This window comes from Maledivibacter halophilus, from assembly GCF_900167445.1.
Taxonomy (GTDB): domain Bacteria; phylum Bacillota; class Clostridia; order Peptostreptococcales; family Caminicellaceae; genus Maledivibacter; species Maledivibacter halophilus.
Map to the genome: position 1 here is coordinate 57,672 of NZ_FUZT01000016.1, position 49,487 is coordinate 107,158.

At 31.3% G+C, this 49,487-nt stretch carries 41 protein-coding genes, 2 rRNA genes and 1 pseudogene (1 of these 44 only partly in view); 7 read left to right on the forward strand and 37 right to left on the reverse strand.

Annotation, left to right across the window (positions count from 1 at the left end):
• The 5 genes from B5X81_RS23065 to B5X81_RS23085 all read right to left on the reverse strand — a co-directional run.
• Window positions 1–205, reverse strand: the 5' end (the start) of a protein-coding gene (locus B5X81_RS23065; RefSeq protein ID WP_079495303.1) for a PTS sugar transporter subunit IIA. It extends 263 nt beyond the left edge of the window; the window shows 205 of its 468 coding nt (coding positions 1–205); the start codon lies at window positions 203–205; its stop codon lies off the left edge, out of view.
• A complete protein-coding gene (locus B5X81_RS23070; RefSeq protein ID WP_079495304.1) occupies window positions 206–3,184 on the reverse strand; it encodes a sigma 54-interacting transcriptional regulator in 2,979 nt (992 codons plus the stop codon).
• A gap of 314 nt (window positions 3,185–3,498) precedes the next feature.
• A complete protein-coding gene (ispD, locus tag B5X81_RS23075; protein WP_079495306.1) occupies window positions 3,499–4,188 on the reverse strand; it encodes a 2-C-methyl-D-erythritol 4-phosphate cytidylyltransferase in 690 nt (229 codons plus the stop codon).
• A gap of 197 nt (window positions 4,189–4,385) precedes the next feature.
• Window positions 4,386–5,498, reverse strand: coding sequence for a PIN/TRAM domain-containing protein (locus B5X81_RS23080; RefSeq protein WP_079495307.1), 1,113 nt, complete (start codon window positions 5,496–5,498; stop codon window positions 4,386–4,388).
• Window positions 5,499–5,961: 463 nt separating this feature from the next.
• Complete coding sequence (locus B5X81_RS23085) at window positions 5,962–6,438, reverse strand: CarD family transcriptional regulator (protein WP_079495309.1); 477 nt, start codon at window positions 6,436–6,438, stop codon at window positions 5,962–5,964.
• Window positions 6,439–6,786: 348 nt separating this feature from the next.
• Here B5X81_RS23085 and B5X81_RS23090 point away from each other — a divergent pair, with 348 nt between their 5' ends.
• Entirely contained in the window at window positions 6,787–7,182 is a 396-nt protein-coding gene (locus B5X81_RS23090) for a nucleoside triphosphate pyrophosphohydrolase family protein (protein WP_079495310.1), read from the forward strand.
• A gap of 97 nt (window positions 7,183–7,279) precedes the next feature.
• Here the strand turns inward: B5X81_RS23090 and disA are convergent, their stop codons facing one another.
• From disA to proB, 8 genes are all read right to left on the reverse strand, one after another.
• Complete coding sequence (gene disA, locus B5X81_RS23095) at window positions 7,280–8,365, reverse strand: DNA integrity scanning diadenylate cyclase DisA (protein ID WP_079495312.1); 1,086 nt, start codon at window positions 8,363–8,365, stop codon at window positions 7,280–7,282.
• Window positions 8,358–9,734, reverse strand: coding sequence for a DNA repair protein RadA (gene radA, locus B5X81_RS23100; protein WP_079495313.1), 1,377 nt, complete (start codon window positions 9,732–9,734; stop codon window positions 8,358–8,360). Before radA ends, disA begins: the two co-directional genes overlap by 8 nt.
• Before the next feature lie 186 nt (window positions 9,735–9,920).
• Complete coding sequence (locus B5X81_RS23105) at window positions 9,921–12,359, reverse strand: ATP-dependent Clp protease ATP-binding subunit (protein ID WP_079495314.1); 2,439 nt, start codon at window positions 12,357–12,359, stop codon at window positions 9,921–9,923.
• Between the two features lie 13 nt (window positions 12,360–12,372).
• A complete protein-coding gene (locus B5X81_RS23110) occupies window positions 12,373–13,404 on the reverse strand; it encodes a protein arginine kinase (protein WP_139380446.1) in 1,032 nt (343 codons plus the stop codon).
• A 12-nt stretch (window positions 13,405–13,416) separates the two neighbouring features.
• Window positions 13,417–13,929 carry a UvrB/UvrC motif-containing protein gene (locus tag B5X81_RS27200; RefSeq protein WP_139380447.1) on the reverse strand — a complete coding sequence of 171 codons (513 nt, stop codon included), beginning with the start codon at window positions 13,927–13,929 and terminating at the stop codon, window positions 13,417–13,419.
• 21 nt (window positions 13,930–13,950) lie between these two features.
• On the reverse strand, window positions 13,951–14,406 hold the full coding sequence (locus B5X81_RS23115; RefSeq protein WP_079495316.1) for a CtsR family transcriptional regulator: 456 nt from the start codon (window positions 14,404–14,406) through the stop codon (window positions 13,951–13,953).
• A 224-nt stretch (window positions 14,407–14,630) separates the two neighbouring features.
• Window positions 14,631–15,887: a glutamate-5-semialdehyde dehydrogenase gene (locus tag B5X81_RS23120; protein ID WP_079495317.1), complete on the reverse strand. Its 1,257-nt coding sequence runs from the start codon at window positions 15,885–15,887 to the stop codon at window positions 14,631–14,633.
• A gap of 34 nt (window positions 15,888–15,921) precedes the next feature.
• Window positions 15,922–17,052, reverse strand: coding sequence for a glutamate 5-kinase (gene proB, locus B5X81_RS23125; protein WP_079495319.1), 1,131 nt, complete (start codon window positions 17,050–17,052; stop codon window positions 15,922–15,924).
• A 204-nt stretch (window positions 17,053–17,256) separates the two neighbouring features.
• Here proB and proC point away from each other — a divergent pair, with 204 nt between their 5' ends.
• Window positions 17,257–18,066 carry a pyrroline-5-carboxylate reductase gene (proC, locus tag B5X81_RS23130; protein ID WP_079495320.1) on the forward strand — a complete coding sequence of 270 codons (810 nt, stop codon included), beginning with the start codon at window positions 17,257–17,259 and terminating at the stop codon, window positions 18,064–18,066.
• Window positions 18,067–18,108: 42 nt separating this feature from the next.
• On the opposite strand, the gene fusA is transcribed toward proC, so the two are convergent.
• On the reverse strand, window positions 18,109–20,181 hold the full coding sequence (gene fusA, locus B5X81_RS23135) for an elongation factor G (RefSeq protein ID WP_079495322.1): 2,073 nt from the start codon (window positions 20,179–20,181) through the stop codon (window positions 18,109–18,111).
• A gap of 473 nt (window positions 20,182–20,654) precedes the next feature.
• Between fusA and B5X81_RS23140 the strand changes: the two genes are divergently transcribed.
• Window positions 20,655–21,461 (forward strand): methyl-accepting chemotaxis protein, encoded by an 807-nt coding sequence (locus B5X81_RS23140; protein WP_079495323.1) that lies wholly within the window; start codon window positions 20,655–20,657, stop codon window positions 21,459–21,461.
• A 178-nt stretch (window positions 21,462–21,639) separates the two neighbouring features.
• On the opposite strand, the gene B5X81_RS23145 is transcribed toward B5X81_RS23140, so the two are convergent.
• The 8 genes from B5X81_RS23145 to B5X81_RS23180 form a co-directional block, all read right to left on the reverse strand.
• On the reverse strand, window positions 21,640–22,359 hold the full coding sequence (locus B5X81_RS23145; protein WP_079495325.1) for a hypothetical protein: 720 nt from the start codon (window positions 22,357–22,359) through the stop codon (window positions 21,640–21,642).
• Window position 22,360: 1 nt separating this feature from the next.
• A complete protein-coding gene (locus B5X81_RS23150) occupies window positions 22,361–23,065 on the reverse strand; it encodes a fluoroquinolone export ABC transporter permease subunit (RefSeq protein ID WP_079495326.1) in 705 nt (234 codons plus the stop codon).
• Window positions 23,062–23,916: an ABC transporter ATP-binding protein gene (locus tag B5X81_RS23155; RefSeq protein ID WP_079495328.1), complete on the reverse strand. Its 855-nt coding sequence runs from the start codon at window positions 23,914–23,916 to the stop codon at window positions 23,062–23,064. The genes B5X81_RS23150 and B5X81_RS23155 overlap by 4 nt, the downstream gene beginning before the upstream one ends.
• A gap of 143 nt (window positions 23,917–24,059) precedes the next feature.
• Complete coding sequence (locus B5X81_RS23160) at window positions 24,060–24,668, reverse strand: TetR/AcrR family transcriptional regulator (protein WP_079495329.1); 609 nt, start codon at window positions 24,666–24,668, stop codon at window positions 24,060–24,062.
• A gap of 101 nt (window positions 24,669–24,769) precedes the next feature.
• Complete coding sequence (locus tag B5X81_RS23165; protein ID WP_079495331.1) at window positions 24,770–25,198, reverse strand: MazG-like family protein; 429 nt, start codon at window positions 25,196–25,198, stop codon at window positions 24,770–24,772.
• 177 nt (window positions 25,199–25,375) lie between these two features.
• On the reverse strand, window positions 25,376–27,184 hold the full coding sequence (locus B5X81_RS23170) for a MutS family DNA mismatch repair protein (protein ID WP_170917570.1): 1,809 nt from the start codon (window positions 27,182–27,184) through the stop codon (window positions 25,376–25,378).
• A gap of 194 nt (window positions 27,185–27,378) precedes the next feature.
• Window positions 27,379–29,040 (reverse strand): ABC-2 family transporter permease, encoded by a 1,662-nt coding sequence (locus tag B5X81_RS23175; protein WP_079495332.1) that lies wholly within the window; start codon window positions 29,038–29,040, stop codon window positions 27,379–27,381.
• 3 nt (window positions 29,041–29,043) lie between these two features.
• A complete protein-coding gene (locus tag B5X81_RS23180) occupies window positions 29,044–29,829 on the reverse strand; it encodes an ABC transporter ATP-binding protein (RefSeq protein ID WP_079495334.1) in 786 nt (261 codons plus the stop codon).
• Window positions 29,830–30,106: 277 nt separating this feature from the next.
• Between B5X81_RS23180 and B5X81_RS23185 the strand changes: the two genes are divergently transcribed.
• Both B5X81_RS23185 and B5X81_RS23190 read left to right on the forward strand, forming a co-directional pair.
• Window positions 30,107–31,102, forward strand: a complete 996-nt coding sequence (locus B5X81_RS23185; protein ID WP_079495335.1) for a hypothetical protein — start codon at window positions 30,107–30,109, stop codon at window positions 31,100–31,102.
• Window positions 31,099–31,935, forward strand: coding sequence for a protein-glutamine gamma-glutamyltransferase (locus B5X81_RS23190; protein WP_079495336.1), 837 nt, complete (start codon window positions 31,099–31,101; stop codon window positions 31,933–31,935). Before B5X81_RS23185 ends, B5X81_RS23190 begins: the two co-directional genes overlap by 4 nt.
• Window positions 31,936–32,099: 164 nt before the next feature.
• Here the strand turns inward: B5X81_RS23190 and B5X81_RS23195 are convergent, their stop codons facing one another.
• The 4 genes from B5X81_RS23195 to B5X81_RS23210 form a co-directional block, all read right to left on the reverse strand.
• Window positions 32,100–32,609 (reverse strand): permease, encoded by a 510-nt coding sequence (locus tag B5X81_RS23195; RefSeq protein ID WP_079495337.1) that lies wholly within the window; start codon window positions 32,607–32,609, stop codon window positions 32,100–32,102.
• Window positions 32,606–33,091 carry a conserved protein, permease-related protein gene (locus B5X81_RS23200; protein ID WP_079495339.1) on the reverse strand — a complete coding sequence of 162 codons (486 nt, stop codon included), beginning with the start codon at window positions 33,089–33,091 and terminating at the stop codon, window positions 32,606–32,608. The genes B5X81_RS23195 and B5X81_RS23200 overlap by 4 nt, the downstream gene beginning before the upstream one ends.
• A 184-nt stretch (window positions 33,092–33,275) precedes the next feature.
• Complete coding sequence (locus tag B5X81_RS23205; protein ID WP_079495340.1) at window positions 33,276–33,935, reverse strand: Dph6-related ATP pyrophosphatase; 660 nt, start codon at window positions 33,933–33,935, stop codon at window positions 33,276–33,278.
• Between the two features lie 38 nt (window positions 33,936–33,973).
• A complete protein-coding gene (locus tag B5X81_RS23210; RefSeq protein WP_079495342.1) occupies window positions 33,974–34,981 on the reverse strand; it encodes a helix-turn-helix domain-containing protein in 1,008 nt (335 codons plus the stop codon).
• A 198-nt stretch (window positions 34,982–35,179) separates the two neighbouring features.
• On the opposite strand from B5X81_RS23210, the gene B5X81_RS23215 reads away from it, so the two are divergent.
• On the forward strand, window positions 35,180–36,589 hold the full coding sequence (locus B5X81_RS23215; RefSeq protein ID WP_079495343.1) for a PTS transporter subunit EIIC: 1,410 nt from the start codon (window positions 35,180–35,182) through the stop codon (window positions 36,587–36,589).
• Window positions 36,590–36,613: 24 nt separating this feature from the next.
• On the forward strand, window positions 36,614–38,083 hold the full coding sequence (locus B5X81_RS23220) for a glycoside hydrolase family 1 protein (RefSeq protein WP_079495345.1): 1,470 nt from the start codon (window positions 36,614–36,616) through the stop codon (window positions 38,081–38,083).
• Between the two features lie 128 nt (window positions 38,084–38,211).
• On the opposite strand, the gene B5X81_RS23225 is transcribed toward B5X81_RS23220, so the two are convergent.
• From B5X81_RS23225 to B5X81_RS23275, 11 genes and pseudogenes are all read right to left on the reverse strand, one after another.
• Entirely contained in the window at window positions 38,212–38,475 is a 264-nt protein-coding gene (locus tag B5X81_RS23225; protein WP_079495346.1) for an HPr family phosphocarrier protein, read from the reverse strand.
• Window positions 38,476–38,656: 181 nt separating this feature from the next.
• Window positions 38,657–39,340 (reverse strand): beta/alpha barrel domain-containing protein, encoded by a 684-nt coding sequence (locus B5X81_RS23230; protein WP_079495348.1) that lies wholly within the window; start codon window positions 39,338–39,340, stop codon window positions 38,657–38,659.
• A 71-nt stretch (window positions 39,341–39,411) separates the two neighbouring features.
• On the reverse strand, window positions 39,412–39,909 hold the full coding sequence (locus B5X81_RS23235; protein ID WP_208985124.1) for a PTS sugar transporter subunit IIA: 498 nt from the start codon (window positions 39,907–39,909) through the stop codon (window positions 39,412–39,414).
• Between the two features lie 225 nt (window positions 39,910–40,134).
• Window positions 40,135–40,455, reverse strand: a complete 321-nt coding sequence (locus tag B5X81_RS23240; RefSeq protein WP_079495351.1) for a PTS sugar transporter subunit IIB — start codon at window positions 40,453–40,455, stop codon at window positions 40,135–40,137.
• Window positions 40,456–40,525: 70 nt separating this feature from the next.
• Window positions 40,526–41,956, reverse strand: a complete 1,431-nt coding sequence (locus tag B5X81_RS23245; RefSeq protein WP_079495352.1) for a PTS transporter subunit IIC — start codon at window positions 41,954–41,956, stop codon at window positions 40,526–40,528.
• Between the two features lie 293 nt (window positions 41,957–42,249).
• Window positions 42,250–45,270 carry a sigma 54-interacting transcriptional regulator gene (locus tag B5X81_RS23250; protein ID WP_079495354.1) on the reverse strand — a complete coding sequence of 1,007 codons (3,021 nt, stop codon included), beginning with the start codon at window positions 45,268–45,270 and terminating at the stop codon, window positions 42,250–42,252.
• A gap of 217 nt (window positions 45,271–45,487) precedes the next feature.
• Window positions 45,488–47,032 carry an adenosylcobalamin-dependent ribonucleoside-diphosphate reductase gene (locus B5X81_RS23255; protein ID WP_244282219.1) on the reverse strand — a complete coding sequence of 515 codons (1,545 nt, stop codon included), beginning with the start codon at window positions 47,030–47,032 and terminating at the stop codon, window positions 45,488–45,490.
• Between the two features lie 275 nt (window positions 47,033–47,307).
• Entirely contained in the window at window positions 47,308–48,126 is an 819-nt protein-coding gene (locus tag B5X81_RS23260) for a ribonucleotide reductase N-terminal alpha domain-containing protein (RefSeq protein ID WP_079495355.1), read from the reverse strand.
• A 112-nt stretch (window positions 48,127–48,238) separates the two neighbouring features.
• Window positions 48,239–48,741, reverse strand: a pseudogene (locus B5X81_RS28855) (thioredoxin family protein).
• A gap of 384 nt (window positions 48,742–49,125) precedes the next feature.
• A 5S ribosomal RNA gene (gene rrf, locus B5X81_RS23270) occupies window positions 49,126–49,242 on the reverse strand.
• An 86-nt stretch (window positions 49,243–49,328) separates the two neighbouring features.
• Window positions 49,329–49,487 (reverse strand): 23S ribosomal RNA (locus B5X81_RS23275); the annotation flags it as partial.

A 49,487-nucleotide genomic window follows, 5' to 3' on the forward strand; every position in this document is an offset into this window, starting at 1 on the left:
GGGGAATGGCTACCCCTACCCCTTTAGTTGGTAAACCTGTAGGAAAAATTTTTTCTCTATCTTTTACAGCCTTCATATAGCTTTCTTTAACAAAATTATTTTTATATAAAACTTCTGCAAGTATTTCAATAGCCTGATCAGAATCCTTTGCTTCCATATCTAGTACTATTAATTCTTCATTTAATAGCTTCTCAATCACTACCACTTAATTCCCTCCTTTGTATGTCAATAAAACATTTCTAATTCCTTCAAATCTGTTTTGTTCAATGATATTCATAAAATTATTTCTGTCTTGAAAAAAATCATAAATTTCTCCCATAGCTTTCATACATTGAGAAGTTAAAGCTAACATCATTACAAACTTAATTCTTTTTCCATCCCAATATATTTCTCTTTTTAGCTTACCTAGAGCAATTCCCGGTTTTAGAACATAACTAGGATTTGCATGGGGTATAACCACACCCTCTGTTAAAAATGTTGGTGCCATCTCTTCTCTAGTTAATACAGAATAAATAAAACCCTCTTTTACATACTTATTCTCAATTAATAATTTACTCAATTCAAAAATAACTTCTTCTTTGTATTTGAAATTCCCATTTAATATAGTCAACGAACTGTGGATTAAATCTAAAAGCCTATACTCATATCTATCCTTTTTTATATCAATAGTTTTGATATCATCATTTTCTATAAGATTCTTCAGCCTATTAACCCCATTACCTTTGGCGATATCTTCCAAGGATATAAAAGGAATATTATTCATATTAGGATTAACTGTTCCCACTATTGCAACTACATGGTTTTTACTTTGTATATTCAAAACAATATTTTTCATATTAGATTCCAATACTCCAATTGGTATAATTCTTATGGAGTCTTCATATTCACTAGTCACATTTTCTAAAAGCTCTTTTATCTTTTGTGCTGAGCCTTGCCCTGTTATACAAACTGTTATAATAGCTTTTCGTTTCTTAAAGCTTCTATTTTCTATTTTTTTGTTTGAATTTGTTAATCTACTTATATATTTTGTTTTTTCTTCAAGGGTATCTGCTATTTCATCTAAGTCAGCATCTGGAAGAATGGATCTTCTTACAGCTTCAATAACCATTACAGTATCTGTTCTATTTAAGCTTCTAGTCCTTATCCCAGTTTTTTGTGTTATTATCTCCCCAAAGGTTATTAATGATCCCATATCAACAAGTAATAAAACTCCCTTGCCTTCATCGACATTTTTAACAATATCAATTGACCGTTCCAATGCTATCTCTGGACTTTCATCCAAAGACATCTCTATTGATTTAGCATGGGCAACCCCTAATAATCTATTGGCCACATCAGCCATACCATTAGCTACTTTTCCATGGGATATAATTACAACTCCAACTCTGCCTTCAATTTCTGCCTCTTTCTCTTTTGTCATCATTCTTAAGTACATTGTTATAAAACCTGCTTCGTCTTCTGATAATTGAATATCAAGCTCTTCTTCCAATACCTCTGTCATTTCTAGGGCTATTTTGAATTCATGTTCATATTCTTTTTTAATCTTACTTAATTGAGGATTTCTTATCATTTTGCCTTTACTTATTCTTTCTATGGTTGTGCTCAAGTGGACAGCCAGAACATAATATAATTTACCTGCATCAATACCCAATTTCCACTTGGCAATCTTTATAATTTTTTCAACTGCATTTATTACTTCTATACCAACTATTTTTATTAAATCTTTTTTCTCTATAGGCCTTATATTATCTTCAACTTTTTTAATTAGCTTCTCTAATTTTTCTTCTATTTCATTTCCAATAATATAATTAATAATTTCCTGATTCATATCTTGATTTTGCAAATCATTATATCTATCCTCAATGTATTTATATATTTCATTGGGAAATATATAAATGCCTTCATTGCCTACAATCTTATCTGGCTTATTATCTGGATGAATAATTATATTAGAATCAATAGTAAGCCTTTGTATTTCAATTCTATTATTTTTTATTTTCAATAGCCCTTTTTTAGTATCTGAAGGTAACTCATTAATTGTTATCCTCATTATTTTAGATTTATTAACTACATGATTGAGAAAGCTTCTAGCACATGATACTTGAATATCGCTTCTTAATTGTCCTATATTACCAGGACAATCATATAATAGGAATGCTTTTAAAGCATCCTTGCATATTTTAATAGCACTATGAGTTCTACTCGCTTCTTTTCTAATAAACTCCTTAATAATTTCAAGCCTTTCCTTAAGGGGGCGTTTATCTAATGGAGGTAATTGTATAGTCATAGGTATTCTTCTTCTAAATGTATTAAGAAGAATAGAATCAGGATTTTCTGTTGTAGCTGCTAAAATAGTTACTTGTACTTTTCTTTCAATTTCAGTTTCTCCTAGTCTTCTAAATTTGCCTTTATCAATCAAATAGAAAAGTAATTCCTGACCTTTTGGAGGCAGTCTATGAACTTCGTCTAAAAAAAGCAAGCTTCCATCTGCTTTTTCTACTAATCCTTCTTTATCTATATCTGCCCCAGTAAAGGCACCTTTTACATATCCAAACAATTGAGCCATCAAGAGTTGAGGGTTGTCTGCATAGTCAGCACAATTGAAAACTATAAAAGGAGCATTATCTTTAATCATGTTTGATAACTTTGAAAACTCATACATTGCAATAGCCAGTTCACTTTTCCCAACACCCGTAGCGCCTAATATAAGGGTGTGTAAACCATGGGGTGGATATAACATTGCCGCCTTTGCTAATTGTATAAAGGGCTTCAAACTACCCTGAGCACCTATAATGTTTTTAAATGAAAATTTATTTGAGGGTTCTAATCTTATTTTTTCAATAGTTTCCTCCAAATCATTATTTACCATATTCAATTGATTTTTTTTATAATCTTTTAATTCTTTTCTACTTTGTCTTATGGTATGTCTTGATATATCAAATCCTCTTTTATTTACTTCTTTTGTAAGTTCCCTTTCTGAAATGTTTTTATCCATATGAAGAATTTCATCTATAGTTTTTAATAAAACTCTTTTTCTTCTTTCCCTGGAATCTGGAATACCAAGTTTTTGTCTTGAAAGGGTAACCAATTCTCTCCTAACGTTCAAAAGTTTAGACAACTCTGAATCAGTATAGGGATTCCTATTATTTTCTTTATTAATGAGCTCAATTAATTTCTTTTCCATAATTCTCCCCCTCGTCAATAAATTAAAAGCAATATCTATGCCACATTAATTATTAATTTCCTTTATTATCCTTAAGATAGATTTTTCAACCCTTACAAGAGAAAACGATTTCACTTAAAAACATTATATACCCATGTATACTATTTGTACCATCTTCCATGGTATTTTTTGTACTGCATATGTATTACTTTAAAATTTAATAAATTTCAAATAAAAAAACTACGATTATTGTTGCTTTAACAATCAATCATAGTTTTTCTATAATATTAAACTTTAAATTAATACAAAATTATTTAAAAAGATAAATTTCATAGTTACCTTCTCTTATGCTTAAGTATTGCTTCTGCAGTAATTAAATCATCAGGAGTCGTTATTTTTATATTCTCATAATCTCCTTCAACCATTTTAACTTGTATGCCCATTTCTTCTACTAACATAGCATCATCGGTTCCAAACAAATTCTCTTTAGCAGCAAAGCTGTGGGCTTTTCTGATTATTTCACTCTTAAATCCCTGAGGGGTTTGAGTAATCCAAACATTTTCTCTTTTTGGTGTAAAGCTTACAAAACCGTCATCCTTCATAATTTTAATAGTATCCTTAATAGGTACTCCAGCAGATACAGCACCAAATTTTTCAGCGCCTTCTATACACCTTTTAATAATTTCTTTGGTTACAAGGGGTCTTGCTCCATCATGTATAAGTACGGTTTTTGATTCCTGGCTTATATGTAAAAGCCCATTCATCACCGAATCCTGTCGCTGAGCTCCACCAGTAATTATTTTTACCACTTTCTTAAATTTGAATTTCTTTAGAATATTTTTTTTGCATAACGCTATATCATCTTTGTTAATCACCAGTATAATCTCGTCAATAAGAGGACTTCTCTCAAAAACGTCTAGGGTATGGGCAATAATAGGCTTACCCTTGAGTAGTAAATATTGCTTATTAAATTCAGCCCTCATTCTAGTTCCCTTTCCAGCAGCAAGTATGATAGCAGTATTCATATGAATAAAACTCCTTTTCAGCTATACCTTTTCAACTATATTCTATCAGCCAATGTCATATAGCTAATTTCCACAAAAATTATTAAATTTTCTAACCAATATTAATCCAGCAGTCTTAATTTATCAAATATAGTATACCATATAATAAAGCCCAGCAACAAAAGCTGGGCTATTAATCATTATTATAACACTATTTGCTAAGCAGTTTTATTTATCATATTTTTAGGTTTAGCAAATATAAGTCTTCCTGCTGCTGTTTGAAGTACACTTGTAACGGTAACATCCATTGTTTCTCCAATATGCTTTTTACCGCCATCAACTACTATCATAGTGCCATCGTCAAGATAAGCAACTCCTTGCCCCATTTCTTTTCCCTCTTTAATAACTTGAACCACCATTTCTTCCCCAGGTAATACAACCGGCTTAACAGCATTTGCTAATTCATTTATATTTAATACGGGAACCCCTTGGAGCTCTGAAACCTTATTTAAATTGAAATCATTAGTAACAATTTTACCTGATACCACTTGTCCTAGCCTTACTAATTTACTGTCTACTTCAGCTATCTCTTCAAAATCCATATCAGTTATTTGAACTTCAATATCTAATTCTTTTTGTATTTTATTTAATATATCTAAACCTCTTCTTCCTCTATTTCTCTTTAGAGAATCGGAAGAATCGGCAATATGTCTCAATTCTTCTAAAACAAATTCAGGTATAACCAATGGGCCTTCCACAAATCCAGTTTTACAAACATCAGCAATTCTTCCATCAATTATAACACTTGTATCTAATATTTTAGGCTTACTATTATAAACTACTTTGTTGACATCCTTTTCTTTAGGACTAATCTTTTTAAATATATTGGGCAAATTGATTAAATCCTTAGTTTTCTTCGTCGCAATACTAACACCTAAATAACCTAAGAAGATATAAACTATAACAGAAAGTAAAGTTCCTATATAGGGTATAGGTATAATTAAATGACTAATTAAATAAGCAATTATAAGTCCGATGATAAGTCCAATAGATCCCACCAAAATATCAGTAGTTGGTATTTTCTGCAGCTCAGTTTCTACCCAATTTGCACTATTTAGACCCTTTTTCATCAACCACGGGGTCACAGCAAAAAACATGAATCCAAATACAACAGCTCCAACAATACTTATTATTAGTTCTTGTAATGTAGTTAAAGTCCCTATATCGAATAACTCTTGCACTCTTAAAATTTTAGAAATCAATATCCCTAGTGCATACCCTGCCGCTGCTCCTGCAAAGGTTAAGGAAATACGTATGATTTTATTTAGCATTTTATTGCCACCTCCTTCTTGTAATTATATCCACTGAGCTAGTATTTTATAACAATAGTCTTTATTTATAATTACAAAAAATAAATTAGTTAAAAATAATATTCTCATATTACAATTATCCTAAATTAAAATTATAAAATTATCTCGATTTTGAAAAATAATTCAATAAATAGTTTTTATAAAATAAATTATTTATTAAGCTTGAAACTTAGATATTCTGTATAGATTTTCCATAGCAAAACCTAATTTATGCATATCAAAATGTCCAGTGTTTCTGAAGAATTTTGATGTGTATAAATCAATTGTTTTGCTAGAATATCTATAGTAAAAACTCACTATTTTTTATATACCCCATTTAATAGCAAAAAAAAAGAATTTTGCATAAATTATATACTATTTTTTATTCTTTATCTATATTAATTACAAAAATTTAACAAATCAGATGAAAAAAATATCTATATTTTTATTGTATAGTTTCATTTATAAGCTCTTCTATACTGAGCTCGTCAGAATCATTCACTAATACTAATTCACTTATTAGTATTTGTTTTGCATTATTAAGCATTTTTCTTTCTCCAGTTGAAAGTCCTTTCTCTTTATCTCTGAGCATGAGGTTGCGAACTACTCCAGCCACTTCATAGATATCTCCACTCTTTATCTTATCCATATTAGCCCTATATCTACGATTCCAATTCTTAGGCATTTTAGATTCATCATCATTCAAGACTGCAAGAACCTGCTCCACTTCCTGTTCAGATATTATATCCCTAAGTCCCATAGTATCTACATTATCTAGAGGAATCATTACCTTCATATTTCTCAAAGGCAATAATAAAATATAATATTTCCTTTTTTCTCCTAAAATTTCCTTTTCTTCAATGGATTTGATTATCCCAGCACCATGCATAGGATATACTACCTTATCACCTATATTAAACATAGAAATACCTCCTAAATGACATTGCACATATCCAGTATACAGTAACCAAAGCAAGATGTCAAGAATAAATTATTTTATCACAGTAGCATATGAATGTCAATGCTTTTTTATTGAATTCCTTAATAAACTTTTTTATTCCCCTAAACATTTCTATTTTTTTATATTTATGGTAAAATAATTCCATATTTATCTAATATATATTATCCTTTGACCTTTTATTTTATCTATCTTTATGCTAAAATATTTATGTCAACCATATATTAAACAATAATATGAATTCAACATTTAAAATCTTTAAAGTGAAATATTTTTATACATAGCTTCTACTTTATTTAGGAGTGATTATTTATGAAGGATTTTCTATGTGATAATTTTCAAAACTCAGTTGAAGAAGTTTTAATAAGACATAAAAGCATATTGGATATACTAACAAAGCTTCAGGAATCTTCTGCAAAAATCAATAGAGCAGTGATTAAATCAGTAACAAGCTGTGGTTGTATAAAAATTAATGCTTCTAATCATGAAGTTCCCGATGATATTAATTATGAAGATATTAAAGAATATCTAAATAATCATCTTCAAGGTGAACTTTGTGAAGTATGCAGAGAAAAAATTATTGAAGAAATGGGAAAAAATCTATTTTATATTACTGCCCTAGCTAATAATCTTGATATAAATCTTTATGAAGTAATACTTGAGGAACATAAAAAAATAGAAGCATTAGGTAAGTTTAGTTTATATTAAATAAATACGTTTTCGTCCCATTGTAAAGTTATAGGTTAGAGGTTTTGACATAATTTTATAAAAATATTAAAATTCCTATTACATACTCAAATAATGTTTACTTTTTTAAAAGATGCCTATCAAGGAGAACCTGATCTCTTACCCTCCTTAGGCCTTCTTTGATGTTTTTAGCCCTTACCTCACCTATACCTTCTACATCATAGAGTTCTTCTGTGCTGGCCCTTAAAATCTTTTGAAAATTATTAAAACGTTTAACTAAATTCTTTATAACTACTGCCGGTAATCTTGGAATTCTAAATAATATTCTATATCCCCTTGGCATTACTGGCATATCTAATATATTTATATCATTGGAATATCCTAGCAGCATAGCAATATTTGTTAAATCTAAAAGCTCTTCGGAAGTAAAATTTCTAAAGCTTCTCATTATAGAATCTTTGTTATTATCTATTCCAATTTTATAATCTTCAATTATATTCTCACCATCTTCTTTAACAAAAGCAATAAGTTCCTCTAATTGCATACTTACTAGTCTACCTTCACTTCCCAATTCATTTATATATCTTTCAATTTCATTTGCTATTCTCATTACCATCTCTGTCCTTTGTATAACTAGGCAAACATCATATAAAGTTACCAAATCCTCAAGTTCTAAAGCACTCAAACTGGTCATTGCCTGTTCTAAAACAGCCTTGTACTTTTCTAGGGTTTGAATAGCTTGATTTGCTTTGTTAAGAACTTTATTGGTATCCTGCAATATATATTTCTCCCACCCCTTATAAATAGTTATGATATTTCTTCTCTGGGATATTGACACTACTAAATTTCCTGTCTGTCTCGCAACTCTTTGAGCTGTCCTATGTCTTATTCCAGTTTCTGAAGATGGTATAGATGGATCTGGATTAAGTTGTGTATTTGCATTGAGAATCTTTTTTTGATCAGAGCTTATAATTATAGCTCCATCCATCTTAGCTAATTCATAAAGGTGGGCAGGAGTAAGCTCTGTATTTATATAAAATCCTCCATCAACCATCTTAATTATCTCTAAATCATCCCCTACTACTATTAGCGCTCCGGTTTTAGCCCTAAGAATACTCTCAAGTCCCTCTCTCAAAGAAGTTCCCGGAGCCAAAGTCTTTAAGGATTCGTTTATATCCTGACTCTCTTTTTCCTGTTTAACCAATACTTCTCCCTCCCAAAACTATGTCAAGGGCTTCATACACGTTCTCTACACCTATTATTTCTATATCATTGAATTTAGGAAGCCCACTTAGATTCCCCTTAGGAATTACACAGGTTTTAAATCCCATTTTCACTGCTTCATTTATTCTTTTTTCAGCATGATTTACAGATCTAACTTCTCCAGTTAATCCCACTTCACCAAATATAATAGTTTGATGGTCGATTACTTTACTTCTAAAACTTGAGGCAATAGCGGCCACAATAGCCAAATCAACAGCTGGCTCACTAAGTTGTATGCCACCTACTACATTTACATATCCATCTTGGGCCTGAAGCTGAAGCCCTATTTTTTTCTCAAGAACTGCCATAAGCATAACCACTCTGTTATAGTCTATACCTGTTGCCATTCTTCTAGGTGTTCCAAAATTGGTAGAACTTATAAGAGCCTGAATTTCTATCAGTACTGGTCTAGTTCCTTCTATACTTGCAACAACAACTGATCCAGCCACCTCCTTTGGTCTATGGGCTAAAAATAAGTGAGATGGATTTAAAACCTCCTCAAGACCATTATTAGTCATTTCAAAAATTCCTATTTCATTGGTCGATCCAAATCTGTTTTTAACGGCACGAAGCACTCTATATATATTATGCTTTTCACCTTCAAAATAGAGCACTGTATCTACCATATGTTCTAAAACCTTTGGTCCTGCTATTGATCCAGTTTTTGTAACATGGCCTACAATGAATGTGGCAATGCCTAATTGTTTAGATAGTTTCATAAGCATGGCAGTACCTTCTCTTACTTGACTAACACTACCTGGGGCAGATGTTATATCTGGATTATATACTGTCTGTATAGAGTCTATGATTAGTAAATTGGGATTTATTTCTTCAATATATTTTGAAATATATTCAAGATTATTTTCTGAAACTATATAGAGATTTTCATTGTCAATATTTAGTCTATCTGCCCTCATTTTTATCTGTTTGAGGGATTCTTCTCCCGACATATATAATACCTTTAGGCCTTTTTCTCCTACATTACTTGCAACTTGAATAAGGAGTGTGGATTTACCTATGCCCGGGTCTCCACCTACCAATACCAAAGACCCTATTACTATTCCTCCTCCTAAAACCCTATTTAATTCACCATTGGATGTTGAAAATCTATTTTCAACTTCAATCTTAATATTCTTAAGCTGCACGGGTTTTTGTGAAGAAGCTGTGGATATTCCTTTACCTGATTTGTTCTTTTCAACAAATTCTTCAACAAAACTTTCCCAGCTATGGCATTCTGGACATTTTCCCATCCATTTCAATGATATATATCCACATTCCTGGCAGACATACTTTGTTTTTATTTTACCCACAAAATTCACCTCAAATTCCAATATTTTAAAATCTCTAATTATATATGATACCACTATAATATATTTTAATGTATGTTTATAATTAATACTAGAGAAATGGTTATTATTATACATCATAAGAATAAAACAGTACTTAAAACTTATAGTTTTAAGTACTGTTTTCTATCTTCTACCAATTACCTGCCACTATTTCTTTGTAAACATCAATTTCTCTTTATCTACATCTACTATTATATCATCTTCTTTAGATATTTTACCCATCAATATTTCTTCCGATAACTTATCTTCTATGGTTTTAGTTATCAATCTTTTTAGAGGTCTAGCACCGTATTCTACATCATAGCCTTTATCGGCTAGATAATCTTTAGCAGCTTCAGTAATTTCTATAGATATATTCAAATCACTAAGTCTATTTGTAAGCTCATTAATCATTAGATCAACAATTTTTTTAATATGTTCCTTCTCTAATTGATGGAAAACTATTATATCATCAATTCTATTTAAAAACTCAGGCCTAAACTGCCTTCTGAGTTCATTCATTATATTTTCCTTCATTCTCTCATACTCATTTTTCTTTGCATCATCAGCTGCACCCGCAAAACCTAAAGGCTTTGTATTTTTAATTCTACTTGCTCCTACATTTGAAGTCATTATTATAACTGTGTTTTTAAAGTCTACTGTTCTACCCTTTCCATCGGTTAATCTTCCATCATCCAGCATCTGTAATAATATATTAAATACGTCGGGATGCGCCTTTTCTATTTCATCAAATAATATTACTGAATAAGGCTTCCTTCTAACTTTTTCAGTAAGCTGACCACCTTCATCATATCCAACATATCCTGGAGGAGAACCTACCAGCTTTGACACCGAATGCTTCTCCATATATTCTGACATATCTACTCTAATCATAGCATCTTCATCGCCAAATAGTGCTTCAGCTAGTGCCTTAGTAAGCTCAGTCTTTCCTACCCCAGTCGGTCCTAAGAATATAAATGAACCTACAGGTCTTTTAGGGTCCTTAAGACCTACTCTAGCTCTTCTTATGGCACGAGATACAGATACAACGGGTTCTTCCTGACCTATAACTCTTTTATGGAGTATATCCTCCATCTTAAGGAGTCTGTCAGATTCTTCCTGGGCAAGTTTATTCACAGGTATTCCCGTCCAAGATGAAACTATATTTGCTATTTCTTCTTCACCTACAGCTGAATTCTCATTTATATTTGACTTCCAATTTTCCTTTCTATTTTTAATTTCTTCTAAAATATTTTTTTCTTCATCCCTAAGTTTTGCAGCACTCTCATAATTTTGACTGCTTACAGCCTCTTCCTTTTCCTTCTTGATCTTTTCTAACTTTTCCTCTAAACCATGTAAATCCTCAGGTTGTGTTGCATTATCAAGTCTTACCCTTGAAGCAGCTTCATCAATCAAATCTACAGCTTTATCTGGTAAAAATCTATCTGTTATATATCTATGTGAAAGCTCAGCAGCTGCTTTTAATGCTTCATCGGTAATTTTCACTTTATGATGGGCTTCATATTTATCCCTTAATCCCTTTAATATTTCTATAGTATCTTCGATTGAAGGTTCTTCTACCATTATAGGCTGAAATCTTCTCTCCAATGCCGAATCCTTTTCAATATGCTTTTTATACTCATCAAGGGTTGTTGCTCCTACAGCCTGTATTTCTCCCCTTGCAAGTGCAGGCTTTAATATGTTTGAAGCATCAATGGCACCTTCGGCTCCTCCAGCCCCTATGATTGTATGCATTTCATCAATAAAGAGTATTACATCCCCTGCTTCTCTAAGTTCATCAATAACTGTTGTTAACCTTTCTTCAAATTCTCCTCTATATTTTGCACCTGCAAGCATAGAAGCAAGCGCAAGGGTAACTACTCTTTTATTCTTTAATATTTCTGGTATATTTCCTTCTACAATTTTTTGAGCAAGACCTTCTGCTATGGCTGTTTTCCCTACACCTGGTTCTCCTATAAGGCATGGATTATTTTTTGTTCTTCTGCTAAGAACCTGTATAACTCTTTGGATTTCCTTTTCTCTGCCTATAACCGGGTCCAGTTTTTCTTCCTTTGCCATAATAGTTAAATCTCTACCAAATTTATCTAATGTAGGTGTTTTCTTATTTCCTCCACCCTTTTTACTCATTTTATTTACTTGTGAATCTTGAGTATTACCTAGTAATTTAAGGACTTCTGTATAAACTTTATTGGCATCTATTCCCATACTCAATAGGATATTTGCAGCCACACCTTCTCCTTCCCCTATAAGGGCAAGTAGTAAATGCTCTGTACCTACATAATTATGGTTTAATCTTCTTGCTTCTTCAAAGCTTAGTTCAAATATTCTCTTTGTTCTAGGTGTTATTCCCTGAAGCTGAACTTCCTGACCACCTACTCCAACTATAGACTCTACTTTTGCTCTAAGTAAATTTAAATCCACACCTAGATTCATTAATGCCTTTGCTGCAACCCCTTCTCCTTCACTTAAAAGACCTAATAATATATGCTCTGTTCCAATATAATTATGTCTTAAGCGTCTTGCTTCCTCCTGGGCTAACCCTATTGACTTTTGAGCTCTTTCAGTAAATTTATCAAACATGAACATAACTATTTCCCTCCTATTCTCCCTTTAATCTATCTCTAATAAGGTTTGCACGTTTTATATCTCTTTCATTAGCACTTAGATTTTTTCCATAAATTTTTTGCAGTATACCTGCTTGTATGTCTACCATAAGAGTATCTATAGCCTTGACATCGATATTTTTTATTATTCCCATATCAATTCCTAACCTAACGTTTGAAATAAGTTTTAAAGCTTCCTTTGAGCTCATTATTCTTCCATTTGTTAAAACTCCATAGGATCGACATATTTTATCCTCTAATTTCACTCTATTATTTGCTATAAGGGTTGCCCTTGCATCCCTTTCTTTATTTGTTATCTGCTTTGTAACTTCTATTAAGGTTTTTATAATCTCTTTTTCTGTTCTTCCTAATGTAACTTGATTTGAAATCTGAAACATATTTCCTTCTGATTCACTTCCTTCGCCGTATATTCCCCTTACAGTAAATCCAATTTGATTTACTGCTTGAATTATTCTATTCATATAACCTGTAATTGTAAGGGCTGGCAAATGGATCATAACAGATGCTCTTATTCCTGTTCCTACATTTGTTGGACAGGATGTCAAATATCCAATATCTTCATCAAAGGCATATTTGAGATCTTCTTCAATAATATCATCAATTTTATTTGCTAAATCCCAGGCTTCTTCCAGCTGAAAACCCGGAAAAAGGCATTGAATACGGATATGATCTTCTTCATTTATCATAATACTTACCGATTCATCCTTGTTTATCATTACTGCACTCTTCTTTGGTCTTTCTATCAGATTTGGACTTATAAGATGTTTTTCTATCAAAACCTGCTTATCATTATCAGATATCTCATCTATTCCAATTAAGTTAAAATCATTTTTAAGTATTGTATTGCCCTCAATAATTGAATCACTTACTTTTTTAATAATCTCTTTACTTTTTTCATCTGTTAGTGCAATAGGAAATGGAAATTCTTCTAAATTTCTTGCAACTCTAATTCTACTACTAATTATTATATCCTTTTGTGGACCTTCACCGTCAATCCATTTAGTCATCTTCTATACCCCCTATTTATTTGACTCCAAGTCCTTTTCAAGTAATTTTATCTTATCTCTAAGCTCAGCAGCTTTTTCGAACTCTTCTTTATCAATGGCCCTGCTAAGTTCCTTTTTCTTAGTCAAGATTTCACGTTTTAGCCTAATCAAGCTTCCCGCCTTCTTAGGAACCTTACCTGTATGATGTTTACTTCCATGTACACTTTTTACAAGGGGCATTAATTTCTCATTAAAGGTTTTATAACACTCTGAACATCCAAGTCTTCCTAATTGTTTGAATTTACCATAGCTCATTCCACATTTGCTACATGTAGTAGTCTGAATATAATCCACCTTCAAAGGGGAACCTTGAACAGAATCCAATAAACCTGTAAGAAAATTATTAATAGTAAATGGATTTTCAAAGCTTATATCCTGAGTTCTCCTTGCACATTCCTCGCATAAATGCAGCTCTATTTTCTTATTATTTATAATTTTTGTTAAATGAACCGTAGCATTGTTCTGTTTACATTTTTCACAAAGCATAATTTTACCTCCCCAATTCCCTTATCTAAGAAGTGAAGCAAGCATTGATTTTAAAATACCTGCCCTTACAACATTTTTTATTTCAGAATCAATATTTAATGCTCTATTATTTATTGCTGAAATCATTATTCTGGCTTCTCTATTTTTTATGATACCCCGCTCATGTAAAAAATTAACTAAAGATACTGCCTTAGTCATATTTATACTATTACCAATATCGCCTATTATGTTATATATTAATCCAGCATCATCAATTTTTAATCTGATGATTTTTATATGTCCTCCACCGCCTCTTCTACTTTGTACTTCATATCCTTTTTCCACAGAAAACCTCGTTGTGAGTACATAATTAATTTGAGAGGGAGCACAATTAAAATCATTAGCTAATTCGTTTCTTTTTATTTCTACAATCTGTCCTTCTGAATTTTTCAGGAGATCCTTTATAAAAGCTTCAATCAAATCACTTAATCTAGCCATAACATCACCCTTATCTAACTTTGACTTTCTTTGACCTTAACTTGATGATAATATAATTTAATTTAAGTTTCAAGTTCTATTTTTAACTAATTTAGGCTATATTATACGATTTTCAATAATTATTCTTCATATAGTTATAATTACTTAATTTTATTATCCATTTATATATATTACTATCTTTTTTCTCCTTTACAATAAAAAAGAACCTGCAATTGCAGGTTTTTTTATTGTCTAATTTGCCCTTCGCCGTATATAATATTCTTTATTGTAGTAAGTTCTTCAAGTCCCATAGGACCTCTAGCATGGAGCTTTTGTGTACTTATTCCTATTTCTGCTCCAAATCCAAACTGACTGCCATCGGTAAATCTAGTAGATGCATTTACATATACCGCTGCTGCATCAATTTCCTTTAGAAATCTTTGAGAATTCAAATAATTATTAGTAATTATTGCTTCTGAATGCTTTGTCCCATATTCAAAAATATGATCTATGGCCTCATCTATGGAATTCACAACTTTAATCGCCAGTATATAATCTAAATATTCTGTGGCCCAATCTTCCTTAGAAGCCGGTTTTACATCAGATATAATTTCTTTTGTTATGTGGCATCCCCTCATTTCTACACCATAGCCCTTCAAACGCTTAGACAACTCTGGTAGAAACTCCTTAGCAATATTTTTATGGACCAATATTGTTTCTGCCGCATTACACACAGCTGGCCTTTGAGTTTTAGCATTTATTACTATGTCCTCTGCCATTTTCAGATCTGCACTGTCATCTATATATATATGACAGTTCCCAACTCCAGTTTCTATAACTGGTACTGTTGAGTTTTTCACTACCGCTTGTATAAGTCCAGCTCCACCTCTTGGAATTAGAACATCTATATACTGGTTTAGCTTCATCATTTCTGTTGCCGCTTCTCTATCAGTTATATCAATAAATTGTATAGATTCCTTTGGTAGACCGTTTTCAGCAGCAGCCTCTTTAATAATATTTATTAAAGAAGTATTTGAATTAATAGCTTCAGATCCTCCTCGTAAAATAACAACATTTCCTGCTTTTATACATAGAGCAGCTGCATCTACAGTAACATTTGGTCTAGACTCATATATAATACCTATTACTCCAAGGGGAACTCTTATTTGGCCTATCTGAAGCTCATCTTCCGTCTTCCACATCTTGTCAACTTGTCCTATAGGGTCCTTTAACGAAGCTACATTTTTAAGACCATCAGCCATATCATTTATTCTATTTTCATTTAATAAAAGTCTATCCAACATATATTCTGATAAGCCTTTTTCTTTTCCATTTTCGATATCCTTGCTGTTAGCTGCTAAAATTGTATCTTTATTTTTAATTAGTGCCTGGGCCATAGCTTCAAGTGCTTTATTTTTTACATCTGTACCTATGGTGGCCATTTCTCGTGAAGCCTTTTTCGCCAATTTTCCCTTTTCTATAACATATTGCCTTATATCCAATTTAATCCCTCCTATTAAACTTTAATTTACTTAACTAAAGTATAACCAAATTATTTGCATGTACAACTTCATCATAGGTTTTATAATGAAGTTTGTCTTCTATATTTGAAGTTTGATCTCCTTTTATAAGGTCAATATCAGGTGAATTATAATTTGTTATTCCTCTTGCCAATTCACTTCCTTCTACATTAACAATAGAAACAATATCTCCCTTTTCAAAAACCCCGTCTATAGACAATATTCCAGCAGGCAGTAAGCTTTTGCGATGTTTAACTATTGCCTCTGCAGCCCCATCATCAACCTCTATTTTTCCTTTTATAAGGGTATTATATGACAACCAGCATTTTCTTCCCTGCAGGGGATGCTTATAAGCTTCAAAAAATGTGCCTACATCTTTGCACTCTAATACTTGACTAATAATATTTTTTGCTGCTCCGTTAACAATGACCATGGAAGAACCAGCTTTTACTGCTATTTCCGCTGCACTTATTTTTGTTATCATTCCTCCAGTTCCAAAGCTACTGCCTGCTCCACCAGCAGCTTCTTTTATGCTATCAGAAATATCACTAACATGGCTTATTAGTTTTGCTTCTTTGTTTTCTTTAGGATTAGAATCATACAGCCCTTCAATATCAGAAAGCAATATCAAAAGATCGGCTTCAACAAGACTGGTCACCATTGCTGATAAAGTGTCATTATCACCAAATTTTATCTCATCAACAGCTATAGCATCATTTTCATTTATAATGGGAATAACGCCTTGATTGAATAAGGTAAAAAAAGTATTCCTTGCATTTAAAAATCTTTTCCTATTTAATATATCCTCTTTAGTTAAAAGTATTTGTGCTGCTGTTTTACCATATTCTGAGAATATTTTTTCGTACATATGAAGTAAAACACCTTGTCCTACAGCAGCTGCTGCTTGTTTTTCAGGAATAGTCTTAGGTCTTGTTTTAAGCCCCAGTTTACCCATTCCAGCTCCAATAGCTCCAGAGGTTACTAGTGCCACCTCAATCCCTTTATTATTAGCATCTGCAATTTGTCTTACTATACTTTCTATTCTGTTTAGGTTTAACAAACCAGTTGAATGAGTCAATGTAGATGTTCCTATTTTAACAACTATCCTCTTTATATCTTTTATATATTTCTCCCTATTTATTTCCATAGTATAGACTCAAACCCAAATTATTTCAATATAGAAAATAATTTGAGTCTAAAAAAGTCTTGCCTCCTTTCAAACAATGTATTATCATTAAGATATTATATTATTTATTCAACAGTAAATCAAAATTATTTTTCTATTAACAGTAATTTAGCAGATTATATCATAACAACTTAAAATATTCAAATTAATTATGGAGGTATATTTATGAAGCAAAATATCGGATTTATTGGATGTGGAAATATAGCTAATGCAATGATAGTCGGCCTTATAAAATCTAAGACCATATCTCCACAATCTGTTATGGTAAGTAACAGAACACCTGAAAAATTAGAAAAAATAAGTGCCAAGTATAATGTACACACCGCTATGGACAATAAAGAAGTTGCAAAGTTTGCCGATATATTAATTCTATCCGTTAAGACCAATAAATATTTTAAGGTAATAGATGAAATTAAGGATAGTATTAACTCAGACACAATAATAGTATCATTAGCAGCAGGAAGAAGCATTCGTTCTATTGAAGAAGCCTTTGGGAAAAAAATAAAGCTTGTTAGAACAATGCCAAATATCCCTGCAATAGTTGGAGAAGCTATGTCTGCTCTTTGCCATAATGCTTTAGTAAAAGAGGAAGAATTTCAATTAGTTCTTGATATTTTCAAAAGCTTTGGAAAAGTAGAAGTTGTAGATGAAGAATTAATGGATGTTGTCACAGCTATTTCTGGTTCTTCTCCAGCATTGGTATATTTATTTATTGAAGCCTTAGCCGATGGTGCTGTCCTTAAGGGTTTTCCAAGGGATAAAGCCTATAGAATGGTTTCCCAAGCTGTATTGGGTGCAGCTAAAATCGTTTTGGAAACCGGAAAGCACCCTGGTCAGCTTAAGGATGAAGTATGCTCGGCAGGAGGAACTACTATAGAAGCTATTTATGCATTAGAAAAAAAGGGTTTTAGAGGTCATGTAATAGAATCTATTGAAATGGGAACAGAAAAATCTAAAAAGCTTGCAGAAAAATAGTGGAAAATATAAATCCCCTGAAAATTCAGGGGATTTTATTTTTTAATCTTCCTGTTTAGCAGCTTCTATGATTTTTTCTGCTAATTGAGCTGGAACCTCTTCATATTTTTCAAATTTCATTGTAAAACTTCCTCTTGCTTGAGTCATGGAACGTAAATCTGGAGCATATTTAAACATTTCAACCTGAGGTGCTTCTGCAATTACTTTTTGATACCCGTCTCCTGTTGGCTCCATACCAAGTATTCTACCTCTTCTTTTATTCATATCTCCCATAATATCTCCCATATAATCTTCCGGTATAAGAACCTCTACCTTTACTATTGGCTCAAGGAGTATAGGTTTTGCCTTTTCGATTCCTTTTTTAAATGCAAGAGATGCGGCAATCTTGAAGGCCATTTCACTGGAATCAACTGAGTGATAAGAACCATCAAATAGTGTTGCCTTAACATTAACCACAGGATATCCTGCTAATACACCTTTTTCCAATGATTCTCTAAGACCCTTTTCAACGGCTGGTATATATTGTTTTGGAACTGAGCCGCCAAAAATTTCTTCAGCAAATTCAAATTCTTCAGTTGAAGGCTCAAATCTTATATGAACATCACCATACTGGCCTGCTCCACCACTTTGTTTTTTATGTTTGCCTTGAACACTTGAAGTTCCTTTAATGGTTTCCCTAAAAGCAATTTTAGGATCCATAAGATCAACTTCAACTCCAAAACCATTTTTCATCTTATTAGTTATTACAGTAAGCTGCATGTTTCCTTGCCCACCTATAAGCAGCTGCTTAGTTTCTGTATTTCTCTCTACAACAAAGGTTGGATCTTCTTCAGTCAATCTATGAAGAGAAGCACCAATTTTTTCTTCATCTCCTTTAGATTTAGGCTCTACTGCCATAAATAAGCAAGGCTCTGGAAACTGAATCCCTTGATATTTTATTAAGGAGCTTTTATCACAAAGGGTGTCTCCAGTTTCAGTGTATTGAAGCTTTGCTATGGCCCCAATATCCCCAGCTGTAACCATATCACACTCTAATTGATTTTTGCCTCTTAACATAAACAAGCTACCTAATTTTTCTTTTTCATCTTTATTTGCATTAAATATTTCCATATCCTTTGTTAATTTTCCCGAATAAACCTTAAATAAGGATATCTTACCTACAAATGGATCCACAATTGTTTTAAACACAAGGGCTGAGAAAGGCTCATTTTCACTTACTTTTCTAATTATTGGTTCATCATTCTCAGGATTCACACCTTCATACTCTCCATTATGCATATCCTTAGGAGTAGGCATATAATCAGATGTCATATTAAATAGTGTATGAATACCAATATTATTGGCTACTGAACCTACTAGTACAGGTACAACCTCACCAGCCAATACACCTTTTCTTAAGCCTTCATGAATTTCTTCTGCTGTAAATTCTTCCCCTTCAAAATATTTTTCAAGTAATTCCTCATCACTTTCTGCAACTGATTCAATAAGCATTTCCCTAACAGGAGTAATTTTTTCTTCCATTCCTGCTGGAATATCAACATCTACACATTCCTTGCCATTGTATTCTCGACCAATCATATCCACAACATTTACAAAGCCTTTAAAGTTTTCTCCCTCTCCAATTGGAATTGCAAAGGGAGCAATCTTTTTACCAAAATTGTCTCTCAAATCCTTAATCAGTTTATCATAGTTAACGTTTTCCTTATCCATTTTATTAATAAACATAATTTTTGGCATTTTTCTTTCTTCCGTGTATTTCCATGCCTTCTCAGTACCAACTTCAACGCCTGAAGTTGCATCTACCATTATAATAGCTCCACCCGCTACTCTCAAGGCACTTATAACCTCGCCGGCAAAATCAAAGTATCCAGGAGCATCCAATATGTTATATTTTGAATTATTCCACTCTACAGGAATAACTGAAGTTCCTATTGAAAATTGTCTAGAGATTTCTTCCTTATCAAAATCTGATACAGTATTACCATCTTCTACTTTTCCCATTCTCTTAATAGCCTTTGTAGTATATAGCATTGCCTCAGTTAATGTAGTCTTTCCACTTCCACCATGTCCTAATAATGCAATATTTCTTATTTGGTCAACTTTGTAATTCTTCATACTTTTCCTCCTCGCCTTATTATATTTGATTGGTTCTTTTATTTATATTAATAATTCTATAAAATTTCAAAAATTCCTTTAATTATCCTATATTATACAACTTTTTTCCAAAAATATAAAGAGATTAAATAAAATTAGAATCAGTTATAAATTATTTGCATTTAGAATTATTTTTTAATATAGTTATAGAGCTAAAAAATCTTACAATATTCTACTTATTTTAGGATAGTTTTTGTCATTTTTAGCTGTGCTAAATATAATATTTATACATATGAACAAATCCTCAATTTCATTGCAATTTCCAAATGTTTCATGTAGAATATTAATGATACATATATAGAGTTCGCATAGTAAATCTTAATTTATACATATAAAAGTACTTAGCATTCTAAGGATTTTTTATGTATATAAATTAGTAATTTTACTTTAAACTCTATAGATGGGGGGATTTCTATTTTTAAGGAGGGAGTAAATTGAACATAGCAATAGTAGGTGCTGGTAAAGGAGGAGTAAGCACCATAAAGTGCTTTAACAACATCAAGGACATTACTATTAGCATTGTAGTAGATAAAAATATTAATGCACCAGGTATAGAATTGGCTAAAGAACTAGGCATTCCTTTTTCCCATTCTGTAGATGATATCAATTGTGAAAATTTGGATGTAATAGTTGAAGCCACGGGAAATAAAGAGTTCAGCAATTTTTTGAAAGATAAGTTTGAATCCAAGTGCAGTATAGTTGACTCTAAGGGCACTTGGCTTATGATGACTTTAGCAGAAAGAGATTTAAAGGCTTTGGAAAAAATGGATAATCAAATCTCTATTATAAATGATACTGCAAATATAGTTCAAAGCCAAGTTAATGAAATCATGGGATCGATCGAGAAAATACATACTACAAGTGAAAAACTTCTATATACTACTAAAGTATCAAATGAATACATAAAAGAAAGTGATAATATAATTCAATCGGTTAATAAAATTTCTCAACAAACTAAAATACTTGGCATAAATGCTTCTATTGAAGCTGCTAGAGCTGGTGAACACGGTAAAGGATTTGGAGTTGTGGCTAATGAAGTTCAAAGTCTTTCAAAATACACTGAAGATTTTGCAGCAGAAATAAAGGGTATTCTTTTAAAATTATCTGAAGAGATAAAGAAAATCGATAAGGAAGTTAATGGATTAGACAGCTTTTCTCAGGTGCAAGTTAATGCCTCTGACAAAGTAAGCTCAGCAGTAGATGATCTTGTAGAGGCTTGTGATGAAAATTGCAACCACTAGTAAATTTTTATAACTTAAAAAAATATATTCCAAAACTAAATTTAAATATTACTAGAAAACTATCGTCTAATTAAAAAAATGATAGTTTTTCTTTTTAATTTACATTTTATACAGTTTTTTAATTTTTTCTAATAAAAATAATATAAAATTTGGAAGTAACTAAAAACAGTTTTGAAAATCAGCTTATCCTATTATCAAATCTAATTAACAATAACTTTAAAAATATCAAATGTATTACTAATCCTATTAAAATATGTATCCAATATAATATATCACTATAGTTTCCAATTACTAAAGCCATTACTGGCCAATAAAAGGGAATAAAACCTGCTAAAAGCTTCAACTTTGAATCTAAAAAATATCCAGCTATTGGAGCAAGCATAAAAATTCCTAATGCTTTAGATAAAGCAAGGCCTTCTACCTTGTTTCCCGCAAATACTACTAGATATAAGGCTATTAGCGGTGCTTCAAGAGCTGCTAGTATGGCAATGGGAATTATTGTAATAATATCTACATTAACAAGATCTACCAGAGGTAATATTAATAATCCATATAAAAAGCTGATAATTGTAGGTAATAGAACTCTATAAACAATATAATCATTCTTAGCTAATGGTGTAATTATCAATGTTATAATGACATGATCATCTCTTTCATCTAATAACAAAAATCCAGTTAACATTCCTAAAAGCACAGGAGTAAATATTAGCACAAATCCTGAAATAAGTGGATAATAACCTTCCAAATCTGTATATGGTAATAAATATTGTGTTAATAAAGGAATTAGCCATCTTAGCACCAATGACATAACAAGTGGCCCCAAAATTAGAAATAATAACATTGGTTCCCTTATTACATTTTTTAAATCATTATAAGAAAGGGCTATAATTTTCTTCATATTATCTATCTCCCTTTTTTAATATTATGAATTTATTGAATGATATAAAGGCTAACTTATAAGCTAAACTAATCCAAATAATAAGATATAATACCCCATATATTATCTGCCAAAGCTTTACTCCTCCAAAAGCTCCTTTTATTAACAATAGGGAGGCTTGTGTAGGGAATATATAAAATGCCAAACTTTTGAAAACTCCAAAATAATCTACCAAAGGCAAAGATAATATTGTAATATAAATAATAGAATATAATATATATTCATTAATAGTGGGAAATTTTGCAACAGCAATAAACCCTATTAATATAAAAAGAAAGGATGTTAATGTCACTCCTAATATAAATATTAAAAAATTGAACTTTAATCCATATGAAAATATTACAATTATTAAACTAGTAACTATCGATAATAATGTAAGGGAAATCATTTTAGAATATAGATACTCTTTAATTCTCAAAGGCGTAGATATCAAATACATCAAGGTTCTCTCCCCCTTTTCTAATAGAACAAGCCCACTAATAAAGTAAAATCCTAGGACCGATGGATCAGAAAATATTATAAAGGGCAAAATGATTCCCAGTAATTTGTCTGGAAACTGCTTTAGAAGAATAATATAAACTATAGTAATGAAAGCATAGACGGCATAGAATCCGTATCTCACCTGTAAAAATATATCTCCGCCAACACTCCTGGTAAGTCTTGTCATGATAATCTCCTTCCCGTAATTTGTATGAATATCTCATCTAGACTCGCTTCTCCAGTATGAATTGTTTTAATAGGTTTGTTTCGTAAAAGCTCAATGAATCTATCGTTATATCCAATATTTTTTAAATCAAACTCCTTATAAACGCTGTCATTATTATCATAATACTCTACTCTAAGGTTTCTTTTTCCATACTTGATTTTCAATTCTTTTGGCGAATCAATAAGTTTTATCTCTCCATCTACAATAAAGGCCACTCTATCGCATAACTCTTCTGCCACATTCATGTTATGGGTGGTTAAAAAAATTGTTTTACCTTCTCTTTTTTTGTTTAATATTATTTCTTTTATATTCTTAGCATTTACAGGATCTAAGCCTGAAGTAGGTTCATCTAAAAATAATAACTCGGGTTTGTGGATAAAAGCCCTTGCAAAGCCTAGCCTCATCTTCATCCCCTTGGAATATTGCGATACCTTTAAATTTGCTTTATCTTCCAAACCTACCATTTCCAAAAGTTCCATAGAATCTTGAGTTTTACCTTCGTAAAAGGATTTGATGAAATTCAAGTTTTCTAAAGCAGTTAACTTTCTATAAAGGCTAGGAAGTTCAAATGAGATACCTACCCTCTCATAAAAGTCTTTATTCCAATCCTTTATTTCCTTTCCCCTTACTTTTATATTTCCTTTATAGTCCTTTAATATCCCAATTAAAATTTTTTGAGTAGTACTTTTACCTGCTCCGCTAGGACCTAGGAAACCAAAGATTTCACCTTTTTTCACAGAGAAGCTAAGGCCCTTTATTGTTTTTTCCTTTGCATTTATATAGGTGAATTTTAAATCTTTAACTTCGATCATATTAATATCTCCTCTCCAATTATTAAGAATTAATCTTTAGTTCACAAGACTTTTAATTTATATAACACTTTTTAATAAATATCACTTGTACTTTATTGAACAAAAAATATATTGCTTATAATATTCAGCATTTGTCACTTCCTTTATATAGACAAAAAACTCATGCCTCCTAAGGTGTAGAAAATAATATGATCTATTATTAACCTTTCTTTTTCTTTCCTTGAATAATCAGTTCTTAAAATGTTTAGAAATCCTTCTAAAAAACCTACTGCCACAACCATGGAAAAATATCTATGGAAATTAACTTCCTTCTCTTTTTGAGCTTCTTTTAAGTGTTCTTCAAAATGTTGTGCTAGAAAACCTTGAATTTCCTCTTTTATATTTTCGTACTTAGTGCCTTTGCTTCCATCTATCAAAATAATCAGAACTTTTTCATAATCTCTATCTATAATCTTTAAATAATCTGAAATTATTTTTTTAACGCCCTCAACATTCATAGCTGATATTTCATTTATAGCATAATGATCTTCATTGTGATTTTTTATAAAATAGACAAAGTTATTATAGACAGGAGATATAATTTCATTAAACAGTTCTTCTTTGCTTTTAAAGTAATTATAGAAATTCCCGATTGTAGTACCAGCCGCCTTAACAATTTTTCTTAAGGACGCTTTTTGAAATCCATTTCCATAAAACTCATCTATTGCTTTTTCTAGAATTGCCTCTCTTACTTCTTCTTTTAACACCTGCATTAAAAATCACCTGTTCTTTTTTAATCATTATATCACTTATATTTATATTTTTCAATATAAATTTCACCATAAATTTCCATATATAATATAGCAGTTTTTATCTATAAAACCTCTACATATCCCTTATTAATTAATTTTTCAATATGTTCATTTACATATTTTTCCACGTCGATTTCATACTGTTTTTCTAAAACTAAAATCATAGTTATTGCCGTTTGTGCAACATCTAAAAGCTCCTTTGTTATTTCTCTGTATGCTTCATCCTCAGACAGCTTTATTCCATCCCTTTCACCATTCATACCTCTAAACTTTCCTATAGCTCTGCAAAGTTCTCCCTGTTCTTCCGACAGTTTTAAGGCAGTGCTTTCAATTGTTGGTGATATTGAATTAAGATAGGGTAAGGATATGGTTTTTAACTTAACATCTGAAAATCTATTTTTCCTTTTTTCTTTAAGGTATTCTTTAATTTCTTCAGGTGATACATTAAGCTCTTCAAGTTCTTCAACCAATTCTAAATATTCTGCTTTCATTATTGCCTCCTTAAAATATAATATATAATTTAACTCGTTGTGCTAGTTCTCATATCAAAATCCCTTAAATAAACATTAAGCTTATTTATATCCATATTAACATTATACAATTTATTTAAGGCTAGACAAGTATGAAATGTTAAAACCTAAGTCAAATTCTTTCTTATCAAATATCTCTTAAATACCATCATCAATACCAACCATCCTCATAAGATATAATGCATTACGGGTTTTGGACGGACCGGGTCTTAATTTGTAGTCAAAATAAATTTCATTGTTCTTGTAATATTCCCTGAAGTGATAATTTTTAACTTTTTTCTCACTTTCTTTTTCTAGAGTTTCTAACTCTAAGTCATGGGTAGATACCAATCCCATACCATTATTTTTTAATAGTTTCTTTATTAGTATCTTAGCTCCTTTATGGCGATCCTCCGAATTAGTTCCTTTAAAAATTTCATCAAGAAGAAAAAATACCTGAGTATTACTCTCTGTTTCCTTTACAATCTCTTTAATCCGTAAAAGCTCAGCATAGAAGGATGAAATATTTTTTTCCATATTATCACTTATTCTCATACAAGTATAAATCTTCATTATTGAACAGGAAAAAGTTTTGGCACAAACAGGTGCACCGGCATAGGCCAATACAAGATTTATTCCTGCTGTCCTAAGAAGGGTGCTTTTCCCCGACATGTTTGAACCGGTGATTAATAAGATTCTAGTTTCATTTTCAAACTTCAAATCATTGCAAACCCTCTTATCATCAATAAGTGGATGACCCATATTGGTAGATCTAAAATGTGATGGATTATCTATAATTATAGGTTTTGCCCACTGGGGATTATCATGTCTTATAACCGCAAGACTCCCTAATGCTTCTAGTTCTCCAATGGTATTAAGCCAAGCCCTTATATGTTCTCCTGATTTTTTTTTCCAGTTTTCTAGCCTAATCATACATCTATAATCCCAAAGAATGACTATATTTACAAATATAAAAGCAGCATTATTTCTATTTGTAATACTTTGAGTAATTTTCTCAAGCCTTTCTATTTGATTATAAACCTTTTCATTTTCTTCATTTATAAGAATATTTTTTAATTCATTTAAATATTTTGACTTGAAATTCTTCTTTTCAAATTGTTTAAGCATATGCCTATAAACTGCTATATTATCTTTATATTTATAAACTGTATTTAAAACCTTAGACCTTTCCTTATTTTTAAATTTAAGTATAAGGATTTGAATTCCTAATATAGAAATAGGATAATAATAGGACATATTGTTAGTCATAAAATATATTAGAATAGTTGATATACTAATTATAGGAAGCATATTAACTATAAACTTCACCCAGGGTCTTAAGTAAAACTCATTTCTTTCATTTACCCATTTATAAAGTGACTCCGGGTTATTGGATTTTTCTGATATTGCCATGGCCTCGGCCATGAATCTTTGCCGCCACCACAGTTTTCCTGCAAGCTCATCGATGGCTTCCTGCCTTTTATATATTTTATCTTTACTGGTGCAGGGCTTTGTAAGATATTGTTTTAAAAACTGCCTCCCCATATAGGTTGCTGTGGTATTTATCCATTGAAATAAAGATGCTTTTCCAAAGATATCTAGATCATAGGAAAAATTATGATTTTCATTACAAAACTCCCCACCTGTATCACTAAAAGACTTCCACTCTCCTTTTACCCGCTTCAATGAATTGTCATTTATCTTATATAACGAAGAAATATATTTCTTTATCTCCTTTACTTGATTGTATTTTATAACTAAATAGATAAATATAGCCAAATATACTAAAAATATTGGCAAAAGCAAAGTATTATTTTTTGTAAGGTACAGGAATATTGTATTTCCTAGTCCCGCTAATACAACAAACAATCTAAGATTACCTATCATATTTAAAGATTTTTTTTGTTTCTCAAGTAGTCCTTTGTAATAATCTCTTCGTTTTTCATATATTTTATAGGGAGTTTTCAATTTGTTTCTACCTCCTTCTAGACAAACATATCTTTAACACATTTATCACTCTAGATTATAAGTTACAATATTTAAAACCTTACTCAAAAATAAAGACCCTTAAGGTTTAATAAATTTAAAATGAAAAATACAGAAAATTCATTATTCTATTTAAAATTTATTTTTAATGCCACTGCTCATATTATTAATGTTTCTTAAATTATATTATTCCATTCTAAATTAAAACTCCTTCTCCATAATACTACAGTAACTATTAGGAGTACCAAACAATATCCTAGAGTCCCATATTTTACAGCTTTAAGTCCTCCATGTATAGCTGCTGAAGCTCCACAAAAACCCATGGATATGATTAAGGGCAAAATCGTGTTTTCTTGTACATAATTGAAGTTCCTGCAAAAGGGAAGCTCCTTTGAAACCGATCTGAAGATTATTATACACAATAATATCAGATTCAATAATATTACAATTATATCTATAAGTATCTTAAACTTATAGATAAACAGGAACAAAAGGCTTGGTATTAAGTATACCGGAATAATATACTTCATCATAAAACCCTTTAATGAACCTCTAAATATTGGCCTTGGACTTTCTATAGGTAAAACTTTATATATCCATGCACCCTTATAGTTTTCACTGGTACTCAGCATTAATATTAAATTTGACAATAATAAAACTGAAATATAAATAGTTAAATAGGACTTGCCCTTTGAAATTTCTGTAATGATTTCAGAAAAACTTCTGCTGCCACCGAAGCTTCTAAAAATAACTATAAGAGGTATTACAGCTGCAAAGGCCATATTAGGATAAATTCTCAATTTCAACTTTCTTTCATTGGAAACCATCCTTTGGGTAAATCTAAAAAAGATATTTTCTATTCTGTCAAAGCATAGGATTTTAGCTATTGTCCTAGTAACTCTTTCTTTTATTTCAATAAATCTTCCCTTTTTAATACTATTATTATTCAATTTAGAAAGATTTTTTTCAAAGTATGGAATAACTATTTTAAAGTGTATTATAATGGCTATTATTGGAATTACAATGCTTAATAATCCCAGGTAAATATAATGACTGCTGTAATTCTTATTTAAAAAAATCTCAAAGGGAGCCGCAAACCATGCTGGAGGAATTAGATAAGTCCACCACCTAGGAGTGAATACTATATCATGGGTGAATACATTAAACATCCGTCCTACAAACTGATATCCAATAATTAATGTAATAGATAAAATTATTTGAACATAATTTATAATGTCCTTTAGCTTTTCTCCATCAAAAAAGTTTAAAATTAAAGAATACAGTAGTGAAGTTAAAAAAATTATAAAGCAGGAAATTAATATCATATCTAAAAAGAATATTAAGAAAAACAACACTCCATCTTTCATTGTTCCAACTATAAGTGTGGGACCAGCAATAACCATTGCAATGATAAATAAATAAATAAAAATATGAATTACTTTAGCAGCATTAATGGTTTTGGAATCTATTGGCTTAGGCATTAAAATATTTTTATCCTTGATATCCAATAAAACTGATGAAAAATCAGCTATCATAGTTGTCATAATCATAAATATAATCATACCAAAGGAAAAACTCATCTTTGGAAATAATGACAATGGTGAAATTACCAACAGCATCACCACAAATCCAACTAATCCATATGATAATAATGATCTTAGAAAGAAATTCCTTTCCTTTCCATCTTCTTTTTGATTAGTCAGTACAGTTGGAACTCGTCTTTCATCCATGATTAACTTAATCTGTAATATTCTTCTCATTACTTTATAATCTATTCCCCATTTGTTAAAAGTGAAACTAAACTTATCAAGAAACCTTAAAACTTTAAAATCCTTCATATATTACACCACCTTTAAGGTGTTAATAAATTCATCGGCTATATCCTTATGTTTATTAAAGCCTGTAAGTTGATTAAATATTCCTTCAAGGGAACCTTCCTCACTCATTGCCTTTAATTCCTCAAAGGTTCCATCTGCCACAATTTGGCCTTCATTAAGGAGTAAAATTCTATCACTTATTTTTTCTACAACCTCCATAATATGGGAGGAATAAAATATAGTTTTTCCATTAGCCGCAAGCTGAGCCAAAACCTCTTTAAATATCATGACACTATTTGCATCAAGACCACTTAAGGGCTCATCTAAAAATAATATATCAGGATCATGGATAAGGCTTGCCACTATTAACAGCTTTTGCTTCATACCTTTTGAATATGAAGAAATCCTAGAGTGATAATTTCCCTCTTTTATTCCAAATAAAGAAAGCAGTTTCTTAGCCTTATTATCTGCTTTCTCAGCCTTTATGCCATAAACTTCCCCTAAAAAAGTAAGGTATTCATGGGCAGTTAGATTTTCATATATTTCAGCAGATTCTGGTACATAACCTATTTTCTTTTTATAATATGTCCTATCTTTAGATATATCCCGGCCAAATATATTAATCTCTCCTTCAAATTCATCCAATATACCCAGCATTATTTTAACAGTTGTGCTTTTACCTGCCCCATTGGGCCCAATATATCCTATAATCTGACCTGGATATATCTGTAGATTAATTCCCTTTAATATTTCCTCTTTCCCTTTTTCATATCTCATTCTTAAATCCTTTATTGTTATGACAGGCTCCATTGATTAAATCGACCTCCTGATTCTATAGGTTTAAACCTCTATAATATTATTAATCAGTGCTATGTTAAATTATACCATAGCAATTGATTCCTTTGAATAATATATTGTTTAAAACAAAAAAGAAACTAAACCACCTCACCTCTATTGTATTAATAAGGTGATTTAGTTTCTAAGATTTTTAACAAAAAACCTGGATCAGCAATATTATATATCATAACTCTTTTTTGAAATATTTTAATTTAATGTCCTAATAAATGAGAGGAGTGATGATTCTAAAATGTATAGTTTAAACTCTATAAACCCATTGGATAGAATTCGGATTAATGAGGGAATTGATAGTTTAAAAACATATTTTAATGCATTGGCTAAAAACAATAAAGAGGAGGCTGTAAATTTAATAAATGCTGAAAATTTGTACTTCCCATCTTTATTTGTACTTAGAAATGATATTGATACTCTTGGATTATTTTATAATCTAAACATAAGGAATAAGGTTTCTATAGAAATTACAGATGAAATACTGGAGGGAAAGAAAAAAGTTTCAGTCAATGAATATATATCATCGGATTTTGCACAAATTGCCTATTCCGTTTTAAAGTGGATATTTGAAACTGGCTTTAGTAATGATGGTTTAAGTAATGAATACGATGAGGTTTTAGATATTACTGCAATAATCTTAACTAAAATATATAAAGAAAAAACAATATTACCTGATTTGGCAGATATGATTTTCGATAGAAATAGGAAAGGCTTATTTAACCATGATTTAGTTTGGGCTTTTTTCGAGTCAAGGGATCCCCACAGCTTAATAATGATTGCTAATCGTCTTTTATCTAGGGATGAAAAGGATGTTGAGCTGGCAAGTAAGCTTTTAAGCTTTATCCCGGGAATAGAAAAAAACAGCATAATAAGTAAGGAGAAGAAATATACATCCTTTCTTAAATGGCTTGAAGAAAATAGTCCTTTTTTATATTTTACCGGCCAGAGCCTTCAACAAGTTAATCGTCCTATAACCTATAAAATAGCCCTGGAAGCAAAATATCTTAACAAAAACGTATCGGTGGATACTGGCAAAACATTAAAATCATTGAAAGATGAAGAGTATATGCTCTTAAATGAATTTAATAAACAGGATAATGATACTAAATTGTTGCTTTCAAATTTCTCCAATATTCTTCATGCTAAAAACAAAAGTATATGGGAGGAATGGATTCAATATCCAATATCAAGGCAAATAGCTATAGCTAAGGCTATGATGGGAGGACAGCAATGATAAAAATTAGAAATAGTAGAATAGACACTAAAGATATTATTAATCAATATCCACCTAATAGCATAGAAAGAAAAATACTTGAGATATTGTCTTCAAGTGAAATTGTTCATGTATACAGCTCAGTAGATCAGCTTAAATTTGAACTAGATATGCGCCAAAAAATTATAAATGCATCCAGAAAATTAAATGACAGCAGATTTTCCTTTAGAACCTTCCGTCATTCCATATGTAATCCTAAGTATTGGACTCGTACTAGTGAAGGTGGTTTTTTAATTAAAGATAATGTAAAACCCTCCGATGGAATTAAGGATATTTTCACCAATAGTCAAAAATATGGTACCGAATGTGCAACGGCTATAGTTATTCTCTACTATGGAGCCCTTGTTAATATATATCCTGAAAAATTATTTAATGAGTTATTTGCAGGTATACATCTTATGAATTGGCATTACCTTGATAGAGATTTGGATATCGGTTATTATGATGGAGAAATAGACTTTCTTCCTGGGGATTGCAGATATTTTAAAAATCCCGATGTAGATCCTCTAACCCCTCAGTGGCAGGGAGAAAATGTCATTGATCTAGGCAATGGCACCTATTATGGTCATGGAATAGGTATAAATACAGCACATGGAATTATTGAAGCATTAAATGACAATAGAAAAAAAGGTTCCAGTGAATCCGCTTATCTTATGGATTCTGCAACCCGCCCAAATTTTAAGTATTTAGCTAATAAATATATTGATTTTACTTCAGCTAATGAAGATGAAAATTATAGATTAGCTATTAACTACTATAGAAAATATCCATTACTTACAACAGATCTTATATAATACAAAATACTATAAAAATTTTTCCCTTGTAAGCTTTTTATTTAATCTATAATACCCTAATTAAAAGGACTAAGAAAACTATAATCTATAATCTTCTTAGTCCTTTTGGAAACTTTTTTAGTTCTTATAGGTTAATTATGAATAAATTATATTTTAATAAAGATTTATTCTTTGGAAAATTCATTTGGAAGATACTTTGATATAATAATTGAGCTTAATATTACAAGTGGTAATGATACTACTAACCTTATAATTGAAAATTTTATTCCTATAAAGGAAGCTTCAAAAATAGTCATAGGTATTCTTGCCAAGGAAGATGCTCCTATATAGGTTAAAACATAACTGAGGGCTGCCCCTTTTTTATATAATGAATATCCTACTGGAAAGGCAACGTATGCTCCACCAACTGTAGTACTTGATAATATAACGGCCCATAAATATCCTTTATATCCCGAGGCCTTTCCAAAGTATTTTTCTATAGTCTCCTTTTTTACCCAAACCTCAAATAGCCCTATTAATATAAAAGCACACGGAAGTACTTTTAACATACTCATTGTAAAGCTTATAAAATTCATTCCTATTTTTACACCGGGTTCAAATTTAAATATGAAGGACGCAAATATGAATAATATATATAATAACAGTCCTATAATCTCTATTCTTTTATTTTTCATAATATTACCTCGCCATAAAATAAGCCTATTATAGCAGCAATTATTAAGACTATAAAGAAACTTACTGTATTTCTTATAATAGCAAGTTTTTTGCCAAAATACTCACTTTCAACAGGATAGGTTAATATTCCTACCATCATTAGGGATGTTGAAAAGGAAGCTATTGTCATGTGACTTATTCCCTTTTCAATTAATATGCCACATAGAGGAAATGCAATAAAACCAGGCATCATTGTTATAGATCCTAATACCGCTGCTAATATAGTACCTAGAAAAATATTTTTGTTTCCGAGATACTTAAGTATAATTTCATCGGGCAATAAATATAATACTATTGATACTAAAATCAACATTTTGCCAAAGGAAGGCATTATCTTAATAAACTTTTTCCATGCAATTTTTAATGCCTTAATTGTCTTTTGCTTATTTGATAAAGAAGATAATATAAGGAGCATAGCTGTTAATATGTATATATAAATCATGGTCTCACCTCTATATCATTAAATAAGGTACATGTGGTTATTTATTCTCTATGATTTTCATAATTCCTTCAATATCATATTAATATATAAAACATATCTTTTTAAAGAATGGGCTAAAAAGCAGACCAAATTCTTGATCTGCTTAGATAAATTATCATTATATACAGTTTAGAATAAATTTCATTTATCCTAATACTAGGTCAAGCATCCAATAGTTTTGAACCTTTATTATATCATTTTGGTTTAATTTTAACGGCTTTTTAAAAATAGGTCCATCAATAACAGCTGTATGAAATTCTCCATTTTCTCCACAAGGATCTATTCCTAAATCTCTGAATTCCTCTATCAATGATTTATCAAAAACTCTTCCTAAATACTCCTTAGGTACTAATTTGCTATTTAAAGTAACAATAATAGATTGAAATCCCTCATCTACAAATTCTTCAATGATCTTTCTTCTAGATTCCTTCCATAGAGGATGATAAACTTCAATACCTGTATGGCTACAGGCTTGTCTAACCCATTCTCTGTGGTCATCAATATCAATATCTCCAAATATACCCATATTTACTCCCCTATCTTCTAGTAAATACATCTTTTCTTTAAATATATTTTCATAATTATTCCATGTGGCTTGTCCGTAAATTAGCTCCATATCAAATAGCTTTGCATATTTTTTCATGATTTCTAAATTTAGACCATGACCCCTTGACCTATTACCATCTTCTGTAAACATGGTAAACAGATATTTTACTTTTATTCCTTTTTCCATTGCTCTATAAAGAGAAAGACAAGAATCCTTTCCTCCACTCCAAGAACAAAATGCCTTATATAAGTTATCCATGACAATCCCCCTTTTTTAATTTAACTTACTATAGTGAATCAATATTTATTCTTTATTATATAATTATCTCTATACTCCTGGGGATTTAAGCCAAAAACTTTTTTGAATTTTTTATAAAAAAATCCTAAATTGGAAATCCCAACATCCAGAGCTATTTTATAAATAGGCATTTCAGAACAAGCTATTAATATACTAGCTTGTTTTATTTGATGCTCTAATTTCAATTGACTAAAGGTTTTTCCCGTTCTGTTTTTCAGTAAGCTTCCCAGATAATTTGGATTATAGCCGAAATTTTGAGCCATAGAAGTTAGAGTACATGTATGATAGTTGTTTTCTATATACTGCAGCATATTAATAATATTATTAGGCTTTTTTATGTTTAAGGCAAATTCATTTGTATTGTTTTCATTAAATATCCTTACTAATTCAGAAAAGATAATTATCATATAAGAGTCTAAGACTTCATCATAGCAAATATCTCTATCAAAATATTCACATAATAAATTCTTCATTAAAATATCTACACTGTATTTATTACTAGAACGAAAAACTATATATTTACTATGGCTTTGATCTTCTATTAATGAATTTATTAAGAAGCTTGTTATAATTCCCTGATTAGACAGTCTACTTAAAAAGCTAGTATTAAAAAACGATTTCGTCATTGAAATATTTACAACTATATCATCTTTTCTAGTGGTTTTTGTACTATGAATTACATTGGTATCAAGTAGACATATATCTCCCTTATTTAGCACTACAGTTTTCCCATCAATAATATATGTGCATGAACCGGAATAAATATAATTCATCTCCATATCTGCATGCACATGTTTAGGAAGATAAGTAAATCTAGAGTCCTTATTTATTGTGATATTTTCTTTTTTCAGCCTAATTCCAAAATCAAACAAATATACTAAAGAGTCATTTATCTTTACTTTATCTACTTTCTCATAAAATTTACTTATTTCCCCCGGGTTTTCTAAATGCCATTTTTCACTAGGAGTTATTTCTCTTAAATAATTGTCTAACTCTTTATAATTCATTTTTAATCATCTCTTTCAATATGTTATTTTGTAAGTGAATAGATGTTAATATGAAATTGTTAGAAAATTCTACCCTTGATATAATGGAAAATACAAAGGCTTTTATAATTATATTATAATATATTTTTAAGTTTATTTTGTAAGTATATGAAAGTGTATTCTTTTAAAAAATTATAACATGAACGGGAGGTAAATTTAATGAATGATAAAGAATTAGCCCAAAAGATCATTCAACTATCTGGTGGTAAAGACAATATAAAAAAAGCTATTCATTGCATAACTAGGCTTAGATTTAACCTAAAGGATGAAAGTAAAGCCAATAGTAAAGCTATAGACGATTTGGAAGGAGTTTTAGGGACTAGGTATCAAAATGGACAGTTTCAAATAATCATAGGTAATAATGTGAAAAATGTATATATTCAAGTGGCAAAGATTTTAAATTTAGACATAGAAGAAATTAAAGAAGATAATAATGATGCCGAAAAACCTGAAGAAAATAAGGAAAAAAGGAATATTATAAGCTCTATTTTAGATGTAATAGCCAGCTCATTTCAGCCTATATTACCTGCCATAATTGGTGCCGGAATGATGAAGGGTATACTGGCCATATTAACGGTTTCCGGATGGGTATCTGGAGAAAGCGGGACTTATCAGATATTAAATATAGTTGCAGATTCTGCATTTTATTTTTTACCATTTCTATTAGCAGTTTCAGTAGCTCGTAAATTTGATGTGAATGAATATTTAGGAATCGTTGTGGCTGGTGCTTTAATGTATCCAACCATATTAGATGTAGCAAAAGCTGGTGGAGCGGAGCCTTTATATTTTTTATCTATACCAGTACCAATAGTAAATTACAGCTCATCTGTATTTCCAATTATATTGAGTATTATAATAATGAGCTATGTATATAAAGCCATAGATAAATTTATTCCTAAACCTGTAAAACTAGTATTTACTCCAACATTAACATTGTTGATAACTATTCCCTTTGTTTTGGCATTCATTGCCCCTATTGGAACTTATTTGGGAAATTATCTAGCTATTGGTGTAAACTGGTTATTTGAAAATGCCGGATTATTTGCCGGACTATTATTAGGCATTTTTAATCCCTTTATAGTAATGACCGGTATGCATTATGGATTGTTCCCAATAATAATTCAAAACTTTGGAACATTGGGATATGATTCAGGATATATGGTGGTAAATTTAGTGACAAATGTAGCTCAAGCAGGTGCAGTACTGGCAGTGGCCCTTAGAACTAAAAACAAGGAATTAAAATCAATAGGCATATCAAGTGGAATATCTGCCCTTTTAGGAATTACTGAACCAGCTATGTTTGGAGTCAATTTAAAGCTTAAAAAGCCATTATATGCCGCTATGATTTCCGGTGGTATTACTGGAGCTGCAGTCGTTGCCCTTGGATTGAAGAATTATGGATTTGTTACACCAGGCCTTGTGGCTTTACCCACCTATGTGTCGCCTGATGGGAGTTCTAAAAACTTGCTAATAGCTGTTTTAGGAGTTTTAATAAGCTTTATCATAGCCTTTACCTTAACATGGATAATGGGCTTTAAAGACATAGATAAAAGGAAAAAAGATAATTAATATACATTATTAGGAGGTTTTTAAATGTTTAAAGTAAAAAATGGGTTTCCAGAAAATTTTCTATGGGGAGGAGCAACTGCCGCCAGTCAAGTAGAAGGCGCCTATGATGTAGATGGTAAAGGACTTTCCACATCAGATATGGTTCCCTATAAGCCTATGGAACATAGTAATGATAATATGAAAATTGAAGTTACATCAGAGCAGTTAAAAGCATATCTTGAGGATGATTCTAAAGAATATTTCCCCAAGAGAAAAGGGGTAGACTTTTACCATAGATATAAAGAAGATATTGCACTATTTGCAGAAATGGGCTTTAAAGTATATAGACTTTCAATCGCATGGCCTCGTATATTCCCAAATGGAGATGATAAGGAGCCAAATGAAGCAGGATTAGCTTTTTATGATAAGGTCTTTGATGAATTAGAAAAGTATGGTATAGAGCCCTTTGTAACCATGACTCATTATGAAATGCCTATAAATTTAGTGCTAAAATATAATGGCTTTGAAAGTAGACAGGCTATTGACGATTATTTAAGATTCGCAAAGGTAATCTTTAAGCGCTACAAGGGTAGAGTTAAATATTGGGCTCCATTTAACGAATTAAATATGATGCTTACTAGCCCATATACTTGTGGTGGTGTAATCTCCGATGTATCAAAATATAAAGACAATGAATATCAAATAAAATATCAGGCAACTCACCATCAATTAATAGCTAGTGCTTTGGCCACTAAATTATGTCGAGAAATTATGCCTGATGCAAAAATCGGATGTATGATAGCTAGATTAGAAACCTATGCAGCAACTTCTAAACCAGAGGATCAATTACAAGCTCTACTTGATGAACAGCTTAATGTATTTTATCCTGAGGTTCTTATAAATGGGAAATATCCAAATTATATATGGAGATATTTTAAGGAAAAAGGCATAAATATAGAAATGGAACCTGGAGACGAAGAAATATTAAGAGAAAATACAGGAGATTTTATAGCCTTTAGCTATTACATGACTTATATGGCAACTGCCAATCCAGAGCCAGGAGTTCAAGTATCCGGTAATTTAGTTGGAACAAGTCAAAATCCACATTTAGAACTAACAGATTGGGATTGGCCTATTGATCCAATTGGATTAAGAATTACATTAAATAGATTGTATGACCGTTTTAAAGTACCACTATTTATAGTTGAAAATGGTCTGGGAGCCCATGATAAAGTAGAAGATGGTAAAGTTCATGACCCATATCGTATTGATTATCTACGCAGGCATATTGAGCAAATGAAGGAAGCCATTATTGATGGTGTAGATTTAATAGGATATACTACATGGGGTTGTATAGATTTAGTTAGCTGTGGTACATCACAAATGTCTAAAAGGTATGGATTTATCTATGTAGATCAGGATGATCATGGAAATGGAACTTTAGAGAGAATAAGAAAAGATTCCTTCTACTGGTACAAAAAAGTAATCCAATCTAATGGAGAAGATCTGGAATAAATAAAGATTCTAGGGAAAATCACATAAAATTATATATTGCTAATTTAAATTAACAAAAACCCCTTCAATTCCTGGAAATATCTCTTAAATTGAAGGGGGTTTAAATTGGTAAATACAGCCCTTATACTTTATTCTCCAAAATTACCATCTACTAATTCTTTTAAACTTTCTACTGCTTGTTTTTCATCTTCTCCTTGTGCTACTATTTTTATTTTAGTCCCTTTTCCTGCTCCCATACTTAATATCCCCATTATACTCTTTGCTATATATTCTTTCCCATCTTTTATAACTTTTATATCTGATGAAAATTTACTTGCCTTTTTCACAAATAGATTTGCCGGTCTTGCATGTAGGCCTGCTTCATTTTTCAATTCTACTTCTAACTCATACATCTTTTATTCCTCCTATATTAGTTTTCTTTTATTCTTACTTATCAATAAATAAAAAAACCGTTGCTTTCACATCAAAAGCAACGGTTACTATATGTTTTACCGTAATAATAAAGTGTAAGCAATTATGTTGCATTGTAAAAATCCATATGCTATATTGTCAAAAACTCCTGTTTTTTGCTTACTATTTAGCTTCACTAGAGTTATTTATCCACTTAACAACAGCTTCGATATTTTCATTGAAGGTACCTTCAGGTAGAAATTCCTTTTTAAAAAAGCCACTTCCAATTGTAACTCCCCATATACCAGCTTTGCTCAATTCATCAATTCGCTCAAAAGAATTGATGCTTCCAGCTGAAATTATAGGAACTTCTATTTCCTTACCAATTGCTTCAATTAATTCTTTATGATCTCCAACAAAACGATATGTAGATAATGTTAATCCATCAACGCCTTTAGATTGCATCATTTTTCCATGTTCAATAATTTCATTCACACTTCCTACTAAAGTTGCTGGGTGCCCTTCAAGTCGTCCTGTAAAAGGATAGTATTTTGTACTAGAATTTTTAAGAAGAAAATTTATTGAATCAGAATAAACTGTACCTATAGCTACATCAAAACCACAATCTATTGCAAGTTGAGCACTTTGTAGTCCTCCTTCTTCATCTTGACTCATGATTTCAAGATATGTTGTCTTTCCTGCATCCTTCATTTCTTTTACTAGCTGAATCATCTTATTCTTTTCCAAACCAACATCCTTAAAACCCCAATGTTTAACTGGAAGATCCTTTGCATTTTTAAACAATTCAATTGCATTTTCCACTGTTCTATCATTTTGCACTAGCATAACAAGTAATTCGGTTTTCATTAATTTTCCTCCTAAATATATAATATTATAATTATTGTAATGTAATTTTCTCAATCATTAACTATTTTTAGTTAATCATTTTCTGTAAGTAATGCCATTACTTCATCAGTAGTTTTTGCAGCACGCATTTTATTGACCTTTTCATGATCCATCAAGAAATTTGATAAGCTAGTCAATAAGCCAAGATGATTGTTATTATTATCTGAAGCTAAAGCAATAACCGTATGAACTGGATCATTTTCTTCATTTCCAAAGGGTATTGGCTCTTTAAGTGTTATAATTGAAATACCTAATCCTTTAGCCCCTGCTTCTGGGCGAGCATGAGGAATAGCAATTCCTGGAACTAGGACAATATAAGGACCTAATTCATTACATGCTTTAAGCATAGCTTCAATATATCCTTCTTCAACTATTCCTTTTTTAAGTAATAGGTAGCCAGCCTTGTAAATGGCCTCATCTCGATTAGCAACAGATACATTTAACTCTATTACATCCGGTTGAACAATCTCTTTTATAGATATATTTTTAATTTTTACCACATCCTTTTTGTATGTTCTATAGTAAAACAATCTCAAAACTTAATTTATAGATCTTAAAAATATCAATGCTTCTGGAATTTTTTAAGATCTATAAATCTAACTTTCAATTCGTTTTGATATAAGTATTTCTATAGATAAACAACATTAGAATTTAAAATAAATTTGAAAGAAAATAATAAACACTTGTGTATTTTTTATTTTTAATTTATTAAACCCTATAAAGTTGTTCATCTTTACATAAATTTTTAAATTTAATTATTTTTTCAACACCTCATATATGTTATCCCTCACTGATTCCTTATCCCCTTTAAATAATGAAGTTACAACCACAACAGGGATCCCCATTTCCACTACATTTTTGGGCAATGGCGATACAGTAGTCAATATCATATTAATATTGGCATATTTTTTTATATCATTGAAGCCACCTTTAATAATTTCATAACGAAAGCCACCTTCTTTTAAAATCTCTTCAACCATTGGATACACTAATGTACTAGATACCATTCCTGAACCACAAACTAACATAATCCTTTTTTTATCTTTTTTTTCCTTTGATTTTTTTCTTTTAAACATAGTTTTTATTAGCTCCCTTCTATTTCTTAAATGATAATATTACTAAAATTTAATTTATATTGTTGTATATTTATCCTTCTGATTCTTCTCCAAGTAGTTCTTTAGCATATTGTTTTGGTCTATTACGCATTAGATACCAGATAAAGGCAAATCCAATAATAATACATATTCCTATCATAAGATCAGTAAATGTTCCAATACCGGTAAAAAATTGACTTATTTTATAAAGTGCAAAGCCAAAGGGAGTAGTCCCAACACAAAGTGAAGATATTAAGCTAGCACCTTCCGGCAAAACAAAACCTGTGCCTTTTACCATTGCCATATTTGCTGGAGACATAGCTGAACCAATCCAAAAAGATACAGGTATCAATAACAAGGCACTATTAAGCAATCCACGGAATATATTTCCACGGTTTGTATTTGTAATAAATACACATATGAAAATAAATAGTCCTGCCACATCTCCCAAAGGTAACATCTTATTTCCAGGAAGTAAAAATGCTATTAAAAACGCAATAGGTGTAGTTAAAACTCCAATAGCAACATGCTCAGGTGCTCCTACTAATACTGCTGCATCAAGGCCTAGGTGAAATTTTCGTCCTGGCATTTTCTTAGTAACAAACATGCGAACTGCATCTGATAATGGGGCCATACCTGCCACAATAAGTTCTGCTGCCCTTGGAAGAAGAAGCATAAAAAATGAAACAGTAAATGCAAGACTCAAAGCAGAGCTTATTTGTTCCCCTGTTGGCGGCCAATCAAAATAAGCAATGACCCCAACGAATAGACCAATCAACCATCCCATAAAAACAGGCTCTCCAAAGAATCCCCATTCTTCTTTAATAGTATCTGGATCCCATTGAATATCACGAATAATGGGGATAGAATCCCATAATTTATCTAATAAAAATCCTACTGGAGCCCATAAAATTGAATATGCATGGGTTATAGTAATACCTTCCATTGGCATATCATAGTATGCATCTATCATAGGATAAAGCCAATCTGCCATTTTTAAAGAAACAAACCAAAAAATTAATCCAACTAAAATTGTACAAACCCAGCTCCCTGTAGTATATAAAGTCGCCCCCATATAAAATACAAAAATCCAATGATTATTGAAATCTACATTAAGAGTATCTACAACACCAAAAGCTACTAAAATGGAATTTAAGAGAATAAATCCTGCAATAGCAGCCATAGACCATGGAATTGCAAAGACTATACCAGATTGAGTTGGCCAACCAAGGTCTGTAACAGAAAAACTAAGTCCAAAATGCGAAGCCATTTCATTTGCTGCAGGTCCTAAAGCTGAAAAAATAATACCTACAAGGGCAAAAAGTGCTGTGAAACCGACTCCCATACGTAATGCCCCTGGAAAAATCGCTTTCTTAGGTGCACGAAATATCAAACCCAGAATTAAAACTGATATTGGAACGATAACTGGAGCTCCTTGTGCAAATACCCATTCAAAAATACTCATAATTGTTTGACTAATCATTATATAATTCTCCTTTCTAAATACGTAAAATATACTATATAAAAAACTTTGAAAATTTTTATTAATAAATACTATATAATAGTTCCTTAAATAACCTCCTTTTAAATTTATATTCAGTTACAGAGCTCTGAAACTATTAAAAACATAACTAAAACTAAATCTATTTGAAAGAATTCTCCTTTCTATTTATGTAATTTAATATATTCGTCAATATATTAATGAATTAGGAAAGAGAATTTCTATATGAATATTTACCTTCCTTTTCTGCCGTCACTTAAAAACAATAGCAAATGTCATGCCAAGGTTTTGGCATCTTTAGTGGATGACAGTAATATTTCTAAAATAATATTTTGAACGTCCTTGGAATTACTAGCATTTTTCAACTTGACAAGAAGATCAGATTCTTTTACTAAATTATAGAAACTACCTATGATATCTTCTGAGTCCTCTTTTAATGCCATCATAAAAACATTTTCCACCACGATTCCTGGCGACCATTCTATAGGCTCCTTTAACACAGCTATTGCTATAGCAGATTTTTTCACATTTTGTGGTTCTCCATGGGGCATAGCAATATTATCAATTAAAGTTGCTTCAATAAGTTCTCTTCTATATACATCAAGCAAATATTTTTCCTCAACATAACCCTTTTTTATTAAAAGTCCAGCAAGGTCATCTAAAGCCTCCCTTTTGGTATTATAATTTGGGTTAACGATTATAAGTTCATTATCAATAACTTTAGCCAATGGTGTTTCTGAAAAATCTTTTTTTATAGAGCTTTTTGATGTTAACTCCATATCAAGTATGTTTTCTAATCTTTCTACTGCTTTGCCATTTATTATTTCCTCCAATGAAATAAAGGGAATAGAATTGTTTTTAGGTCTTACAGTTCCTACAATTGCTACAATAGAACCTTTATTTTTTATTTTATCTATTTTTAATGATAGTTCTTCATTACCAATAACACCAATAGGAATGATTTTGGCTTTTTTGTGAATATCTGGTATCATATTTTTTATAAGGCTTTTTACCCTTAGTGCAGTTCCTTCACCAGTAATACATAGGGTTATAATAATCTTTTTGTCATTGTTTTTAGACACTGCAAAGGGTGTAAGTCTTCCAAGCCCCACTTTATCTTTATCTATGCTGGCCACAATTTCATCCAGATTAGTATCCGGTAAGATAGCCTTTCTTACTGCTTCTAATACCATAACTGTATCAACACGACCTACAGTTTTTGTAAGAATACCAGTTTTTTTAGTGATTATCTCTCCAAAGGTTATTAAAGAGCCCATATCTACAAGAAGTAATACTCCTTTTCCTTCATTAATCTTATTTACAACATTGATAGTTCTTTGAAGAGCCGATTCTGGTCTCTCATCTAAAGACATTTCTATACCTACTCCGTGATTTACCCCTAATAGGCGATTTGCTACTTCAACCATGCCTTGAGCAACACGCCCATGAGAAAGAACTACAACTCCAACCCTTCCCGGTTTTACATCCTGGGATTTAGTTAATGTTTTAAGGTACATGGCAATAAAACCTATTTCGTCTTGAGGTATTTTACAATTCAACTGGCCCTCGATATATTCAACAATTTCTTTAGCCACATTATATTCCAGCTTATATTCCCTCATAATTTTTTCTAAATGGGGATTAATTATGGGTTTGCCTTCCTGAATTCTCTGAAAAGTTGCACTTAAATGTATTGCAAAGCAGTAAAAAAGATGGTTATCCATTTGTCCTATTCTTTCTTTAGCTATCTGGGTCACCTTTTCTACTATGTCAACAATATTTTGTCCCACTATTCCTGCTAGGTCTTGTTTTGCTAAGATTTGATGATTTCTCTCTACTTGTTCTATCAATTGCTCAAACTTCATTTCAATCTTACTGCCAATTAAGTGATTTATCTTATCCTGATTTAAACCTTGCAGTTCAAGCTCCTCATATTTCGCCTCAATATATTTATAAATTTCCTCAGGTAACGTATAAAGATCTTTTTTAAGCTCCGTTTTTTCATCTATTTCTCCAGGTCTTGCTATTAAATCCGATTTAATGAAGTTTTCAACTTCAGGTTTTCGATTTTCTATTTTTAATAATCCTCTTCGGACATGGGATGGCAGGTCAATTAAATCCACTTGTATATACCCCTTATTACCTCCTATATAAGTTAAAAAGCCACGGGCACAAGCAACTTGAATATCACTTTTGAGCTTACCTATATTTCCTAAACAATCATATAGTAAAAGGGCCCTTAAGGCTTCTTGTGTCACCTTTATTTTGACCTCTGTTCTACTAGATTCTTTATTAAAAAAATTCCTTATTATTTGGTATCTCTCCCCAAGAGGCCTAGCCGATAAGGGGGGAAGTTCAATTATCATGGGTATTCTTCGTCTAAAAGTCAATAAGAGAGATGATTCTATATCTTCTGTAGTTGCGGCAATAATTAAAACTTGAACAATTCGCTCAATTTCTGTTTCCCCCATACGTCTAAATTTTCCTTTATCCATCAAAAAATACAGCAATTCTTGTCCCTCTGGAGGAAGACGATGGACTTCATCTAAGAAAAGTATTCCCCCATTGGCTTTTTCAACTAAGCCTTCTTTCTCCTTTTCAGCCCCGGTATAGGCTCCTTTAACATGACCAAAAAGTTGCGATAGCAGAAGTTGAGGATTTTCCGCATAATCTGCACAGTTAAAAATAACAAAGGGTACTACTGACCCCAGAACACCGATCTCTAAAGCATACTCATACATAGCTTCAGCTAGATGGCTTTTTCCTACTCCACTAGAACCTAAAATCAAAGTATGAAGGCCGTGGGGAGGATATAATATAGCCGCCTTTGCCTGCTGAATCTGAGGTTTCAAGCTACCATCAAAACCAATAATTCTTTTAAAAGCTAATACTTTATTATGCTGTTTATTTAAAAAATTCTTTTCATTGAAGGTTGTTATAACATTTACATCCTCTGAAGAATCTTTATAACTTTTTACTAGTTTCACTTCGTCTGTATTTTCTTCTTCAATTTCTTTTCTCATTTGGGACACAAGATATCTCGAAACATCAAAGCCCCGTTTTTTTATTATTCTTGTAAGTTCTCTGCCAGATATTTTAGGGTTTTGGGAAACTATTTCTTTAATTTCCTGGGCCAAAAAATCTTTACACCTTTCCCTGGAATTTAAAATATTTAATTCCCCTCTTAAAACCGTGACCAAATCCCTTCGTACACCTAAAATTTTAGCTAATTGGTCATCTGTATAAGGCTTTTTTTTGTCTTCAGATTCAATCAACTTCATTAAATGAACTTTCATTTCTTCACCCCTTATCTAATAATCTAAGCAACATTTATGCCATAATTTTGGCAGAACTGGTTGCTTAAGTATCTTTGTAGTTTAGAAGATGCTTGCATGTCAATATTCAACAAAATATGACACGATTCCTTCCACTTTCCCACCTGTTTAATCATAAAAAAACAAGCCAAATCAATGACTTGTTTTCTCATAACTTAATTATATATATAATTTACTGTTACCCACACTTGGAATATCCACAATTTCTACACATTACACATCCACCTTCATGTTCAACTTTGCTTCCGCATTCAGGACAAAGGCTATCATTTCTACCTTCTTCCAAAGAATTATCTATATCAATTGATATTTCTTTTTCTTGTCTACTATTATGTATATCTGTAGGAATAGAATTTGAACAATTTTTCATGCATTTAGATTCTTTATGTTGAATTTCATGAGCTATATCTTCTATATTTTCTTCATCAACTGCTATATTCATATTCATGACCTTTTCCAGGGTTTTACCAATAGCATCGGGACAGGATAATACGTTTATCTCTTTATCTCCTTTCCCCCTTAACCTTAATGTTGAATGACATCTTATACCCTTTAGCTGCTCTATAATAGCTTCAGCACTTATCCCAGCTCTTAAGGCAATAGATATAAGTCTGCTTGTTGCCTCACTTTGACTTGGGCAACCTCCTGCCCTTCCAAGGTTAGTGAATACTTCACATATACCTTTTTCATCATAATTTGCTGTTATGTATAAATTCCCACATCCTATTTTTACCTTTTCAGTTATTCCCATGGTAGTACTTGGCCTAGATCTTGGAACTATACCCTTTATATCTTTTGTAACTGCCTTTTCATCATTACCATTGTCTAATTTGCCGATATTTAAGACCTGTTCATCTCTACTTCCATCTCTATAAATTGTAACACCTTTACACCCTAATTTATATGCAAGGATATACACCCTCTCAACTTCTTCTTTTGTTGCATCATGCTCAAAGTTTACTGTTTTAGATACAGCATTATCTACATATTTTTGAAATGCTGCCTGCATTTTTATATGCCACTCAGGTGAAATATCATGGGCAGTAACAAAAATCCTTTTTATATATTCAGGGATTTGTGGTATATCTTGTATACTTCCCTTCTCTGCCACTTTTTCCATTAATTCTTCAGAATATATTCCTTCTTTTTCAAGGTATTCTTTAAACAATGGGTTTACTTCTATAAGCTTATCATTGTCCATTACATTCCTATAGTAACAAAGGGCAAATAATGGCTCTATTCCGCTGGATGTTCCAGATATAATGCTTATGGAACCCGTTGGTGCTATAGTAGTTGTAGTTCCGTTTCTAAGCTTTAAATTTTCCTTTTTAAATATACTCTTTTCATAGTTAGGGAAGGACCCTCTTTCCTCGGCAAGTTTCATAGACATTTTTTTTGATCTTTCATTAGTAAATTTCATAATTTCTTCTGCAATTTTTACACCCTCATCTGAGTTATATGGTATACCCAACCCTACAAGCATATCTGCAAAGCCCATTACACCCAGTCCAATTTTTCTATTTGCCTTAGTTGTTTCTTCAATTTCCTTTAATGGATAATTATTTATATCTATTACATTATCCAGAAAACGAACAGCTAAGTCTATTACTTCTCCCAATCTTTCATAATCAATCCTTGCCCTTCCCTCTTCTTCTTTTACCATTTTAGATAAATTTATTGAGCCAAGATTACATGATTCAAAGGGTAATAAAGGCTGTTCCAATTATGTTATCCTATAGGCTTTTTATCCCATAGCTCTATACCTTTACCATTGGCATAGTTCGGCGTACATTTTCTATCTATTAATTAGATAGCCAGACACTCGTGGACCTATTATTGCTTGGTATTTATGCTCAAAGTCTACGCTCTACACTATCACTACCTTTGTGATTAGCACGGTATTATCCATATGAATATGGTGGACTTTACCGTTAGCAGAAAGTTTTCTACTTACTACCCCCAAAATATAGGTTTGCCCGGTTTTTTTCGTGAGGCAAACTATTCACCACACGGATTTGTACTTTCTATTTCTCCTATCTCAGGTACTATATTATCTCTATTGATTCTATCTAAAAATACTATACCTGGTTCTCCATTGTTCCAGGCCATAGAAACTATTGTATCGAATATTTCTCTAGCATTTAATTTGCCTGCCACTTTTCCTGTTCTGGGATCATATAAATTATATTCACTATTTTCTTCTACTGCTTCCATAAATGCTTCTGTAAGCCCAACACTTATATTAAAATTATTTAATTCCTGGCTGTTTTCTTTACATTTTATAAATTCCAATATATCAGGATGGTCAATGCGTAATATCCCCATATTGGCACCTCTTCTTTTTCCTCCCTGCTTTACCGCTTCAGTGGCCGAATTAAATACCTTCATAAAGCTAATGGGTCCCGATGCAACTCCTCCTGTTGAAGCCACCGTAGATCCCTTGCTCCTCAGTCTGCTAAAACTAAAGCCAGTTCCTCCACCACTTTTATGTATTAGCGCAGCATTCTTTACTGCTTCAAATATACCTTCCATGGAATCTTCAACAGGTAATACAAAACAAGCAGATAATTGACCAAGCTCTCTTCCAGCATTCATTAATGTTGGTGAATTTGGAAGAAATTCAAATTTTGTCATTATTTCATAAAATTTCTTTTCAATATTTTTAACTTCCTGTATATTATATTTCCCCTCAGCTTTGGCTATATGATGGGCTACTCTTTTAAATAAATCTTCAGGTATCTCAATTAAATTACCTTCTACATCTCTAGCTAAATATCTTCTTTCAAGTACTTTTAGGGAATTTGCTGTTAATTGCATTTTTCACCATCCTTGTCTATATTTAGTATTTTATTTTATAAGATACACTATATATTGTATCACCTTAATTTTTTATAGTCAAAAAAAATAGATGGTGCTTGAGTACCATCTTTCAACTTATTATTTCAAGAATATCCTTAATCGTTTCATTTGTAAATTCACCTTTTCTATATTTTCGTTTTGCAACTATTATATCTACTTGATTTCCTCTGGTTACAATTTCTTTTATTATTTGGGCAATTTCAATAAAAGCACCAAGGATGTTAAATTTAGCATCCATAAAAACAAAGGTTGGTATCTTTGGCTTATCGTCAATTTTATAATCCTCTAGATATTCTTCATTTCCTTCTCTTGGTACAATTTTTATTTTTATAGACTTATTGAGATCACAGATTTTTTTAAGGCTGGAAGATTTATTACGCAATCTGGACACCATATTTCAGCAAATACTAAAACATTAATCTCTTTATCTATGGAATTTATTTTTTTTAGTAAATTATCATCAATTTGTATATTGTTATATATTTCCATAATTTTGTCTTTATAGGAACCGCCATCTTGGAGTATAAATTCTTCAAAAGTTATTCCACTGTTATATAACTTTTTGATGTCCATTTTTATCCCCCTTTTTTTGTTATAGATAACATTATAACTTAAATCGTTGTGCTATTTCCTATACCGTGGTTTTTAATATCTAATTTACTAGCACAACAGGTTAACTTAATATAAATCAATAGTTCTATTTGAATCTATATACCTATTATATAAGAAAATATTTGATAATACAATTTTATTCCACAATTCTTGTGTGTATTACAAAGATTAGGTTTCAGTAAACTTTTTCTATATAATTCTAATAATTACTAAATTATTTTGATTTTTTCTAATAATAATGTTACCGACTACAAGCTAAACTCTATCATTTGTTTTTCTCATTTCATAATAAATGACAATAGAAAAACCTGAAAGAATTGTATTCTTTCAGGTTTTTTCATTTTTAACCGGCAACGACCTACTCTCCCAAGCAGTTACCCGCCAAGTACCATCGGCGCTGAAGGGCTTAACTTCTGTGTTCGATATGGGTACAGGTGTATCCCCTTCGCTATTGCCACCGGATTTGTGCACTATCGTGCAAATGAACAATGTATAGTGCATAATTAATAATTGTTTTTTTATTCTCTCAAAACTGAACAATGGATGTTTTGGTCAAGCCCTCGACCTATTAGTACCTATCAGCTAAAGACATTACTGCCCTTACACCTTAGGCCTATCAACCAGATGGTCTTTCTGGGGTCTTACTCCTTTCGGATGGGAAATCTTATCTTAAGGTGGGCTTCGCGCTTAGATGCCTTCAGCGCTTA

Excerpts from the sequence above, each read along its gene's own strand:
- B5X81_RS23070 (WP_079495304.1), bottom strand. The coding sequence starts at position 3,184 with ATGGAAAAGAAATTAATTGAGCTCATTAATAAAGAAAATAATAGGAAT.
- ispD (WP_079495306.1), bottom strand. The coding sequence starts at position 4,188 with ATGAATACTGCTATCATACTTGCTGCTGGAAAGGGAACTAGAATGAGG.
- B5X81_RS23080 (WP_079495307.1), bottom strand. The coding sequence starts at position 5,498 with ATGCTAAATAAAATCATACGTATTTCCTTAACCTTTGCAGGAGCAGCG.
- B5X81_RS23085 (WP_079495309.1), bottom strand. The coding sequence starts at position 6,438 with ATGTTTAATATAGGTGATAAGGTAGTATATCCTATGCATGGTGCTGGG.
- B5X81_RS23090 (WP_079495310.1), top strand. The coding sequence starts at position 6,787 with ATGAAGGATTTTCTATGTGATAATTTTCAAAACTCAGTTGAAGAAGTT.
- B5X81_RS23105 (WP_079495314.1), bottom strand. The coding sequence starts at position 12,359 with ATGTTCATGTTTGATAAATTTACTGAAAGAGCTCAAAAGTCAATAGGG.
- B5X81_RS23110 (WP_139380446.1), bottom strand. The coding sequence starts at position 13,404 with ATGACTAAATGGATTGACGGTGAAGGTCCACAAAAGGATATAATAATT.
- B5X81_RS27200 (WP_139380447.1), bottom strand. The coding sequence starts at position 13,929 with ATGCTTTGTGAAAAATGTAAACAGAACAATGCTACGGTTCATTTAACA.
- B5X81_RS23115 (WP_079495316.1), bottom strand. The coding sequence starts at position 14,406 with ATGGCTAGATTAAGTGATTTGATTGAAGCTTTTATAAAGGATCTCCTG.
- proB (WP_079495319.1), bottom strand. The coding sequence starts at position 17,052 with ATGGAAATAAATAGGGAGAAATATATAAAAGATATAAAGAGGATAGTT.
- proC (WP_079495320.1), top strand. The coding sequence starts at position 17,257 with ATGAAGCAAAATATCGGATTTATTGGATGTGGAAATATAGCTAATGCA.
- fusA (WP_079495322.1), bottom strand. The coding sequence starts at position 20,181 with ATGAAGAATTACAAAGTTGACCAAATAAGAAATATTGCATTATTAGGA.
- B5X81_RS23145 (WP_079495325.1), bottom strand. The coding sequence starts at position 22,359 with ATGAAGAAAATTATAGCCCTTTCTTATAATGATTTAAAAAATGTAATA.
- B5X81_RS23150 (WP_079495326.1), bottom strand. The coding sequence starts at position 23,065 with ATGACAAGACTTACCAGGAGTGTTGGCGGAGATATATTTTTACAGGTG.
- B5X81_RS23155 (WP_079495328.1), bottom strand. The coding sequence starts at position 23,916 with ATGATCGAAGTTAAAGATTTAAAATTCACCTATATAAATGCAAAGGAA.
- B5X81_RS23160 (WP_079495329.1), bottom strand. The coding sequence starts at position 24,668 with ATGCAGGTGTTAAAAGAAGAAGTAAGAGAGGCAATTCTAGAAAAAGCA.
- B5X81_RS23165 (WP_079495331.1), bottom strand. The coding sequence starts at position 25,198 with ATGAAAGCAGAATATTTAGAATTGGTTGAAGAACTTGAAGAGCTTAAT.
- B5X81_RS23175 (WP_079495332.1), bottom strand. The coding sequence starts at position 29,040 with ATGAAGGATTTTAAAGTTTTAAGGTTTCTTGATAAGTTTAGTTTCACT.
- B5X81_RS23180 (WP_079495334.1), bottom strand. The coding sequence starts at position 29,829 with ATGGAGCCTGTCATAACAATAAAGGATTTAAGAATGAGATATGAAAAA.
- B5X81_RS23185 (WP_079495335.1), top strand. The coding sequence starts at position 30,107 with ATGTATAGTTTAAACTCTATAAACCCATTGGATAGAATTCGGATTAAT.
- B5X81_RS23190 (WP_079495336.1), top strand. The coding sequence starts at position 31,099 with ATGATAAAAATTAGAAATAGTAGAATAGACACTAAAGATATTATTAAT.
- B5X81_RS23195 (WP_079495337.1), bottom strand. The coding sequence starts at position 32,609 with ATGAAAAATAAAAGAATAGAGATTATAGGACTGTTATTATATATATTA.
- B5X81_RS23200 (WP_079495339.1), bottom strand. The coding sequence starts at position 33,091 with ATGATTTATATATACATATTAACAGCTATGCTCCTTATATTATCTTCT.
- B5X81_RS23205 (WP_079495340.1), bottom strand. The coding sequence starts at position 33,935 with ATGGATAACTTATATAAGGCATTTTGTTCTTGGAGTGGAGGAAAGGAT.
- B5X81_RS23210 (WP_079495342.1), bottom strand. The coding sequence starts at position 34,981 with ATGAATTATAAAGAGTTAGACAATTATTTAAGAGAAATAACTCCTAGT.
- B5X81_RS23215 (WP_079495343.1), top strand. The coding sequence starts at position 35,180 with ATGAATGATAAAGAATTAGCCCAAAAGATCATTCAACTATCTGGTGGT.
- B5X81_RS23220 (WP_079495345.1), top strand. The coding sequence starts at position 36,614 with ATGTTTAAAGTAAAAAATGGGTTTCCAGAAAATTTTCTATGGGGAGGA.
- B5X81_RS23225 (WP_079495346.1), bottom strand. The coding sequence starts at position 38,475 with ATGTATGAGTTAGAAGTAGAATTGAAAAATGAAGCAGGCCTACATGCA.
- B5X81_RS23230 (WP_079495348.1), bottom strand. The coding sequence starts at position 39,340 with ATGAAAACCGAATTACTTGTTATGCTAGTGCAAAATGATAGAACAGTG.
- B5X81_RS23240 (WP_079495351.1), bottom strand. The coding sequence starts at position 40,455 with ATGTTTAAAAGAAAAAAATCAAAGGAAAAAAAAGATAAAAAAAGGATT.
- B5X81_RS23245 (WP_079495352.1), bottom strand. The coding sequence starts at position 41,956 with ATGATTAGTCAAACAATTATGAGTATTTTTGAATGGGTATTTGCACAA.
- B5X81_RS23250 (WP_079495354.1), bottom strand. The coding sequence starts at position 45,270 with ATGAAAGTTCATTTAATGAAGTTGATTGAATCTGAAGACAAAAAAAAG.
- B5X81_RS23260 (WP_079495355.1), bottom strand. The coding sequence starts at position 48,126 with ATGCAATTAACAGCAAATTCCCTAAAAGTACTTGAAAGAAGATATTTA.